Genomic DNA, 57,671 nt, shown 5'->3' with positions numbered 1-57,671 from the left:
GGCGCGCCAGCGCCGCGCGCGCAGTGAACAGCGTTGGCGGCAGATTTTAGCCGAAGCGGCGCCGCAGACGGAACAACCGGTCTCCGATTCCATTCTGCGTGATGAGATAAAAACGCCGTTGATGCGGGTGCCGGTGTTGGGACGCTGGCTGGCGGGGATCTGGGCGCAACTGGCGTTTATCGGCTGGAAGAAGAATTTACGTCAGCGGGCGCTGCTGTTGGCGCTGCCGGCGCTGATGCTGGGAATGATGATGGGGCAAAAAACACTGCTGCCGTTAACGCTGGGGCTGATGTTCTCCCTGCTGCTGTTCGCCGCCATCGGGACGTTGCTGTTTCGCGCCACGCTGCAAAAGCACCTGAAAGCGCTGCGCGAAAGCCTGCCGGAAGCCATTGACGCCATTACCCGCAGCTGTCGGGCGGGGGTGCCGGTGGCGAATACTTTCGCCATCGTGGCGGAGCATTTAACCGGGCCGCTGTCGGCGGAATTTAAAACCATCGACCACTGGCTGAAGTTGGGGATCCCGCTGCGTCAGGTGATCCAGACCTCGGCGGGTCGCGTACCGATGGCGGAATACCGTTTCTTCGTGGTGATCCTGATTATCAATCAGGAGGCCGGCGGGCGACTGGGGGAAACGCTGGAGCGGCTGTCCGCCACGCTGCGCGATCGCCGCGAGTTGCAGCTTAAGGTGCAGTCCAAAACCTCGGAAGCGCGGGCGTCGGCGAAGATCGTCGCGGCGCTGTTTCCCTGCTGCCTGGCCTATTTGTATATGAAATCTCCGGATGATTTCAGCTTTCTGTTTTCCGATCCGGTGGGAACGACGGTGCTGATTTATGCCTTGTGCAGCGTCGCGCTGGGGATGCTGGTCACGCATTTTATGGTCAAGCGGATAAGTTAAGGACGAGGGAAGAGCCAACATGACGATATTTAGCGATCCCTTATTACTGCTGGCGCTGGGTTTGATTGGCGCGGGGATATACCTTGCCCGTTACCACAACGGCCAGCGGCGGCACCGCCAACTGGCGGAGCGCATGCAGGCGCATTTGCCGACCTCCCCTATAGGGGAGGCCTCTCAGGATACTATCCTGAGAGGCCAGGGAACAACCCTTACTCCCTGGCTGGAAAAAATTCTTTTACCGATAGCGCAACAGGGCTATCGCCTCTCCGGATCCGAACGGGATCGTCTTAATTTACGCCGCCTGCTCGATCTGGCCGGCTTACGCCGCAGCGAAGCGGTGGGTTGGCTGGTGATGGGCAAATTCCTGGCGGGTTTCCTGTGCGCCATAAGCCTGGTGTGGGGCTGGCTGCCGCCTGCCGATCGTTTGGGTATGACCGGCATCGCCGCCGGGCTGATCGGCTTTTTCGTCGGCGCGCTGCTGCCGGAATGGTGGCTGAAATGGCGCGCCGCCGGCCGGGGCGAGAAGCTGGCGCGGGCGGTGCCGGACGCGCTGGATTTAATGGTGGTCTGCGCCGAGGCCGGGTTGCCGATTGGCCGCGTATTACAGGTGGTCTCGAAAGAGCTGGGGCTGTCGTCGCCGGAAATGGCCGATGAGCTGCACTACACCGCGGCCGAGTTGCAGATCCTCGCCGATCGTACCCAGGCGATGGTGCATCTGGCGGAAAGAACCCGGGTGGCGGAAATCGAAAGTATGGTCGCTACGCTGATTCAGGCCGAACGTTACGGTACGCCGTTGTCGCAGGCGCTGCGCACCATTGCGGATGAAAGTCGTAAGACGCTGATTCTGGGGCTGGAAGAAAAAGCGGGGAAATTGCCCGCGCAGCTCAGCATCCCGCTGATGGCGCTGATCCTGCCGCCGATTATCGCCATTATGGCCTCGCCGGCGCTGGTGCGGGTGATTCGCCTGCTGGCCCAATAACGATGCTTTCCCCGGCAATATTGACCGGAAATGAACAGACAATAACGGATGGAGTGCTCGACGATGGTCGGTCTGATAACAACATATAAACGCGGCGCGTCGTTTCTGGCGTTGCTGGTGATGAGTACGCTACTGGCGGGGTGCGCCAGTTCCACGGCGATCAAGGGCACCAAAGACGAAGGGCTGCGGCTGGCGCGCTTACTGCGCGATCAGGGACGGATTGAAGCGGCCACGGAAGTCTATGCCCGTATCGACAGCCGCGGCGAACTGAAAGGCACCGAACTGCTGGAATACGCCAGCGTGGCGGCGCCGGTTCGTCGGCCGCAGCAAACGCTGGAGCTGTACGGCCGCGCCCGGCATGCGCTGGGCGGCGATACCAACCAGTTAAAACCGCAGGAAGCGCTGGCTATCTGTTTAGGCATGGGGCGCGCGCATCTGGCGCTGGGACGCAATGCGATGGCGCAGAAAGATTTTAGCTGTGCGCTGCAAGCCCAGCCAGACAACGCCGGGGCGCTCAATGGCATGGGCGTGGTGATGGATGCGGCCGGTAAACACACTGAAGCGCGTCAACTGTTTGAAAAAGCGTTGCAGGTCAACCCGGCCGATCTCGCCGCCATCAACAATCTGGCGCTTTCCTGGCTGGCCAGCGGCGATGCGGATCAAGCTATCGGCTTGTTGCGATCGGCGGATAACGCTAACCCGGCCGGCAAGCTTAACCTGGCGCTGGCCTATCTCGACAGCGATCGGGAAGAGGACGCCCGCAGTACGCTGGCGACCATCGCGCAGCCGGATCGTATCGACGGGCTGATCGACGCCTTGAATCAACGCCTACAGCAACTGCGTCAGGACGGCTCCCGCGGCGAAACCCTGTTGCTGTCCAGTCGTCAGCGCCTGCAACTGAGCAGCCCTGAGTAAATGGCGATGATCCCGGTTAACGAACGGAACTGGCGCAGTACGCGCGGCGTGATCGCCACAGAGGTGGCCTTTTTGATGCCGGTGGTGCTGGTCGGCGTGATGATGCTGTTCGAACTGGCGCGTATCGCGCTGGTGATTGCCGTGGGCAGCGCGGCGCTGGATAAAGCGGTGCAGACATTTCGTCTTGACGATCTCCAGAGCGACAGCGCCGAACAGATGGGCGGCAATCTGAAAGAACGCATGATCAGTTCGGCATACGGTTATCTGCAAGAAGAGGATTTAACCGTCAGCGTGTTGCATTTCGACAATCTGAGTCAACTGGGCGGGCTGACGATCAATAGCGACAGCGAGGACAGCGGCACGCTGCCGGTCTGGTCGGTCACGGTGCAGATCACCAAAGCGTTTATTACCCCGTTGCCGGAGGTACTGACGCTGGGGGATACCTTCCGCTACCAGTACAAGCATGTTTTCGGCACGGAACTGCGTAATGACTAGTTTCCGCCCGCGCGGCTGGCGTCGCTTCCGCTCTTCCGTCCGTGCTTCCGTCGCCGTTGAAACGGCGCTGGCGCTGCCCATCGTGTTGGCAATCGGCGCGCTGTGCGCGGATATCTATACCGTCGGTCTTGAACGTGAACGCATGGAGCAGCGGGCCGGCGCCATCGTCTCAATTCTCGGCATGCAGCGGGAACTGACGCAAGAAGGGTTGCAAGGTCTGCTGGATGCGGTGCTGCCGGAGGAAGGACTGGGAAATTACCAGTTGCTTATCAGCAATGTGCGCCAGACCGGGGAGCTGTACTGGCAGCTTGATCGCGGCAATTCGGACCAACTCTGTACCGCCAATCAGGCCGGTTACGGCGAACACTATCCGGGCGATTTACCGGAAAAAGATCAGGAAACCGGCAGCGAGAACATTTCTATGGTGGTGGTGGAACTGTGCCGTGAAGGGAAAGACATCAGCCTGGCCGGCGGGCTGTCGCTGAGTAACCTGCTGAACGTCACGATGGTAAACCGGACCGGGGATGGCGTGATTGCGTTGGATAGCGCCCTGGGGCAGGAAGCCGGACAGCCGAAAGAGGAATACGAAGACAATGAAGGATAATTCCGGTGGCCGTATGCGGCGTTTGACGCATGCCCTGCGAGTTTTTGCGCGGCAGGAGCGCGGTGCGGGCGCGTCGCTCTACGTGTTGGGCGCGATGGCACTGCTGGTCAGCGCGGCCTTCATTGTTGATTCTTCCACTGCGACGGGCGATGCGGCGCAGATTAAACGCGCCGCCGATGCCGCGGCGCTGGCGGTGGGGCATCAGGCGCTGCTGAGCGGAAAACAGAATGAAAACGTCAGTCAGGAGCAACTGACGGAGCTGGCGTTCGATTATATCCGGGCGAATCTGGGCGTGAACAGCAAGCTGGCCGAGGATATTACCTTTGATAAGGTGAGTCTGAGCGAAGGGCGCAACGGCGACAACTATCCGACCTATACCGTGACGGTCGGCTTTACCGCCTCTCCGGAACTCTTGACGCTGGCATCCTCCGAGCAGCAGATCCACTCCACGGTGGAGGTGGTCAACCGTTCGACGGAAGTGTCCCTGATATTGCCCAATACCTTGAATGAGGACAGCGCTAATCTGGCGGTGTTGCGCCGTATCGGCAATGAGTTCGCGGAGAATCTGATCGGCGACAGCGATAACGTCTGGCTGGCGCTGGTGCCGCATAGCCAATCGGTTAGCATCTACGATAATGATCATAGCAACCGCATCCGGCAGTGGGCCGCATCCGGCGCGCTAAGACCGGTGGAACTGACCTCGCTGTTCAGCGTCGGCTACAGCGGACTGGCCGATGCCCGTATGCCCGATCGGCGCGCCAAACTCCTGTGTATGTACCGGGGACTGGCGCGGGGGGAAAACTATTTCTGGGACGAAGCGCCCAGCGGGCAGTTCAACATTTATTACCGCGCCGATATACCGTCGAACGACACCAATTTCGGCATCGAACCCTACACCATCAGTTGGATCGGCCCCAACCCTGATTTTGGTCAGGCTACCGGCGTGAATGATACCCGCACCTTGATCACCGATCGCGGCTGCCCCAGCGCCGCTCTGCTGCCGCTGACCAACGATCTGGACAAGATCGCCGAACGCCTCGACGAGATGTCCCGACGTTTCAATACCAACTACGCCATCGCGCTAGGCTGGGCGGCCATGGCGCTAGCGCCTGAGTTTCGCGGCAGCGCCGGTTGGGATCTGGATGACGATTTGCCTAAGGATTTTGACGAGGGCAACGGCGAACGCATCAAGGCTATCGTCATGCTGGTTAATTCCACCGGTCAGCGCTGGTTCGACACTGACAGCTACAACAGTTATGTGGGCAACCCCATAGACGGGTGTTCCGTCTCCGCCAGTGAGGCCAATTGCAACAATTACGCGGCGCTTACCACTGAGCGTTTCGCCAACCTGTGCGCCAGCTTTCGTGCTCGTAATCTTAAGTTCTACATGATTACCACCGGCAACGACGAGGCGACGGATGAAGACGGCGCCATTGCCAGCGCTTCGGAATTTCGCCGTATTGCCGGGGCGGGATTACAAAGTTGCGCCGAGAAAAGCAGCGATCTGACGTATTACAACGGTGAGGACTTTGTCGCCTCGGAAAGCAAAATCAGGGATCGCCTAAGTGACATTGTTGACGAACTGCATCAGAAAAGCAGTTTCGTTCGATTGATTGAATAACGGCCCATGTGCCTTTTGACTGACAGGATATGACACCATGACCTATTCACGTTCCGCATCGCGCGCGGCACACCGGCGCCTTCCTCAGCAGGCATGGGCGCTGGAACCTCGCATGATGTTCGACGCCGCCGCCGTCGCCACGGCGGAAGCGGTGGTGGCCGCCACCGACACCGCGCCCGGCGTTACCGCCAGCGGGGCCGAAGCCACCGTTACCATTGATGAATCCTCCGGTAGCCAAAGCGTGGATATGTTCAGCGGCGTCAGCGTCACGCTCGACAACAGCAGCGAGTCATTATCCTCGTTGGTGATAACCGTGGATAGCAGCGGCGGCAACCAGGCGCTGATTATTGACGGCAGCGCTATCTCCCTTGAGACCGGAAGCGGCGCCACGACCGGCAAAAGCTATTTCTATTCTGTCGCGGTCAGCGGCAATACCACCACCGTCACGATCGCTCTCGACTCGGTGGAAGACACCACGGCTTCCGACGTCGCCAGCCTGATCGACGGTATTGCCTATAGCACGCTGGATAACACGGTGGAAAGCGGCACCGTCACTGTGACCCTGTCCACTTTGAGCGACAACAGCGACACGGCGCAATTGGGCATCAGCTCCACCATCACCATCGACAGCCAGATCAACGTCGCCCCGGTGTTGTCGGATGATGGCGCGCTGGAAGCCGCCGAATCCATTACCGTTGGCGACATCGCGGAGGTTGTCTATTCCGGCGACGGCAACTACGCCTACGCCGCCGGAGAGGGCGTAGTTGCCGTCTTTTCCATTGATGACGGCGGGCGTCTGACGCTGGCCGACACGCTGGCTGTCGATGGAATGAGCAAAGCCACGGAAATGGTGATCAGCGCGGATGACCGTTCGATCTACGTCATTGACGGCAGCAGCAACGTATATGTCTTCAGCGTTGGCGACGACGGTAAGATCGATAATGTATCAACCGTCGCTACCGACAACGGCGACGTAACCGGCGGGATGGCGATCGCTGACGATGACGCCTGGGTCTATGTCGGCACCGAATCGAACGGGGTGGTGATCTACAGCCGCGATGCCGCCACCGGCGCGCTGACCTATGTAGGGCGCGCGCCGGACGACAACAGCCGCGAGGGTGTGATCGCCGCCGCCGGCGACTATGTTTACGTGATTTACTCCGGCGCAGGTAATTTCGGTTCAGTCAGCCTGAGTGTTTACCAGCGCAATGACGACGGTTCACTTGACGCCATCACCAACGTGACAGTCAGCGACCTCGATACAGACTGGGATAATATTGACTGGAATAACCCGAACTACACCAACGATGTCAGCGATGCCACTCTGGCGGTTTCGGCGGATGGTCAGTATCTCTATATTGCGGCGCCGCTCAAAGAGGTGGTTTTAATCTATCAGTTCAGGGATAACGCCCTCACCCAGCTTGATACCCTTTCCATCAGCGGCATATCCAGCATCGCCTTAAGTGATGAGGACGGTTTGCTCTATGCCGTATCCGTCGACGGCGGCATCAGCGTCTTCTCGGTCGCCGGCGACGGCGCGCTGACCCTGAGCAGCCGTATTGCCGGCGGCGGCAGTGATATTGCTATTTCCGCTGACGGCCTGTCCATACTGGTGGCCGGCGGCAGCGTATACCGCTATACCAGCGCGCAGACGTTGGATCAGGGGGAGGCGCTGACCTTTGCCGCCGGCCTGACGCTGAAAGATAGCAACTATGACGTGCTGAGCAACGGCGCGGGCAACTACAACGGCGCCGGTATCACCGTCAGCGCCAACGTTGATACTGGCAGCTATGGTTTCGCCGATGGAAACGGACTGAGTTTGTCGAACGGCGTTATTTCCCTGGACGGCAGCGCCATCGCCGCCTTGAGCGCGAGCGATGATGGCGTGCTGACGGTGATTTTCACCGCCGACGCCACCACGGCGGTCGCCAACCAGGTGCTGCAACAGCTCACCTACGCCAACGCCGGCGCGACGGTCGGCAGTTTTATCCAGCTCAGCGTGATCGCCAGCGACGCGACGCTGGCCAGCAGCGCCGTGGCGATTACCCTGCGGGTGAATGCGGCGCCGCAGGTCAACATCGATGCGTCCACCGGCTATAGTCTGAGCGCCGCCACCAGTGAGACGCCCTACAGCTTCACGCTGTTCTCCGGCCTGTTCGGCGATGCCGACGGCGACAGCCTGACCTGGAGCGTCAGCGGTTTGCCTGAAGGTCTGACTTTCGACGCCACGACCCGTACCATTTCCGGAGCGGCGCTGGCAACCGGCAGCTTTATCGTGACCGTGACCGTTACCGACGTCTCCGGCGCCAGCGCCGCGCTGGAACTGGATTTGACGGTCGAACAGATCGCCAACCGCGCGCCGGAAATCAACGAGAACGTCTCCGCCACGCTGGCCTATGCCACCGAGGGCGCCGCCTACGGCACGACGCTGGACAGTACGATGTTCAGCGACGCCGATAGCCTCTACGGCGACAGCCTGACCTGGCGCGTCAGCGGCCTGCCAGACGGTTTCACCTTCGATGCCGCGACCCTGACCATTTCCGGCTCTTCCAGCGCGGTGGGCGACTACACCGTCACCGTGACGGCGACTGACGAGTCGGGCGCCGGTTCTTCAGTCGAATTGACGCTGCGGGTGATCACCACGGATGAGGCCAACAACAGCGCGCCGTCGCTGGATGCGGATGACAGTGAGCTGGCGTACACCGTCGAAGGCAATTTGACCGGGTTCAGCCAGTACGTTTACAACCTGGAGCTGTCTTCCGACGAGCGTCACCTGATCGTGCTGGGCAATGACTCGAATTCCCAACTGCTCTCGCCTTCGGGCAATAGCACTCTGTATGTTTACAGTCGCGACAGCGAAACCGGCAACCTGACGTTGGTGCAGACGTTCGTGCAGGGTACGGCTGACGATGGCGACGACTCCAACGGCATTGAGATCAATGGCCTGGACAGCGCCACCTCGGCGATCTATTCCGCCGACGGCAAGTATGTCTATCTGGTGGGCAAGAACGCTGCCGGCGTTTATGCCATTACCGTGCTTGGCGTCAACGAGGGCGGCGCTCTCAGCGCCACCGACCTGAGCGTCGAGATTACCGACGCATCGCAAATCAAGGGGATGGCGGCATCGGACGACGGCGATTCGCTGTACATTATTTCCAGCAACACTCTCTATGCCTATTCGGTCGGCGAGAACGGCAACCTGACACTGGCCGGCGCCTACAGCGACAGCTACAGAAGCAGCGACTACACGGCCGGCGCAAGCGCCATCGTCATCGATAACGCTTCCGGCGTGGTCTATGTGGCAGGCGACTCCAGGATCGTCGTCTACACCACCAACGACGACGGCACCCTGACATACGCCACCACCTATACAAATGGCCTGAGCAACTTTATGCGTAGCATGGTCGTCTCCGACAGCGGCTACCTCTATGTGGCCACCGGCGCGGGTGGGAAGATCGTCACGCTGCATTATGACAGCGATGCCAATAGCGTCACCCAAATCGCTTCTATTTCTGTTGCGAACGTCTGGGGTGTGTCTCTTTCGGCCGATGGCACTGCGCTCTATGCGGGTTATTTTATCGGCAACATCTATGTCTACCGCGTCAACGAAGACGGCTCGCTGTCCCAGATCAGTACGCTGTCCAACAGCAGCGGCCGGGCTAACCGCTTTGCCGTTTCCTCGGACGGCTCCAGCATTTACTACGGCGGTTTCTACAACGCTGCCGGCCTGGGCCAGATCAGCGCCGGCGCGGTGGCCGCGTCCTACACCGAAGGCGCCGCCGCCCAGCCGCTGACCGCCATCACCTTGTCCGACGCCGATTACGACGCGCTTAACGGCGGCGCGGGCAACTACAACGGCGCGAGCATCACGCTGGCGCGTGCAGGCGGCGCCGATGCGGCGGACAGCTACAGTTTTAGCGACGGCAACGGGCTGACTCTGGCCGATGGGGTGATTTCGCTCAACGGTACGGCCATCGGCACCTTTGTGAGCGCGGACGGTACGCTGACCGTGACGTTCACCACAGACGTTACCACCGCCACCGCCAATCTGGTGCTGCGCCAGATCGGCTACAGCAATACCAGCAGCGATCCGGGCGGCAGCATTGCGCTTACGTTGACCGTAGCGGACCAGTACGCCTCATCGAGCCTCGATCTGCTGCTCAACGTCACCGAGATTAATGATGCGCCGATTGTGGAAACCAGCGGCGGCAGCGTGGTTTACACCAGCGGCGGCAACGCGGTTAAGTTGTTCGACGACAGTGCGGTTTCAACGGTTGAAGCCGGCCAACAGGTCAGCAGCGTCACCCTGACCGTCTCCGGCCTGACGGACGGCGAAAGCGAAACCCTGACGGTGGGCGGCATCAGCGTGGCGCTGATCGACGGCGCCAGCGCCAGCGGCAGCATTGACGTCGCCGCCGATGACGGCAGCACCGTCAGTTATGGCTATACCCTTGCGGTCAGCGTGGTCGACGGCATCGCCACCGTGACGCTTAGCGGCAATCTGCCCGCCGCGGCGACCGCCACGCTGCTGGATAGCGTCGGTTATGCCAATAGCAGCGACAATCCGACCCTCGGCGCACGAACCATCACGCTCACCTCGATTCAGGACAGTGGCGGCACCGACAATGGCGGCGTCAACAGCACGACGCTGGCGATCGCCAGCACGGTCACCGTCAGCCTGACCAACGCCGCGCCCGCCGTCGCCGCGACCGGCAACACGGCCACCTTCACGGAGAACGGCGAAGCGGTGGTGCTGTTCGACGGCGTGACGCTCTCCACCACCGAGCCGGGGCAGGCGATTGCCAATATTACCCTGACCGTCTCCGGCCTGACCGACGGCGCGAGTGAAACCCTGACCCTCGACGGCAGCGTGGTGGCGCTGGTTGACGGTTCCGGCGTCACGGCCGGCGGCTACAGCTATAGCATTACTCTGGAAGGCGGAACGGCCATCGTGGTTATCAGCGACAGCGACGGGATCGCCGTGGACGATGCCACGGCGCTGATCGCCGGGCTAAGCTATGCCAATCAGAGCGATGATCCCACGGCGGCTACGCGCACCATCACGTTGACTTCCGTTCAGGACGACGGCGGTACGGCCAACGGCGGCAGCGATACCGTTTCACCGGCTATCGCGGCGAGCATAACGGTGGTTGCGGTTAACGATGCGCCGGTGATCGATGCAACAGCGGCTGATGTCACTTACGCCACTTCCGGCAGCAACGTCAGTCTGTTCAGCGATGTTTCCCTATCGACGGTGGAAAGCGGTCAGACTCTCTCCGCCATCACCTTTACCGTTTCAGGGCTGCTCGACGGCGGCAACGAGTCGCTGACCGTCTCGGGCACGCGTATCGGGTTGGTCGATGGCAGCGGCACGCTCGATAACGGTTACGCTTATAGCGTTACCCTTGACGGCGATACCGCTACCGTGACGATTGTCAGCGACGGCGGTATCGCCGCCGATGCCGCCATCGCGCTGATCGAACAGACCCGCTACGCCAATCTCAGTAATACCCAGACCGCCGGCGTGCGCACTATCGCCCTTAGCGTGCGGGACAGCGGGGGACAGGACAACGGCGGCAGCGATACCGCCGCGTTGCAGGCGGTCTCCTCCGTTGACGTGGTGAACAACTCAGTACCTGAACTCAGCGCCGCCGCCGATTACACCAATCTGGATGTCGCCGCCAGCCTGACGGCGATTAGCGGTCTTGCCGACATTACGGCCGGTGCGCTGACGACGGCAGGCGATTACCTGTATGTGGTCAGTAGCGATGGCGATATTGCCGTGTTCAGTCGCAACGCCCACACCGGCGAACTGGCGCTGTTGCAGACGCTGGATAGCGGCGTCTCGTCCGTCTCGCTGATCGAAGTGAGCGACGATGGCGGCACGGTGTTTATGCTTGGCGCGGACGGGGGCAGCGTAACGGTATTCAGCCGTGATAGCCGCGACGGTAGCCTGACGCTGGTTCAGACGCTGACCACCGAAAACGTCGTCGACCTGACCCTGTCCGCTGACGGCAGCGCTCTGTATGTGGTGGACGGCAACTACTCCGGCCTGTTGGTCTACACCCTGGATACCGACAGCGGCCAGTATGCGCTGAGCCAGTCCGTCGCCGCTTCCACCAGCAGCGAACCTTATCTGTTCACTGCGGTGGGCATTGAGGTGGTGGGCGACTACGTGTATGTGATCACCAATCCGGCCGCGGAGACGGTCGCCAATACGCTGATTGTCTATCAACGCGCGACGGACGGCACGCTCAGCGCGGTCGCCTGGCTGCGCGACGGCGCGGCCGCGGGCGAAGACGCCGTTGCCATGTCCAGCCCCGTCGCCATCGCCGTTGCCGGCGATGGCGGCACGATTTATGTCGCCAGCCAGGATGGCGTCGCCGCATTCAGCCTTGACGCCGCCAGCGGCGCGTTGAGCTATCTCGGCGCGGTTGGCGACTTGTCCAACGTAACGGATATCGCGTTGTCCGGCGACGACGGCACACTGTATGTCACCCGTTCGGACGGCAGTATCAACCGCTACAAGTCCGAGGGCGGTACGCTGACGCTGATTGAAACGCTCTCCAGCACGTCGACGGCCGCGCTGGCCGGCGCGCAGCGCGTGGCGACCGGCGCCCATGGCGCGGTGGTGGTGATTGGCAGCGGCGGCGTGGTCAGCCTAAAAGACGCGCTGACGCAAATCACCATTGATTACCACGAGCAGGGAACGGTTCTGCCTGCCGATGTGATTACCCTCAGCGATGCGGATTACGACGCGCTGGCCGACGGCGCGGGCAACTATAACGGTGCGGTTATCACACTCGTGCGTGAAGGCGGCGCCAACGGCGACGATGGTTATGGATTCGTAGACGGCAACGGTTTGACGCTGACAGACGGTACGCTCTATCTGGACGGCGCGGCCATCGCCGACTTCACCAGCGACGGCGGCGCCCTGACGCTGACCTTTACAGCGGATGTGACTGGCGTCACCGCCAATCGGGTACTGCAACAGATCAGCTATACCAACGCCAGCGACGATCCGGGCGCGAGTATTCGGCTGGCGATCGCCGTGACCGATGCCTATGCCGCCAGCGTCAGTGCGATATTGGCGCTAAACGTCACCGAAGTTAACGACGCGCCGGTGCTGAACGCCACCCCCGCCGACACCGTTTATGTGGAAGGCGCCGCCGCCGCCGCTCTGTTCAGCAACGCCGGCGTTTCCACCGTGGAAGCCGGGCAGGCGCTGAGCGCTCTGACGCTGAGCGTTTCCGGTCTGAGCGATGGGGACAATGAAACCCTGACCCTCGACGGCGGCGTGGTGGCGCTGGTCGACGGTTCCGGCGTCACCGCCAGCGGCTATGCCTATAGCATCTCGCTCAGCGACGGCATCGCTAGCGTGGTGATTTCCAGTGCGACCGGCATTTCTGCCGCCGACGCGGCCATACTCATCAACGGCATGGCGTATGCCAACGCCAGCGACGATCCGACGGCCGGCGCGCGAACCGTCACGCTGACGGCGATTCAGGATAACGGCGGCCTGGATAACGGCGGCAGCGACACCGCCGCGCTGAATATTGTCGCCACCGTCGGCGTCACCGCGGTCAACAATGCGCCGGTACTAACGACCACGCCCACCGATGCCAGCTACGCGGCAGGCGATAATGGCGCACCGCTGTTCGATGGCACCCACGTTTCCACCGTGGAGGACGGCCAGTCCATCGCGGCGTTGACCATCACCGTCTCCGGCGTGGTCGACGCTGCCGAAAGTCTGCTGGTCGACGGCACGACCGTGACGCTGACCGATGGCGTCAGTGTGACCACCGTCGGCGGTCTGAACGTGACGGTCGCCGTCGATCAAGGCACCGCTACGCTGATTATCACCAGTAACGCCGGACTCAGCCAGGCCGACGCGCAGGCGCTGATCGACGGCCTGACTTACGCCAACACCGACGGCACGGTTTCCACCGGCGAGCGGGTCATTAGCCTGACGGCGGTACGGGACGACGGCGGCACCGCCGCTGGCGGTGAGAACACCACTGCGTTGTCGATCGCGGCCAGGGTAAATATCGTCAACAGCGCGCCGCAGGCGACGGACGCCGAGGCAGAACTGCCGACGGCGACGCGGGCCGCGGCATATAGCGCCACGCTATCGGGCGATCTGTTCAGCGACGTCAACGGCGACACGCTGAGCTGGCGCGTCGACGGGCTACCGGACGGTCTGGGCTTTGACCCCGACACGCGAACCATCAGCGGCAGGACGTTCGCCGTCGGCAGCTTCGAGCTGACGGTAACGGTAAGCGACGGACAGGGCGGAACCGCCACCCGCAACCTGACGTTGGCGGTTGATAAACAGCCGGTATCGCCGGTTTTCCTGCCTCCGTCCAACGCGCCGGGCATGATGGAGCAAGGGGGGGACGCCCGGCAGGAAGAGGAGCGGCCGGAAGAGGCGATAGGCGGCGCCTCCCGTCCGGTTACGCGCGCAATGCCTTCCGTATCCAACCTGGCGACAGGGGCGACGCCGTTGTCCGGCGACGCGTTGTCCACCGAGCGATATCCGCTGGTGAACGGGGAAATGGATTATGCCGCAACGCCCTGGCAGTTGGATCCGATTATGGCGACGCTGATGCCGCCGCTGGACGCGGTGGATTTTTCATCTCTGCGAACCACACCGGAAAACGCGCGACTTGGGCAGCAGATGCCGCAGTCGGACGGGCCGGACGCCAAAGTCGCTTTCTCCGCGCAACTGCAACAGGAACAGAGTGCATATCAGGCGCAGAAAGAGTACGACGAATTACTGAACGCCTTAAGTCAGTTAACGGAAAACACCGCGTCACCGGCGGCGTGACGTGAATTTAGCGCCGCATAAAAACAACATAAACACACTACATTGATGGGGAGAACCCTGGTGAATCAGCACATAGCAAAACTCCGGGATAGCAAGCAACAGTCTGCCGGTTCCCGGGCGCTGAAAGTAGCGGTAACGCTGGCCTGCCTGGGGCTGGCCGGCTGTGCGGTCAAGCCTGAACCGGTGACCACGGAGCAACAGGTGGCGCAGGCGCTAAGCGATCGGACGCAGATGTTCGCCAATCAGGAGCCGGTGCGCGGCACCATTACGCTGGACGAGGCGATTGCCCGGGCGCTGAAATACAACCTGCAACAGCGGGTGGCGCTGATGGAACAGGCGATGGAAGATAACCTGATCGGCGTTTCCAGTCTGGACATGTTGCCTAAGCTGGCGGCGCGGGCGGGGCTGCAAACCCGCAATAACGTGGCCGGATCCAGCAGCGAATCGGTGACCACCGGCGAGCAGTCGTTGGAAGCCTCCACCAGTCAGGATAAAACGACGCGCACGGCGGATTTGTCGTTGAGCTGGAACGTGCTGGATTTCGGCATCAGCTACTTCAACGCCAAGATGCAGGCGAACAAATCGCTGGCGGCCGAAGAGCGCCGCCGCCGCGTGGTGGCGGATATTACCCGTCAGGTGCGTACCGCCTATTGGGAAGCGGCCACCGCCCAGCGCTTGCAGCCGGAAGTGACGGCCGCGCTGGTCGACGCGCGTCAGGCGCTGGAATATGCCCGTCAGACCGAGCAACAACGTTTGCTGGCGCCGGTAGACGCGCTGCGTTTCCAGAAAAATATGCTGGAAATGGTGCGCCAGCTTGAAATCGTCGACAGCGATCTGGTGATGGCCAAGTCCCGTCTGGCTGCGCTGATGAACCTGCCGCCGGCCAGCAAATTTGATCTGGCGGCGCCCGTCGAAAGCAGTCTGGCGGCGCCGAAAATGGCCTATACCCTCGACGATCTGGAAAACTTCTCGATGGTGAAACGGCCTGAAGTGCGCGAAGAGAGCTATCTGGCGCGCAATGCGGTATTGGAAACCCGTAAATCGCTGCTGCGGCTGCTGCCCGGCGTCTCGCTGTTCGCCGGCATCAATGGCGACAGCAACAGCTATCTGGTGAACCACCAGTGGGCCAGCGCCGGGTTACAGGTCAGCGGCAACCTACTGAATGTGCTGGCATGGTCGCCGGTAAAGCGCGCCGGCGAGGCCAACGAAGAACTGGCGGAAGCGCGGCGTCAGGCATTGCGCATGGCGGTGCTGACGCAGGTGAACGTCGCCTGGCAGGAGTATCAGCAAAGCACGCGCATGTTTAACCGTTATCAGGAACTGGCGCGTATTCAACGCGGCATTCTCAATCAGACCGAGTTAAGCGTGCGTAATCAGGCGGCGACGCAGATGGAGCAGGTGCGCGTCAGCACGGAAACCATCCTCACCACCCGCGCCCGCGACCGCAGCTTTGCCGATGTGCAGAATGCGCTGGGCGCGGTGTATCAGGCCGCCGGGCTGGACGTGCTGCCCGATCATGTCGGCGATACCAGTCTGGCGGCGTTAAGCAATACCATCGCCCGCACCACCAGCAATATTGAAACCGGGAGCGTGCCGGTGCCGCGTCTTTCACTGGCTGCGCCGGGCGCGGCGGCGACAACCGTAACGCCGGTGGTCGCTCAGCCGGTCGCCGTCGCGGCGACGCCGGCCAAACCCTACCGTACGGTAAACACCGACATGTGGGACAACCTGCAATCCTTACAAGCCGGAGGCGCCCATTGATGAAAGCGCGGCAGTTTCTGTTGGCGGGGGCGCTGCTGACGCCGCTGTGGGGGCAGGCGGCCGATAACAGCGATATTCGCGTACAGCTCAGCGCGGTGCGTTACACCACCCTTTCCAGTGAAATTTCGGCCAAAGTCACCGATATCGCGGTGAAAGAGGGCGAGCATTTCAAGCAGGGCGATACGCTGTTGAGCTTTGACTGTACGGTGCTGAAAGAAAAGCTGAATTATTCCGCCGCGGCAGAACATGCCGCCCGTAAAAAACTGGCTATCGCCAACCGGCTGGACAAGCTGAACTCGATCAGCCTGTCCGAGGTCGATCAGGCCCGTTCGGCGGTGGCGATGGCGCAGGCGGAAAGCGGCGTCAACCGCGCCATGCTGCAACGCTGCGCCATTAAAGCGCCGTTCTCCGGCCGGGTGACGGAAAGCAAAGTGAAGCGCTGGGAGTCGGTGCCGGAAGGCAAGGAACTGCTGGCGATTTACGATGACAGCGCCTTTGAGCTGGAAATGATCGTGCCGTCGCGCTGGCTGGCGTGGCTAAAGCAGGGGAATCCCTTTCAGGTGACGCTGGATGAAACCGGGCTGAGTTATCCGGCGGAAATCAGCCGCATCTCTTCGGCGGTGGAGCCGGTCAGCCAGTCGGTCAAGGTGTTTGGGCGTATTACCCAGTCCACCGCCGGGCTGCTGCCGGGCATGAGCGGCGTCGCGCTGATTGCCCCGCCCGCGCCGGGCGGCGCTGCGCCATGACCATCAATCATCCCGCCGGGCAGACAGCAAACGAGGCGGATAACCGTCTGGCGCTGCTGGCCGAGCTGTTGCAGTTGCAAAGCCGCGCCAGAGCGCGGGAAACGCAGGATGAGCTGGCGTTCTTCATGGTGAATGAAACGCACAATCTGGTGAAGTACCGCCAGGCGTTGCTGTGGGACTGCGAAAAGCAGCGTCTGCGTACGGCATCCGGGCTGGCGGCGCTCGATCCCAATGCGCCGTTTTGCAGCGAATTCAGCAACCTGTGTCGCCAGTGGCAACAGCAAGGGCGGCAGACGCAATCCCTGCGCTGGCTGGATCTGCCGGCCAGCGATCGGTTGCTGTGGCAGGAACATCTGCCGGAATTTTTGTTGTGGCTGCCGCTGCGGCGTCCGCAGGGGGAACAGCCGCTGGTGCTGATTCTGGCGCGCGACCGCCCATGGCAACCCGCCGAGCTGGTGCTGCTGGAAAAGCTGGCCGACGCCTATTCCCACGCCTGGCTGGGGTTAGGCAGACATCGGCGCGCTACAGCAGACGTCCGTCCCAACCGCCGCCGCCTGATGCTGGCGGGGGCGATCGCGTTGTTGCTGATTATGCTGATCCCGGTGCGCCAGTCGGTGCTGGCGCCCGCGGAGATCGTCGCGCATCGTCCGGTGATGGTGCGGGCGCCGGTGGCCGGGGTGGTGGACGACATTCTGGTGCGCCCCAATCAGCAGATCGCGGCCAATCAACCGCTGGTGCGTCTGGACGCCCGCGAACTGGAAAACCGGTTGGAATCGGCGCGGCAGGCGTTTGCCAGCGCCGATGCGCAATTCCGTCAGGCGCAGCAGCAGGCGCTGTTCGATGCCAATAGCAAGGCCAGTCTGGCGGTGCTGCAAAGCCGCCGGGGACAGGCGCAAAGCGAGATGGATTTTCTGCAACGGCAACTGGCGCGTATGCAACTGGTTTCCCCACGTGACGGCGTAGCGATTTTTGATGATGCCAGCGACTGGATCGGCCGTTCGGTGGCGATTGGCGAACGTATCATGATGATTGCCGATCCGCACGATGTCGAACTGGAGATCCAACTGCCCGCCGCCGACGCCATCGCGCTGGAGAAAGGGGCCGATGTGCGCCTATTCCTCAACGTGGCGCCAAATTCGGCGCAGTCGGCGCTGTTGGAACACATCGGCTACCGTTCGGCGCCGACGCCGGACAACATTATGGCTTATCGGCTGCGGGCCAGGTTCACCCAGGATGATCCGCTGTTGCGCGTGGGGTTGAAAGGCACGGCGAAAGTGTATGGTCATCGCACCGTGCTGTTCGTCTACCTGTTGCGTAAGCCATTGGCGACGCTGCGCGTGTGGCTGGGCGTATGATGATGCCGTCTCTACCATGAACGACCGTCCGGTTCCTGCGCTTAGCCCGCTGCGGGATGAACTGATCCTGCATACCGGGCCTGCCAACCGTGACGGATCGCCCAGTTGGACGCTGGAAGATCCGTTGCGCGGGCTGTTTTTCCGCATCGGCTGGGCGGAAATGGCGATGCTGTCGCGCTGGTCGCTGGGGGATGCGGCGAAAATTGCGACGGCGATCAGCCAGACGCTGCCGCTGACCGTCGATGACAGCGACGTACAGGATTTCAGCCGTTTTTTGCAGGCTAATAGCCTGACGCGGGCAACGGGCGATGAGGCGCTGGCGCAGTTTGGGCGGCAATTGGCGAAAACGCGGGTGTCGGTGTGGCGTAAGTTGCTGAAGAACTATCTGTTTTTCCGTATTCCGCTGTGTCATCCGGATCGCTTTCTCAGCCGTACCCTGGCGTGGGTGGAACCCTTTTTCAGCCGTTTATTTTTAACTCTGACGCTGATGGCCGCGGTGTTGGGGCTGTTTCTGGCCGGGCGGCAATGGGAAACCTTCAAGCACACCTTTATGCACTTTTTTACTCTGGAAGGGGCCGCGCTGGCAGGCATCACGCTGTGCTGCACCAAAGTGCTGCATGAACTGGGGCATGCCTATACCTGTAAGCGCTTTGGGGCGCGGGTCGCCACCATGGGCGTCGCCTTTCTGGTGCTGATGCCGGTGCTGTATACCGATACCTCCGGCTCATGGAAGCTGACCCGTCGCCGGCAGCGTATGGCGATCGGCGGCGCCGGGATGCTGACCGAACTGGCGCTGGCGGCCTGGGCGACGCTGGCCTGGAGCTTTCTGCCGGACGGTATGCTGCGCAGCGCGGCCTTTATGCTGGCGACCACCACCTGGATTATGACGCTGGCGATTAACCTCAGCCCGTTTATGCGCTTTGACGGCTATTTTCTGCTGTCGGATTGGCTCCAGATCCCGAATCTGCAAAACCGGGGGTTTGCCATCGGCCGCTGGCAGATGCGTGAATGGCTGTTCGGATTGGGCGATGCCCCGCCGGAGCCCTTTCCCCGCTGGCTACGGCGCACGCTGGTCGGCTATGCCTTCTGCGTGTGGATATACCGGCTTTTTCTGTTTACCGGCATCGCCATTCTGGTTTATCACATGGCGTTCAAGCTGCTGGGTATGCTGCTTTTCGCGGTGGAGATCGGTTATTTCGTCATCATGCCGGTGGTGAATGAACTGCATGAGTGGAGCAAACGCCGCAAGGATTATCGTATGAATCGCAATATGATCGTGACGCTGACATCAGGCTGCGTATTACTGCTGCTGCTGGCGATCCCCTGGCAGAACACGGTGTATGCGCCGGCGCTGTTGCGCGCTGAACAACAGAGCAGTTTATATATGCCGTTGCCGGCGATGATCGACGGCATTGCCGTTCAGGTCGGGCAGCCCGTTCAGGCCGGACAGACGTTATTCACGCTGGCGGCCGATACGTTAGTGCATGAGCGGCAACAATTAGAGCGCCAAATCGCCACCCTGAGCTGGCAAGGGGCATTTCAGGTATTCAATAAAGAGACGGTGGGCGAACATCAGCGGGTGAATCAGGAACGTCAGGCCGCGTTGCAAAAGCTGGCGGTATTAACGCGGCAGTCGGCGCAGTTGACGGTACGCGCCCCGATAAGCGGCGTGGTGGCGGACATGGCCATGCCGCTGGCGACCGGGGAGTGGCTGGCGCAGGGCGAATGGCTGGCGGTGATTACCAAACCCACCGGCGGGCTGGTGGAGGCGTTCGTCTCGGAAAAGGATTGGCAGCGGCTGAAAGTCGGCGGGCAAGGGCGTTTTTACCCGCAGGATGCCAGCCGCCCGTCGTTGCCGGTGACCATTGTGGATATCGACCATACCGCCACCCGTGACTTAAGCGCCGTACCGGAACTGGCTTCTACATACGGCGGCGATATCGCCACCTTAAGCGATGCGCAGCGCAAACTGCATCCCGAGCAGGTGGTTTACCGGGTAGTGCTAAGTCTGCCGGCCGACAGCGACAGTCAACCACAGATGCTGCGCGGCACGGTGGCAATGGACGGCGAAGCGCAAAGCCTGCTGGTGCGCGGCTGGAAAGTGGTATCGGCGGTATTGATACGGGAATTGTCGTTTTAATGCCGGTCTATTGCCCGCCGGAAGCGCCTTTCGATGAGCAATGCCGCTGATGGCGGGGCGGCATTAACAAGAGCCGGGCCTCTCAGATGGAAAAAATGTAGCGGGTGCCGTCGGGCAGCTCAATATCAAGGTGCAGTTTACCGCCGGCGGCTTCAACGTAACGTTTTAGCGATGACAGTTTCAGATCACGGCCTCGCTTTTCCATACCGGCTACGGTTGGCTGTTTGATGCCAAGCGCCAGAGCGACTTCCTGTTGGGTTTTTTGCACCCGTTCACGAATCTCCGCCAGATGGATGTTAAGCAAAATCTCGTCCGCTTTGGCCCGAGCTTTGGCAACAACCTCAGGATTTTCGTTCTCCAGCATTTGGTCGAATGTTCTTGCCATACTTATTACTCTCCGTTTTTCTTGAGTTTCGCCAGATGAGCAGAAAACTCGCGGTCTGCTATCGGGATGGTTACTGTATAAAATCTTTTCTCATTAGTGGTCTTGTTGCCGCCGCAAAGTAAAATGCCTCTCCGCCAGGGATCGAATGCAAAGAAAACTCTTATTGGATCTCCCTGGCTTTGAACCCGCAATTCTTTCATGTTGCGATGGCGTGAACCATTAACGCTGTCTGCATAAGGTCTGGTCAGCATGGGGCCTTTTTCCCGCAGCACCATGATGGAGGCCAGTACATTGATTCTGTCGGCGTCACCCAGGCCATCGAACCAATGGTCAAAGATGTCGGTGGTTTCGATAGTCCACATAACTTTCCCGAGTAAATATAGCTTAAATGCTATATAGGCGTAAACCTATAATTTCCGGCGGCAGGGCTGTGAATACGAGGAGGCGCCGATCCGCGTTCTTTCAGCACCATAGCGGATAAATAACAGCGGCCAAGCTGGAGAGACAGGATCGGGAAAGCGCTTCGCAAAAAGTTAGGCGCTTTGCCATTAATGCTCCGTCTAATCTTCCCATTGACAGGGATGTTTCTTAGTCATGTATTTACTGATGTTAACTACATAATTACTGATAATGGCATATATGAGGTCGGTGTCATTTCGTGCGCGAAAAGAGAGGTATTTTTGCCGAGGGAGTCCTTCTGACGGACCGCCGGTGACGCGTTCCCTACGCGGCACTGGCTTGAACCGCATCCTTGCGGCTCATCCTAAAGGCCTCTCCCGACTCAGCCCCTTTTACGCCAAAGGAAAAACAACCTGTTGCCTAGAGTCTCTTCCTGAGTTGTTACTAAGAGGCACTCTTACCACAGAGACGCTATCCCACATGCGAACCGCTGCGCGAAGCGCCGACGCCGGTTTGTGAACGCACAAACTGTGAATGGAAACGGGCGCGCTCTTGCTGACCTGCGGCGGAGCGATCGGTGATGGAGAATAGCCAGATGCCGATAAAGGCCACCAGCATGGAGAACAACGCCGGATATTCATACGGATAAATCGGCGTCGCGTGGCCGAGAATTTTCACCCATACCGTCGGCCCCAGAATCATCAGAATCACCGCCGTCAGCAATCCGGCCCAGCCGCCGATCATCGCCCCGCGGGTGGTGAGTTTCGACCAGTACATCGAGATGATGATGATCGGGAAGTTGCAGCTTGCGGCGATGGAGAAAGCCAGACCGACCATAAAGGCGATGTTCTGATTTTCAAACAGAATCCCCAGCGCGATGGCGACGATGCCCAGCACCAAAACGGTTATTTTCGAGACTTTTAATTCGTTACGTTCGGTAGCTTTGCCTTTTTTGATGACGTGGGAATACAGATCGTGGGAAACCGCCGATGCGCCCGCCAGCGTCAGCCCGGCGACCACCGCCAGAATGGTGGCGAAGGCGACGGCGGAGATAAATCCCAGGAAGAAATTACCGCCTACCGCATCGGCCAGATGAACGGCGGCCATGTTGTTGCCGCCAATCAGCGCCCCGGTCGCATCCTTAAAGTCAGGATTGGCGCTGACCAGCAGGATTGCGCCAAAGCCGATGATAAAGGTCAGGAAGTAAAAATAGCCCATAAAGCCGGTGGCGTAGAACACGCTTTTCCGCGCTTCTTTGGCGTCGCTGACGGTGAAAAAACGCATCAGGATATGCGGCAGGCCCGCGGTGCCGAACATCAGTCCCAGCCCCAGCGACAGCGCGGAGATCGGATCGGAAACCAGCCCGCCGGGGCTCATGATGTCAACGCCTTTCGGGTGAACGGCCATGGCCTGCCTGAACAGGCTGTCAAAGCTGAAGTTGACGGATTTCATCACCATGACCGCCATGAACGTCGCGCCGAACAACAGCAGCACTGCCTTGATGATCTGTACCCAGGTGGTCGCCAGCATCCCGCCAAACATCACGTACATCACCATCAGGATCCCGACCAGAATGACCGCGACATGATAGTTAAGGCCGAACAGCAGTTCGATCAGTTTGCCCGCGCCGACCATCTGGGCGATCAGGTACAGCGCCACCACCACCAGCGAGCCACAGGCCGACAGACTGCGGATCGGGCGCTGTTGCAGACGATACGACGCTACGTCGGCAAAGGTGTAACGCCCGAGGTTGCGCAGGCGTTCGGCGATTAAAAACAGGATGATCGGCCAGCCGACCAGAAAGCCGAGCGAGTAAATCAGCCCGTCATAGCCAGAGGTATAGACCAGCGCGGAGATCCCCAGAAAGGAGGCCGCCGACATATAGTCGCCGGCAATCGCCAGTCCGTTCTGAAATCCGGTGATATTGCCGCCCGCGGTATAGTAATCGCTGCGCGAGCGTGTCCGTTTGGACGCCCAATAGGTGATATACAACGTGGCGCAGACAAACAGCAGGAACATCACAATGGCCTGGATATTCAGCGGTTGACGCTGAACCTCACCGGTCAGGGCTTTGGCGGCCAATACCGCCGGAGATAAAGCGAGCAGCCCGAGCAGCATCATGAAACGCGTTTTCATTGCTTTACCTCGTTCAGTAACTGTTTGGTCAGGCGATCAAATTCACCGTTGGCACGGTAGACATAAATACCGGTGAGAATAAAAGAGGTGACGATCAACCCAACCCCAATCGGGATCCCGCGTGTAATGCTCGATCCGGAAGCGATTGGGGTTCCCAGCCAGCCGGGGGCAAAGGCGATCAACAGAATAAAGCCGACGTAAAGCACCAGCATGATCAGAGAAAGGATCGTCGCGAAGCGCTGCCGTTTATTCACCAGTTCTCTAAACAGGGGGTTACTTTCAATCCGTTGATAAATGTCATCATTCATCGTAAGTCTCCAGTAAACGATTGATCGATCGCAGCCACACGCCATCGAACCGCTATCTGGCCCGGTGGTGTGTGAAGGAACAAGGGATTACACGATCATGGGGAGGATGTGCTCATGGCCTGCTTTTCTTCCAACAGCTTTTCGACGACGCCGGGATCGGCCAGCGTGGAGGTATCTCCCAGATTGCTGGTGTCGCCCGCGGCAATTTTGCGCAGAATACGGCGCATGATTTTGCCGGATCGCGTTTTCGGCAAAGAGTCCGTCCAGTGGAGAATGTCCGGTGTGGCGATCGGCCCGATCTCTTTGCGAACCCAGTTGCGCACCTCGGTATACAATTCGCTGGACGGTTCTTCACCGTGGTTAAGCGTGATGTAGGCATAAATCGCCTGGCCTTTCATATTGTGCGGAATACCCACCACCGCCGCTTCGGCGATTTTTGGGTGAGCGACCAGCGCCGACTCGATTTCCGCCGTCCCCAGACGGTGGCCGGAAACGTTCAGCACATCATCGACGCGGCCGGTGATCCAGTAGTAGCCATCTTCGTCACGGCGGGCGCCGTCACCGCTGAAGTACATCCCTTTAAAGGTGGAGAAATAGGTTTGTTCAAACCGATGGTGATCGCCGAACAGGGTTCGCGCCTGACCGGGCCAGGAATCGGTAATCACCAGATTGCCTTCGCAGGCGCCTTCCTGCGGGTTGCCCAGATTATCCACCAGCGCCGGTTGAACGCCGAAGAAAGGATAGGTGGCCGACCCGGCTTTCGCTTCAATCGCGCCGGGCAGCGGGGTGATCATGAAGCCGCCGGTTTCCGTCTGCCACCAGGTATCGACGATCGGACACTTGCCGTTGCCGATCTTGTTGAAATACCACTCCCAGGCTTCCGGGTTGATCGGTTCGCCGACGGAACCCATGATTTTCAGCGATTCCCGCGACGTGCCTTCGATGGCTTTGTCGCCTTCCGCCATCAGCGCCCGGATCGCCGTGGGGGCGGTATAGAGAATATTGACCCGATGCTTATCGACAACCTGTGCCATACGCCGCGCGTCCGGCCAGTTGGGAACGCCTTCGAACATCAGCGTGATGGCGCCGCAGGCCAGCGGGCCGTACAGCAGATAGCTGTGGCCGGTGATCCAGCCGACATCCGCCGTACACCAGTAAATATCCCCCGGATGATAGTCAAAGACATATTTGAACGTCAGCGTCGCGTAGACCAGATAACCGCCGGTGGTGTGTAATACGCCTTTGGGTTTTCCGGTGGAGCCGGAGGTATAAAGGATAAACAGCGGATCTTCGGCATTCATCTCTTCCGGCGGGCAATGTTCGTCAGCCTGCGCGATCAGATCGTGCCACCAGAGGTCGCGTCCGTTTTGCCATTCGCCCTGTTTTCCGGTGCGACGGAATACGATCGTGTTGGTGATGGTCTTGACGCCCGGATTTTTCAGCGCTTCATCAATGTTTTTCTTAAGTGGGATGACGCGTCCGGCGCGGATGCCTTCATCGGCGGTAATCACCAGCCTGGCGTTGGAATCGATGATTCGCCCGGCGATAGCCTCCGGGGAAAAACCGCCGAAGATAACGGAATGAATAGCGCCGATGCGGGCGCAGGCCAGCATGGCGACGGCCGCCTCCGGCACCATCGGCATGTAGATGGCAACCACATCGCCTTTTTTAATCCCCAGAGATTTCATGGCGTTGGCAAAGCGGCAAACCGATTGATATAACTCGCGGTAGGTGATCTTTTTGCTTTCTTTGGCGTCGTCCCCTTCCCAGATTATCGCCGTTTGATCGCCGCGCTCTGCAAGATGGCGGTCAAGACAGTTGGCCGCGACATTCAACGTGCCGTCTTCAAACCAGCGAATACGAATATGACCGGGGTCAAAGGACGTATTTTTCACTTGCTGATAGGGTTTGATCCAGTCGACGATTTTCCCCTGCTCACGCCAGAAAGACTCAGGGTCGTCAATGGATTGCCGGTACAACCGGGTATATTGATCGGCATTTATCAGGGCTGTTTCCGCAATGGCGGCAGGTATGGCATGTTTATGATGTTGAGTCATGTGCGCTTCTCCTTAAACATGTTAAGGATATGTCAATCAATGGTTAATTGTAGTTAACTGGCAATATTTGTTTCTTTTTTGAGCGATGGATCACGCAATGCAGGAAAGTAATCAGCGGATGGCCTAAAGTTATTGCCTAAGCCCTTAGGAAATAAGCAAGTTACGGCATGAAAACAGCGTTTCTTCAAGTGATATATGTCACGCTATAAAAAATTATGAGAATTATTCCCTGCTTCGCGACGGGTATAACGATCAATCTATTGTTTTCAATAGATTGCGTCTATTGTTATTCCCAGTTTGATCGTCCTTTACGATCAAAAAGCATAAAGATCTCTCTTATTCCGCCGATAGTGACAACATCATTGAGGTATATTTTTCCCGCTATCGCTATTTAGATTTATCTGATTCAACCGGCTGGTTGGTATGGATAATCTACAATGCAAGACGATACGTTAATAGAAACGCCGCTCTATTGACGAAGAACAGCAGCGAACGGTTTGTCAGTCAGGCCGGAAGCTAATTTTTATTTTTGTTTTTTATTTAGCAACATCCGGTTTCCAAAACTAAACAACTTAGATAACTACATTATGCCGGTGCCCTATGTGATCCGGTGGGTTGAATGCTTATCGCCGGGGTGTCTGAGCGAGAACTTGCCTGGTAGCGACCTGCGATACCTTTTTATACAGCATGAAGCAGAGGAAATAATGAGTCTGATATTTGGCCGGAATGAGATCATTGGCATGCTAAGTCAACCTGTTCAGAATGAACGGCGTGCTGCCGCAGTGATTGACGAGACATGTAAAGTTGTCTGCGCCAACTCTGCTTTTAACGCCCATTTTGGACTGCGCGCCGAAATGAACGCGTCGGTTTCCATCGATGACGTACTGCCGATTAACGTGAAGTTCGCGTATCAGGATTTTATCACCAATTCCAATGTGTTAAGTACCCGCGTGGTCTCAGACCTGCTGTCGGACGGCTTTACAAAAAAACAGCTGAGTACGTTATCTTTCTCTAAATTGAATGTCGAAAACCGTGTGCTTTCTTTATTAATCCTCAACCAGGATTCAGCGGAATCGCCAACCAATCTGGATTCTTAAACACACGGTATTGGCGAGCATAAATAGCAGAGTTTTATGACGTTTTGATTAACAAAGATGAGCAACGTCAGCGAGTGTAACGCCAGGCGCAAGGCCGATATCAATAGCAACCGGTTGCATTGATCTGCGAGTTATTTGCATAAGGCCTGTCGGGTTTAAAATTCATTACCTGCTCTTATTGATCTGTCTGATAGCGTTTCAGAAAGCGAAGCGTTCGGGCATTCGGTTTTGGTATCATTCTCCGAATTAGAGAAGAGAAAACATGAATTACTCTAAATGACTTAACCATCATAAAAATAATGGCAATGGTGGTTTTTATCGCTTGCCGAATTATTTGCCAGGTTGTCTTTTCTTGCGTGATTTATACTTTCTTCGATGAGTCTACTAAGCAATATTGTTTATACATAAAATGCTATTTTATTGTTCCAGACAGCCGACAACCTTTCCCGTGCTGATACGTCGCGGGCGACCCATGTTGGCAACCCCGTCACTCTCTTCACTTTTGTTATCGCCGTAAAAGCAATAATCCATTTTAGATCATTAACATATTGGTTTTTTAACCCCGGAAATGATCGTTGTCATTAATCTCAGTATCTTCGATTTTTGTATTTATGATCTCATCCACTATTCTACTAACTAACATTTTTTGATTTTGCGGTTCCCCTTTTGCGCTCCTCAGTTGGCATACCTCCTGAAAACGATAATTTTTTTAATCTAAAGGGGATGAATAATGGCAAGATTGCGTACCCATCTGTTGGCCCGCGCCATACGCGCCGGGATGCTGGGGGCCGGTTTCGTTATGACACTGCCGGCGGTGGTGGCGTACGCCGCGCCGGCGGCGGCTGTTCAGCAGTATCATGTACCGTCGGGGCCGCTTAATCAGGTTTTAAATCAGTTCGCACAACAGTCCGGCGTGCTGCTCTCTTATGATCCGGTGCTGGTTGCGGGGAAAAACAGCGCCGGCTTGCAAGGTCGTTACAGCATCGAGCAGGGGTTTCAACAGTTGCTCGGCGGCAATGGCCTGACGGCCCGCTACAGCGCTGACGGCAGCGTAACGCTGGCGCCGCAAACCGCGAATGCGCCGGCGGCGGCTTCAGGATCGACAGCGGCTAACAACGATCGGATTGTGGTTACCGCGCCGCCCAACACGGCATTAAAGCTGGACGTTCCCCTTTCAGAAACGCCGCGGGCGGTTTCGGTGGTGACTGAACAACAGATTCAGGAGCGCGGCGCGCAGAAGATCGATCAGGCGCTGCGGTATAGCACCGGTATTCTGGCGACGCCTTACGGGCCGGATAACAAAGCTGAATGGGTAACGATTCGCGGCTTCAGCGATCAGTCCCGCTTTCAAAACGGGCTGGCTACGCTGAATGAAGACGGTTTTTACGGCCAGCAGATCGAACCGTTCGGCGTGGAGCGTATCGAGGTGCTGAAAGGCCCGGCCTCGGTGTTGTACGGGCAGAATCCGCCGGGCGGTTTGGTGAACGTGATCACCAAGCGACCGACACGTCTTCCCCAGGGGCAGATCGAACTGGAATACGGTTCCGACGACTATCGTCATTTAGCGATTGATAGCTCCGGGCCGTTGAACGACGACGGTTCAGTATTGTATCGCGTGGTCGCGCTGGCGCGAGACACCTCGGGCGAGGTTGATTTTGCCGAGAGCAAGCGTTTCTATCTGGCGCCCAGCGTGACATTGCTGGGAGAAGATACCGAGTTAACGATCCTGGCCAGTTATATGGATACCCAGTCGGGTATGACCAATGGGTTCAAACTGCCATACGGCACCCTGCATAACACGCCGTTTGGCAAGGTTGGTTATAAAACCTCGCTCGGTGAGCCGGGTATTAACCACCACAATACCCGCCAGTTTAACCTCGGGTATGAGTTTACCCACCATCTAAACGATACCTGGACGTTTCATCAAAATCTGAATTACGCCTACCTGAACATGGATCTACGGGGCGCCTATGTCCTGGGTATGGTCAGCGATCGCGAGGCTTACCGTGGGCTGACCTATCGTGATGGTTTTGCGCAAAACTGGTCGACGGATAACCGTATGGTGGGCGAGTGGCAGTTTAGCGACGTTGAGAATACCTTGCTGCTGGGGGTGGATTATCGTCGGGCCAATACGCAAAGCCGCGACGCCAACTTGTATTCTTTCGGCGATCCGATTGATATCTTTAACCCGGTTTACGGCAACTATACTTCGCCGACCGATAGCGAGCTTTTCGATCACCGTTCGGGACGTCACCAGACGGGTTACTATATTCAGAATCAGATTAAATATAATGAGCGCCTGATCTTCCTGTTGGGGGGCCGCTACGATGTGGCGAAATCCCGCGATCGCAATCTCACGTCCGGCGCTGACACCCGTACCGATGACACCAAATTTACCAAAACCGCCGGCTTGATGTATCTGTTCGATAACGGCCTGTCGCCCTATATCAGCTACTCGGAATCTTTCCTGCCGGTTTCAGGGCGTGACGGCTATGAGCGCCCCTATGTTCCTGAAGAAGGGCAGCAGACTGAAGTCGGGGTAAAATATACGCCGGAAGGATTTAATGGCTACGCCTCGGCGGCGTTGTTTAATCTGGAACAGAAAAACGTTAAGACCACCGATCCCGCCAACCCCAATATCACCGTTCAGGCCGGGGAAGCGCGCTCCCGCGGCGTGGAACTGGAATTCAGCGGCGAGGTGTATTCGGGGCTGACGTTAACGGCGAACTACACCTATAACCAAGTTGAGACCACCAAATCCGGCACGGTCGGCGAATTGGGCAAGCGCCTGCCCGGATTACCGGAGCATGTGGTTTCCGGCTGGGTGAGCTATGCGTTTAACGGGCCGCTGGAAGGCCTGACGGTCGGCAGCGGCGTGCGGTATGTGGGAAGTTCTTACGGCGATATCGCCAATAGCGCGGAGATGAAAGTACCGGCTTATACCCTGTGGGACGCGATGATCGCCTATGACTTCAGTAAAGACTGGCGGTTGCAGGTTAATGCCACCAATCTGACCAATCATGAATATGTCAGCGCCTGTAATTTCTGGTGCTATTACGGCGAGGGTCGTAACGTAAGCGCCAATATCAGCTACCGCTGGTAAGGCGTCTCTTCCCAGGGAAGGGAAAAGGCCTGCCGGTCGCGAACGCGGCGAAAATTCATTGACTTTATCGATAGTGATAATGAAAATCATTTCATCGCTATGACATCGAGTTACGCCCGTGAATAGTCCCGCGCTCGCTTATTCAAATCAGACTGAGTCTTTTGTGGTTCAGCAGATTTATCACGACCATCACTCCTGGTTACAGGCCTGGCTGCGTCGGCGTTTGGGATGTTCGCAGCAGGCGGCCGATTTGGCGCAGGATACGTTTTTACGGCTTATCAGCCAGCATCAGGCGATGCAAATCCGCGAGCCTCGCGCCTGGCTGACCACCGTGGCGCACGGTTTGGTGGTGAATCACTGGCGGCGCAAGGATATTGAAAACGCCTACCTGCAAGTGCTGGCGGAGCAGGAGAGGTGCGACACGCCTTCGCCCGAGCAGCAAGCGATAGTGGTTGATGCGCTAATCGAGATTGATAGCATGCTGGCGACGCTGCCCGCCAAGGCGCGTCAGGCGTTTCTCTGGGTTCATCTTGACGGCCTGACCTACAAGCAGGTCGCCGAACGATTGGCGGTCTCCGAGCGGATGGTAAAAAAATATATGGCGCAGGCGATGCTGAATTGTCTGCTCTGTCAGGACTCATGATCTCCGCGGTTAAATCCGATATTCCAAAAGAGGTGCTGTATGCCGCCGCAGAGTGGTATGCCACGCTGTACGATGAAGCGTGCAGCGAACGCGATCGGCAGGAATGGCAACAGTGGCTGATGCGTGACGATACGCACCGTCTGGCCTGGCAACAGGTCGAACAGATCCATGCCCGTTTCCATGCGGTAGACGGCCAACTGGCGTCTTCGGTGCTGCGCCAGCGCGGGCAGGAACGGCGGCGGATGCTCAAACTGCTGATCATCGTCGCTCTGACCGGGGGGCTAGGCGCCGGATTGCCGTGGGAAAGCTATGCTGCCGACTATCGGACGGGCACCGGCGAAACCCGCGAGCTGAAGATTGCCGATGACATGAGCGTCTGGCTAAATACCGATTCCGCCCTGAATCAACGAACCGGCGGCGCCCAGCCGCTGACGTTTCAGTTGGTCAAAGGGGAACTGATGATGGAAAACCGCACCGCTCAGCCGATCGGGCTGATGACTCCCCACGGACGGGTTGATGCGCCATTACCCTGTCAGATTGTTTTACGCTATACCCCGGCGCAGAGTTTCCTTTCCGTATTCGATGGCGAAGCCATGCTGCATACCGCGGCGTCGGCGCAGCAGGTCGCCGCTGGGCAACAGATTGTGTTTAACCAGGACGGCGGCAGCCCTCCCACGCCCGTCGAGCGCTTTCGGGAAAGCTGGCGCACCGGTGTGCTGGTGGCGGATAATATGCGTCTGGATCAGCTTATCGATGAGTTTTCCCGTTATCATAATGGCTATTTCCACGTGGATAAGCAGGTGGCGGGGTTGCGTATTTCCGGCGTGTTTCCGCTGCGCGAAACGGATCGCTTACTTGCCGCATTGGCCCGAACGTTGCCCGTTCAGGCGACAAAACGCTTTTCCTGGTGGATTGACATCAGCCAACGTTAAAACCCGCTGGCGTTTCCGCGCTAAAACGCCAAGAATAACTGCTTAAAACGTCGATTTGGCATTTAGCATTAGTTTTACGCATACGGGGCGTCATCATGCAGTTATTGAATCTGAAACAAGCCCGGTTTTTGAGCTTTTTCTTTATTATGGGGGGCCTGTTACTGTTGCTGCCCTTGCGTCTGTTAGCCTGTTTTATCGCCGGTTTTCTGGTTTATGAAATCGTTAATCTGCTGACACCCTATTTTCAAAAAGTGATTAGCGGTAAGCGCGCCCGCTGGATGGTGGTGGCGATCATCAGCACGCTGGTGGTCAGCCTGTTGAGCCTGCTGTTCGGCAGTCTGGTCGGCTTGCTGATGCAGGAAATGAAAGATACCACGGCGTTTAACACGCGCATCGCCTATATTCTCAACGATATCCAGCAGCAGTTGATGCTGTATCTGCCGGGATATTTGCCGGTTAGCGTCGAAGAGTTGCAGCATGAGTTTCTGCAATGGGTGCAGCAGCATATCGCTATCCTGCAAAACATGGGGAAAAGCTTTCTGCACGGTTTTGTCACCATGCTGATTGGTATGGTGCTGGGCGCCATTATCTCTTTATATAATGTGGAAAGTGATGAAGAAAAACCGCTGCTGAAGGCTGAATTGCTGCGTCGGGTATCGCTGTTGTCGGCCTCATTCCGCAATATTGTTTTTGCCCAGGTAAAAATTTCCGCCGTCAATACCGTACTGTCCGCGATTTTTATTCTCGGGGCGTTTCCCTGTTTCGGCATTCATTTGCCGTTCTCTAAAACCCTGGTGGTTTTGACGTTCGTCTTCGGCTTATTGCCGGTTATCGGTAATTTAATTTCCAATTCGATTGTGTTTATTTCCGCGCTGTCTATTTCCTTGCCGATCGCGCTGGTGGCGCTGATTTATCTGATGCTGATTCATAAGTTCGAATATTTTCTCAACGCGCAGATTGTCGGCACCCGAATTAAAGCCCATGCCTGGGAAATTCTGCTGGCGATGCTGGTGTTTGAAGCAGCGTTTGGTTTATCCGGCGTGATCGCCGCGCCGATTTATTATGCTTATCTGAAAAGCGAACTGAAAGAAGCGGCGCTGATTTGACGACCGGCGGCGAAAGCGCCATGCGGGAAGCGTGAAAAATGGCGTCCGTGCCATTTTTCACGAGATGAGCAATCAGGAGTGATCGGCGTTGGACGCTGGCGCGGCGGCATCTGTTTGCGGCGCGGTATTGTCCTGTGCGGGCGTTTGGGCGGCGTCGTTTGGCGCGGATTCTTGCGCCGCATTATCCTGCGGCGGCGCGACGGCGGGATCTGCCGCATCCGGCGCAATCGGCGCCGCGACGGATTCAACCGGCACCGTAGGCGCCGCTTCTTCAATCAGACCGTTGATCTTGACCGGCATGCCGGAGCGTTCCTGAAGTGCCTTGTCAAGTTGGTGCTGGTTGACGCCGGCATCGGCGACCACTTTGCCGACTTTGGCGCTGATGGTCAGCGGCGTCGGGGCTTCGGAGTTAAATTCTTCCACGGTGCGCGACAGCGGGTGATGAACTTCCACATAACGCGAACCATCCGGTTCCACCGTTGCCTTGATCGGTTCGTTGATAAATTGCACGCGCGTGCCGACCGGGACGTGATCGAACAGGTATTTTATGTCATCCGCCCGTAAACGCACGCAGCCGTGGCTGACGCGCAGACCGATGCCAAAATTGGCGTTGGTGCCGTGAATGGCGTACAGCCGGCCGATATACAGAGCGTAAAGCCCCATCGGGTTATCTGGGCCGGCGGGGAAAACTTTCTGTAATGTTTCACCGCGCGCGGCATATTCCGCATGCATGGCGGCCGTCGGCGTCCAGGTCGGGCCGGCTTTTTTACGCTGTACCGACGTCGTCCAGTCAATCGGCGTATCCTTGCCCAACTCACCGATGCCGATCGGCAGCACCACGACGGTTTTGGTGCCTTTCGGGTAGTAATACAGGCGCATTTCCGCACTGTTGATCACGATACCTTCGCGCGGCGCGTCCGGAAGAATCAATTGATGAGGAACAATCATGGTGCTGCCCGGCATCGGCAGGTAGGCATCAATTCCCGGGTTCGCCTCCATCATGTTGCTCAGCCCCATTTGATATTGGGCGGCAAAATGCTCTAGCGGCAACGTACTGTCCGTGGGGATAGTGACTTCCAGATTATCTCCCACCAGTCGGCTGTTGGCCGCGGGCAGAGGGTAGACAACGGCAAAAGCGGCCTGGCTGAATGCCGCGGCTGCCATAACTAAGGTAAGGATCGCGCGAATACTCATTTTCATGTCTTTGTTGAGTGGTAAATGCCATACCAGAAAAGCGGGATCTGGTTTGTTCTGGGTCGATATGACCGGATGCGCATTATATGTGCAGAACCGCCTCGGAGGGAAACAACATGTGTAACGAATCACACTTTTTTATCTTGAATGGTTCTTGCGGTTATTATTCAGCGCCAGTCGGCGCTGGTTATTCATTCGGCAGGCGCGGTATGTCGAAACGGCGGTTCGCCAGCGCAGGCAATACCTCCCGTGCGTAACCCAGGCGGGCAGGATCGATATCCGCGTAGAGCAGCGCCGGTACTTCAGGAGCCTGAACGACGACGACGCCCAAGGGATCAACCACCATGCTGTTGCCGATATTCTTGACGCCGCATTCGCCGACCGCCACCACATAAGCGGTGTTTTCCAATGCGCGCGCGCGAACCAGCAATTCCCAGTGCGACTCTTTTAACGGCCCTTTGATCCAGGCGGCCGGCAGAACCAGGACGTCGGCGCCGTCCAGCGCCAGGCGTCGGGCCAATTCGGGGAAACGAATGTCGTAACAGGTCATCAGACCGATTTTCAACCCCGCGACGGCGACCAGCGGCGGCACTTCATCGCCGGGAACGACGTTTTCCGATTCCCGCATTGAAAAGGCATCGTACAGATGCAGTTTCCGATACTGGGCGATGATCTCGCCGTTACGAATGGCGATGAGCACATTCCACACTTTTTCCGCACCGTTCGGCACATGAATGCTCATTATGACGGTCATGTCGCTGCCTTTGCTGGCCGTCAGCACCTGGGTGACGAACGGGCCGTCCAGCGGTTGAGCGGCGGTCAACACCAGCTTGGGATTGGTGATGTCGCGCGCCAGAACGCCTTCAGGCAATACCAACAGATCGGCCCCCGCACGCTGTGCGTCCGACATCAGCGCGGATATCGTCGTGACATTATTTTGCCAGTCGCGGTCAACCGCGAATTGCCCGAGTGCGACCTTCATATCCGTTTCCTTTTTCCAGACCATCGATAAAATTCGATGCGTTACTCTGATTCCCCACCTGGCTTCCCCCTTGACGGAGGACGGGCCGAGGCGGGGCTGGACCACTTACTCCTGCGGGTTTTTCTCTGTTTTTCCGGCCATCATGGTCAGGAAATCATAGCGGCGGCGCAGATCCAATTCGGCCTCTTGGTAAAGCAGCGCGGTTTCTTCCGGCATCTGGGTATTCAGACGGCGGAAACGCTGCTCTTTCAGCAGGGTGTCGCTCAGGCTGCTGGAAGGCGGACGGGAATCGGTCACCAGCGCCGCTTTTCCTTCCTCGGCGCGGCGCGGATCGAAGCGATAGAGCGGCCAGAATCCGGTGGCGGTCAACTGGCGCATCTGGTCATGGCTGAATGCCAGATCGTAGCCGTGTTCCTCACAGGGACTGTAAGCAATAATCAGCGACGGCCCCGGCCAGGCTTCCGCTTCCTGAATCGCTTTCACCGTCTGGTTAAGCTGCGCGCCCAGTGAAATCTGCGCCACGTACACGTGGCCGTACATCATGACGTTGATGCCGAGATCTTTGCGCGCCTTGCGTTTGCCTTTTTCGCCGAACTTGGTCACCGCACCCAGCGGGGTGGCTTTGGACTGCTGGCCGCCGGTGTTGGAGTAACACTGGGTGTCCAGCACCAGCACGTTGACGTTTTCGCTCAGGCTCATCACGTGATCCAGACCGCCGTAGCCGATGTCATATGCCCAGCCGTCGCCGCCGATAAGCCAAATGGATTTGTCCACCAGATGATCGGCGGCGGCGGCCAGCGCTATGGCGGCGTCGCCGCCGAGATCGGCCAGCAGCATCCGCAGTTGCGCAATTTGCTGACGACGCAGTTCCGGTGCGATCGCTTCTTCCTGTAGCGCGGCGACTAAATCGGCCGGCAGTTGCGGCGCCAACTCGTGCAGTAAACGCACGGCGCGCTGGCGATGCTGATCGACGCTCAGGCGGAAGCCCAGACCGAATTCGGCGTTATCTTCGAACAGCGAGTTGGCCCAGGCCGGCCCGCGCCCGTTGGCGTCGGTGGTCCACGGCGTGGTGGGCAGGTTGCCGCCGTAGATGGACGAACAGCCGGTGGCGTTGGCCACCAGCAGGCGATCGCCATACAACTGGGTCAGCAGTTTGATGTAAGGGGTTTCGCCGCAGCCGGAGCAGGCGCCGGAATATTCAAACAGCGGCGAAATCAACTGAGAAGTACGGATATCGATACGTTCCAGCTTGGATTTGTCGATTTCCGGCAGTTGCAGGAAGAAGTCAAAGTTCTCTTTTTCGACGTTCAGGTTATCCAGACGCGATGCCATGTTGATGGCTTTAATCTCTGGATTTTGGCGATCTTTCGCCGGACAAACCTCCACGCACAGATTACAGCCGGTGCAGTCTTCCGGCGCGACCTGCAAAACATATTTCTGACCGCGCATATCGCGGGCTTTCACGTCCAGCGACTGCAGCGACGACGGCGCGTGCTCCATCGCCTCGGCCGGCACTACTTTGGCGCGAATGGCGGCGTGCGGGCAGGCGGCGACGCAGTGGTTGCACTGGGTACACAGTTGGGGCTGCCACAGCGGAATTTCTTCCGCGATATTGCGTTTTTCCCATTGGGTGGTGCCGGTCGGCCAGGTGCCGTCCGGCGGCAGCGCCGAGACCGGCAGGGTATCGCCCAAACCGGCCAGCATTGTCGCCGTCACGGTTTTCACGAAGTCCGGCGCGGCGTCGGAAACCACCGGCGGGCGCAGCGGGCTTTGCGGGTTGACCGCTTCCAGCGGCACGGCCGATAAGGCGGCCAGGGTGGCGTCGAGCGCCAGCCAGTTGCGTTCAACCAGCTCCTGACCTTTACTGCCGTAGCTTTTGGCGATCGCCGCCCGCAGTTTTTCGACGGCAAGCTCGCCCGGCAGGATCTGCGACAGATGGAAGAACGCCATCTGCATCACGGTATTGATACGGGCGCCCAACTGGCATTCACGGGCGATCTTGGCGGCATTGATGCAGTACACCTGGGCCTTGCGTTGATTAAGGCCGGCCTGAACGTCCTGCGGCAGACGATGCCACAAATCATCGCTGGCGTACGGGGCGTTAATCAGGAACACGCCGCCGGGCTTCAGCCGTTCCACCATGCTGTACTTATCAATGAACTGCCACTGGTGACAGGCGACGAAATCCGCCCGATCGATCAGGTAGGCGGAATTGATGGGGTGCGGGCCGACGCGCATATGGGAAACCGTCAGACTGCCCGCTTTCTTGGAGTCATAGACAAAGTAGCCCTGTACAAACATCGGCGTGGTTTCGCCGACGATCTTGATCGCGTTTTTGGTGGCGGATACGGTTCCATCGCTGCCCAGCCCATAGAACAAGGCTTCCAGCGAGGCGCCGGTAGGCAGATGCTGTGTCGGCAACGGCAGTGAAAGATGCGTGACGTCATCATAAATCCCCACGGTGAAGCGCGGTCGTGGGTTGGCAAGCGCTAACTCATTGAATATAGCCTGCACGCATTGCGGGGTAAATTCTTTGGATGACAAGCCATAACGACCGCCAATCACCCGCGGCATTTGCGAGCGCTCACCGATTGAGAAGGCTTCCGCCAGCGAGGTCATCACATCCAGGTACAGTGGTTCGGCCAGCGCGCCCGGTTCTTTGGTGCGATCCAGCACGGCAATGCTTTTCGCCGTCGGCGGAATGGCTGCCAGCAGATGTTGCGCGGAGAACGGACGATACAGGCGTACTTTCACCACGCCGACCTTCTCGCCGTGCGTCAGCCGCGTATCGATGACCTCTTCACAGGTGCCGACGCCTGAACCCATCAGAACAATCACGCGGGTGGCTTCCGGATGACCGTAATAGTCAAACGGCCGGTACTGACGTCCCGTGGCGGCGGCGAAATCGTCCATTGCCTGTTCAACATGCCGATAAGCGGCGTCATACCACGGGTTGGTCGCTTCCCGCGCCTGGAAAAAGGTGTCCGGGTTGGAGGCAGTTCCACGGATCACCGGATGTTCGGGAGTAAGCGCTCGCTCACGATGCGCATCGATGGCTTTCTGCGGCAATAGCTGGCGCAGCGCTTCATCGCTCAGCGGTTCGATCTTGTTGATTTCATGCGAGGTGCGGAAACCGTCGAAGAAATGGATAAACGGCAGTCGACTGTTGAGACTGGCAATCTGTGCGATCAGCGCGAAGTCCTGCGCTTCCTGCACGTTGCTGGCGCACAGCATGGCGCAGCCGGTCTGGCGTACCGCCATCACGTCTGAGTGATCGCAGAAAATGGATAAAGCGTGGGTCGCTACCGTACGGGCCGCCACATGCAGGACAAACGGCGTCAATTCGCCCGCCAGCTTATACAGCGTCGGGATCATCAGCAGTAAACCCTGCGATGAGGTAAATGTCGTCGCCAGCGTCCCGGTTTGCAGTGCGCCATGCACGGTGGCGATGGCGCCGCCTTCCGACTGCATTTCAACCACGCGGGGCGTGTCTCCCCATATATTCGTTCCGCCGTCGCTCGACCAGGCGGCGGCCTGCTCGGCCATGGTGGAACTGGGCGTAATCGGGTAGATGGCGATAACTTCATTTGTTCGCCAGGCCACAGAAGCGACCGCATTGTTACCGTCGGTGGTGATCATGACTTAACCTTTTGCTCACAAAGCCCTTCATCTTTCAGATTGCGCGTGCGTCGGCTTGCGGCATCATGAAATTGATCGGGCATAAACAGAAATACGATTCTTATCCGGGGGGATTATCGCATTTCGGGTAAGAAGATGATGAATCGATACGCGTGGAGTTGTATCAATATGTGTTTTGGTCTATTTGACACTATTATATACCTAGCGGATTGTGGTGTCTTTGCCTGCCCATAATCCTACTGTGAGAGGCGCTGATTTGAAGGAGCCGAATGGTGGCGACGAATGAATTAAAAGACCGGTTGGTTTCGGTATTGGCCGCGTTGCAGGCACAAGGCATGACCCCGGAACAGGCTGTCGACCATATCCTTCAGTCTTTCGGGGGCAATGTCGGCGAGATCTCGGCTATTTCCGTCATTACGCCGCAGCTGATCGCCGACGTATTGATCACGGTATATCAGGATGCCATTTCCGCCCGGCAAATCGCCACCATCCTGCACCGCCTGGGTTATGACCGACAGGCGGTGGCAAATACCTTGCGCGAGTATTTTCCTGAGCTTTCCCGCGCGCGCGGTGGAGATACGGGAGCGTGATGATAACGCGCCGCCTGACGGAAACGTGATTCGCTGGCGTGTTGAATCCTCCTCGATCTCAGCGCGCAAGGGGCGCATATCCGCGAGCCGAAGGTGGGGTAGTCATGTATCGCAGCATCAGTGGGGATGATTATCAAAAAGTATTCGTCGTCGGTGATATCCACGGCTGCCATCGGTTATTGCTGGATGCCCTGTCGGCCCGAAAATTCAACCGTCAAACCGACCTGCTGATCTCGGTTGGCGATCTGATCGATCGCGGGCCGGACAGTATGGCCTGTCTGGCGTTGCTGGATGAACCCTGGTTTACCGCCGTGTGCGGCAATCATGAGCGAATGGCGCGGGCCGCGCTGAGCGAGGATAACCACTGGCTTTGGGAACGCAACGGCGGAACATGGTATGCCGCGCTTAATCCGGCGGATAAATCTCTCGCCGCGCAACGGATAGCCCGAACCTCCAGCCTGCCGCTGGTCATTGACGTACATATCGGCAGCCGCCGCTATGTGATTGCCCATGCCGACTACCCGGCGAACGACTACGCGTTCGGCAAGGCGGTTGATGAGGATGCGCTTATCTGGGGGCGTACCCGCATTACCCGGGCGCTGGCGGGCGCGGGAAGTCCGATCGTCGGCGCTTATCTGTTTATCTTCGGCCATACGCCGCTGCACAAACCCCTGATCTTTTTTAATCAGCTCTACATCGACACCGGAGCCGTATTCGGCGGCCTGCTGACGTTAATCGAGTTACGCTAACGACAACGCTGTCGCATCCTGCCGCTGTTTCAAAAGTCCGTGTCGCATATCGGCCGGCGTCGGCGTTTCCCACTCGGAAAAAACCAACCATAAGATCTCTATTATTTAGAGTATATGCGATTAATAACTTTTCTTATGAATAGAGGTAATCATATTTTTAATGATGTTTTAAAAAATTATTAGATTATGAATCGTGTTTTATTGATGGAGTTATTAATTAGTCTCCTATTAATATTGTTTTATTGGGTCGGCTGTATTATTAATAACATGAATGTGTAACGTTTATTTGTTATTCGTTATAAGGGAATTCGACTTATTATTTTTATTTCTGTGATCTGGTTAAAACTTGATAAGCATTCTGATTAAAATGCTTGCGTTAATTATTTAATTGGATAGGATTGTTCCGCCATATTTAGATGCGTTAAATGTCATCTTTTTATCGGTTTCAATTATCGGTTCTACTATTTTGATAAGCGCCAGACTGTGACGAGCAGCCATGCGCAGCGCTTCTTTGCGCGTCTTTCAGACGGTGGTGCGTATCAATTTATATTAACCTTACTGATTGTTATTTTATTGTAGTGAAATATTTAATTTATCAACATTAACGCTTAGGAGAGAAGTGATGCGTAATTTTTTAAAGAAACTACAAAAAGACGAACGTGGCGTTTCCGCACTGGAATACGCCATTCTGGCAGGGGTGATCGTGGTGATTGTCGCCGGCGGAATAACAACTTTCGGCGATAAGGTCGATACGCTTTTTAAGAATGCTAATACATCGATTGAGAAAGCGGTTACCGAAAGCGAAGCGAAAAAATAAATCGTTAATGCTTTTTATTAAGCTAACCATTACCGCGTCGCTACTGGCGTTATTTGGGCTATTAATCCGCGCCGATTTAACCCGGCGCTGTTTGCCCAACCGGTGGGTATTGTATTACGCCCTGTTATTTCCCTTGTATGCCTTTTATCAGGGGCTGAACGGGGCGCAATTCGCGACACATTGTCTGGTTGGCGCGATCGCCTTTGCGCTGCTGCTGCCGCCGTTTATACGCGGCGGCGTCGGCGGCGGCGACGTCAAGTTGGGCGCGGTAGTCATGCTTTGGGCCGGGCCGCTGTACGCGGCCCCGGCTTTGGTCGTCATTGGTCTGGTCGGCGCGTTGATCGGCGTGGCGGGTTGGCTGGCGGATAAACTGGCAAAGCGGCCGCCGGCGGTCGCCGATCCGGTAAACGAACCGTCACTGGCTTATGCCCTGTCGGCCCGGCGCGGGGTGCCCGGCGTGGCGCTGGTCGCGGGCGGAATAACGGTGCTGATCCTCGGCCAGGGTTAATGATCGCTTTTTCAGTCATCTGCTAATCCATTTGGGAGTGGTCTGTCGATGTCTTCGGTATTGAAACTGGCCTTGATTCTGCTGGCGGCGGCCCTGCTGGCGGCGCTGGCCCGCATGATGTTCGTCACTAGCGAGCAGAGCGACGCGCCGCCGGAACAACGTGTGCAAGTGCGTATCACCGCTGCCGCGTTGCCGGAAGGGTTGCTGCTGCGCGAGGGGGATCTGGGTTGGCAAGCCTACCCGGAAAACAAGGTGCCGGAAGGGGCGCTGACGGCGGACGGCCGCGCGGCCAATCTTAACGGGGCGCTGCTGCGCAAACAGATGGCGGCGGGGACGCTGATTCTGGAGAGCGATGTCATCCGCCCGGACGCCCCGGGTTTTCTGGCGGCGGTGTTGAAACCGGGCATGCGCGCCGTCTCGGTGCCGGTGGATGAGGTTTCCGGCAACGCCGGGCTGATTCAGCCGGGCGATTTCGTCGACATTATCCTCACCCAGCGCCTACGTCAGGACGAGAACAACCCCCGTCATGATGCGCGGGCGGTGGTGAGTGAAACAGTGGTCGAGCGGGTGCGTATTATCGCCGTCGGCTCCAGCATACAGCGCAAAACCGAAGATAACGGCAAGCCGATCCGCGCCGGCACCGTGACCATTGAAGTGGCGCCCCGGGCGGCGGAGGCGGTGACCGTGGCGGCGCAGTTGGGCAGCCTGTCCATGGCGCTGCGCAGCTTCGCGGTGGACGAGCGGGATGGGGGCGAGGGCGACGATCAGCAGCAGGCGACGGCCTCGGTGGTGGCATGGGATAAGACGGTCGGGAAGGAGAACCGGCCAATATGGGGCGGCGATGTCTCCCGGGCATTGGGGAACGGCGCATCGGCGTCATCGGAAGGAAATGCGCGCCCGCTAGCGCCGCGTCAGGTGGTGATTATGCGGGGCAGTCAACGTCAGGAACAGGAGTTTAGCTCTCATGCTCGCTAGGATTTCATTGAGCACTTTTATGCTTACGCTGGCTATGGCCGGTTTGCTGTTGACGACGGCGGTTAAGGCGCAACAGACGCTGGCGCTGTCTGTCGGGGCGGGGAAATTAATCAACGTCGCCGCTGAAATGACGACGGTATTCGTCGCCGACCCGGAGATCGCCGATGTGCAGTCGCCGGCTCAGGGCGCGGTGCTGGTGCTGGGGAAACGGGTGGGCACCACCTCGCTGTACGCGCTGGATGAAGCGGGCAAACCGCTGCTGCAACGCACGGTGGTGGTGCGGCATAATCTGGGCGAACTGCAAAGTTCGTTGCGCCAGCGTTTCCCGAAACTGCGGCTGGCGCTGACCTCGACGCCGGGTTCGATCATGGTTACCGGTTCGGTGCCGGATGCCGAAGCCGCCGAGGCGGTTGTCCAGACCATTCGTCCCTATCTGGCGGAAAAGGAGCAGTTGCTCAACCAGTTGACTATCGCCAGCCCGGTGCAGGTGCATCTGCGGGTGCGCGTCACCGAGGTGTCGCGCCAGGTCGTTCAACAACTGGGGGTGAACTGGGAGGCGGTTTCCACCCCGGGAAACTTTCTGCTTGGGCTGGCTGGAATGCGGGACTTTGCGACGACCGACGCCGCTACGGGGGTGAGGAACTATACCCGGGCATCGGGCGCCTATGGCGGTATCGGCGGGTTCCGTACCGGCAATACGTCGATTGAAACCATGATTGACGCGCTGGATAAGGAAGGCTTAATCAGCATTCTGGCCGAGCCTAACCTGACCGCGGTGTCCGGTCAGACCGCCAGTTTTCTGGCCGGCGGGGAGTTCCCGGTTCCTATCCGTCAGGAATCCGAATCGATGAGCGTGGAGTTCAAACCATTCGGCGTGGCGCTCGATTTTACCCCCACGGTATTGGGCGACGACCGCATCAGCCTCAAAGTGCGTCCAGAAATCAGCGATATCGATCCCAACAACAGCATCGTGATGGAAGGGTTGACGATCCCCGGGGTGTCCGTGCGCCGCGTGGAAACCACCATCGAACTGGCGAGCGGCCAAAGTTTCGCCATTGGCGGTCTGTTGCAGAACAACGTCAGCGATGTGCTTTCTAAAATCCCGGGGCTGGGTTCGGTGCCGGTGTTGGGCAAACTGTTTTCTTCTACGGATTATCAAAACAACAAAAGCGAACTGGTGGTGATCGTCACGCCGTATCTGGTGCGGCCCGCGGCCGCCGCGCAACTGGCGACGCCGCTGGACAGCATGCGGGCCAATTCCGATATCGAATTTATCGTGAACAAAAAGATCGGTTATGACCCCTTGCAAAATGAAGTTCCCCGCCTGACGGGATCGGCTGGTTTTGTGTATTAGTGATTCGTTGACATAAAGGAGTATGAGGATGGCTGTTGATACAAGACTGCGCCTGTCCGCGTTACTGCTCATCGCCGGCGGCATCGGGCTGATGGCGGGGTGCGCTTCATGGCAGCGGGATAAGGCCGGTATGCCGGATGTTTCATCAATCAAATTGCAGCAGTACGGCAAACGGTGGGTGGCGATGCCGCCGGATTGCTACCCGTTGCTCCAACCCGACTATCACTGGAGTCATAACGGTCGCCGACAAGTGGCGTTCGGCTGTGCGACCTACACCAATCTGGCGGTGAGTCTGGCGCGGCCGCAGGACTTATCCCGGCCCCGGGTGTATAGCGGTATGCAAGCGGATGCGGCGGCCTTATCGGTGACGCGCTATCGCCAGAATACGGTCGAGCCGTTGCGGCAGACGCACTCTACTTCAAAATCAGGTGATTAGGCGGATAGGGATCTATGAGCGTACTGGGTGAGAAAGAACGGGGTGAGCAGCGCGCGGTAAATTTCGCGGCATTTGTTCATGATTCCGACAGCAAAGAGGAACTGACGCGTTTCCTGAAAGCCGGCACCCTGACCGATAGCCGGGTTGAGCGCGGCGATATCGATGATGCGATCGCCTGGCTGAAAAAAACCGGCCGCTCGCCGCAGCGCCTGATGGTGGATATTTCCGGTTCCAGCGGGCCGCTGGATGAGCTGGAACGGCTGGCCAACGCCTGCGAGCCGTCGGTGCGGGTCTATGTGGTGGGGGATCGCAATGACGTCGGTCTGTATCGCAATCTGCTGCAACGCGGGGTGCAAGACTATTTGGTGAAGCCGTTGGGAACCGAATTATTGCGTCGCGCGCTGGAAGCGGACGAGAGCAACAGGGTACGTCAGCGGCGGCTTGGCAAGGTTATCGCCGTTATCGGCACGCGCGGCGGGGTCGGCACCACCAGCGTGGCGACGCATCTGGCCCGGGGGCTTGCCGACGGCGGCGCGCATCGGCGCGTGGTCTATATCGATCTCGATTTTTATGGCGGCGCCGGTATGGGGATGTTGGGACTGGCGGGCGGGAACGCGCTGATTGAAATCATGGGCAATGTGAACCGTCTGGATCCGCAGTATCTGGAACGGACGCTGTCTACGGTGGACAATCGGCTGTATGCCCTGGGCGGCGAACTGGATTTTATGGACGCCTATACGCCGGCGGAAGGCGCGCTGGGCGCGTTGCTGACCACGCTCAGCCAACATTTCCACTATGTGGTGCTGGATGTGCCGCAGCGGGGCGGCGAACTGGCTTCCGAGGTGTTTTCCCATGCCAGTCTGGCCTGCGTGGTGGCGGATCGATCGGTTTACTCCGCCCGAACGCTGGTCAGGCTGGCGCGCCATATCGAAGCGCATCCCAACCCGGCTACCGTGTACAGCATCGTCAACCAGCCACAGCCGCTGAACCGTAATAAAGTCAATATCGACGATTTCGTTAAGGCGGTGGATCTGGCGATCGCGGTTCAAATCGGCTACGACGCCCAGTCGCTGTCGCTGGCGGAAAATCTGGCTGAGGCGCTGCCGGAGCGCAGTGAGTTTGCCCGCGGCGTTAAACAGCTTACCGGCGTATTGACCGGTGAAGCACAGGCCAGGCAGCAGGCGTCATGGTGGCAGAAGATACTCAGCAAGGGGTCAGCATGAGCTTCGGCCGCAAATTGACCGCCGCGCCTGAAACGGCGCTGGCGCCGCGTGTGGCGACCCCGCCCCTGGAAAATAATCGCGGCCGGGAACACAAAGAGGCCGCCGTGCTGGCGCCGGTGTCGGACGCCGCCGCTTCCGCACGCGATCCGCTGGCGACGTATCGTCTGCCCGATAGCGAGGCGACGGTAGTGCGCTCCGAATATTATGTGCGGATCCGGCAGACCGTGTTTTCCACTATTGATGTCTCCAGCGCGCTCAATCGTACCCGTGAGGAGGTAAAGCGCGATGTTGAAGCCATTATCGCCGAAACGGTGGTGATGGATAACATGCCGGTGACGCAAACCGAGCAACGGTTGATGGGACAGGAGATCCTCAACGACATGTTCGGTGTCGGGCCGATTGAGCCGTTGTTACAGGATGAAACGGTGTCCGACATTATGGTCAACGGCCCGGATCAGATTTATGTGGAGCGTTTCGGCAAGCTGGAACTGACGCCGCTCAAGTTCCGCGATAATGCGCATGTCATCAGCGTCGCCCAGCGTATCGCGTCATCGGTGGGGCGGCGGGTGGATGAAAGCAGCCCGATGGTGGACGCCCGTCTGCCTGACGGTAGCCGCGTCAACGTGATTTTACCGCCGCTGGCGATAGACGGCGCCTCGATCTCGATCCGTAAGTTTTCACGCCGGGATCTGACGCTACAGCGGCTGGTGGCGAGAGGCTGCCTGTCGCCGGCTATGGCGCGGGTGCTGGAGATTGCGGCGGCCAGTCGGCTCAACATCATTATTTCCGGCGGCACCGGCTCGGGCAAAACCACGCTGCTCAATGCGCTGTCGCGGTTTATCTCTGTTTCCGAGCGGGTGATTACCGTTGAGGATGCGGCTGAATTACAGCTACAGCAGCCCCATGTCTTAAGACTGGAGACGCGCCCGGCGAATCTGGAGGGGATCGGCCGGGTGGCGCAGGGCGATCTGGTTCGCAATGCGCTGCGTATGCGGCCGGATCGCATCATTCTGGGGGAGACGCGCGGCGTGGAAGCGCTGGATGTGCTCCAGGCGATGAATACCGGCCATGATGGTTCGATGACCACGCTGCACGCCAACAATCCGCGTGATGCGCTGATCCGTCTGGAAAGCATGGTGCTGATGGCGAACGGCAATCTGCCGCTGTATTCCATTCGCCGGCAGATTTCCAGCGCGGTGCATCTGATTGTTCAGGTTGAACGCATGCGTGACGGTGCCCGGCGCGTCACCAGCATTACCGAACTGGCGGGAATGGAAGGGGATGTGATTGTCACCCAGGAGCTGTTTCACTTCAGTTACGATGCCAGCGCCTTTGACGATGACGTCAAGGGAACCTTCGACAGCAGCGGCATGCGCCCGGCTTTTGCCGAGCGGGCGCGCTATTACGGCATGGAAAACGCGTTGCTGGAGGCGGTGCGGCCATGAGTCAGGCAGATGTGGTGATGATGGCGGCTTTCGCCGCCAGCGTATTGGCCGGGCTGGCCGTTATCGTCGTGAGCAACGCGCTGCGCCAGCGGGCCGGCGCGCGCATCCGGCAGCGTTTGAAAACGATCTCCGGCGTATCCGCCAACGTTTCGCGGCAAAAAATCCTGCTGGAACTGGCGCGGGCGCAGGCCGCCGCGCGCCGCCGCCGTCGGCGTCAGGCCATGGGAACATTGGGATACTATCTTAACCGCCTGGATACCGTCGGCGGCAGGCAGGGAAAGCGGACGCTGGCAATAGCCGCGGCGGCGGTGCTCCTGCTGGCCGCCACTCTGCTGTCCTACGGTTTTATCCCGGTTAGCTGGTGGAGCCTCCCGCTGGCGTTGCTGGTTGCTCCGCTGGCGGCGGTCGCTTTTATTTACCAGAAACAGGTTGCGCGTTTTCAACTGCGGTTTCTCGATCAACTGCCGGAGGCGATGGATATGATCACCCGCGCCAGTCAGGCCGGGATCCCGGTCACCCAATCCATTCGCAATGTCGGCGACCACGTAGCCGCGCCGCTCGGGCCGGAATTTCTGAAAATGGGCGACGGGCTGCTGTTGGGCAACGATATTCAGGAAGTGGTGGACGAAGCGGTATTGCGTATCGAATTACCTGACTTTGCCTTTTTTGCCGTTTGCCTCGCCTTGCAACGCGACACCGGCGGTTCGCTGGTGGAAGCGCTGGATAATCTTTCCGCCATTATCCGGGCGCGGCGCGATCTGCGGCTGAAAACCAAAGCGATGACCGCCGAAGGGCGCTTGTCCGGCACGATCCTCGCGCTGCTGCCGTTTTTTATCGGCGGCGCGCTGTATGCGCTTAACCCCGATTACATCAGCATTCTGTTTGAGACGCCCAACGGGCGAAGTCTGTTATGGACGGCGGGCATCATGCTGGCGCTGGGCGTGATGTCGATTCGCAAGATTGCCAAAATGGAGGTTTGAGTGGATCTGTTTAATCTCATCTATCTGCTGTGCGCGGTCGCCGGGGTGGCGCTGTATCTGTATGCCCGCATCGGGCGCCGCGCCAGGCTGGCCGAACGGCTGCGCGCCGAAGTATTACGCAAGCGTAACCAGCAACAGGGGCCGGTTCAGTCCTGGCGGTATCATGCTTTGCCTCAGCGAATGATGCGGATGTTGCAGCATATCGGCCGCTTTGCGCCGCTGTTCAGCGCAGCTCAGCGCACGGAAATCGCCGGCAAACTGGTTTCCGCCGGATTCCGCGGCCCTCAGGCATTGATTGTCGTCGCGGCGCTATCGTTGTTGTCGATGCTTTCGCTGGCCGCGCTGGTGGCGATCTTCGTCTGGCCGTATCTGGAGGGCAACCGGCTATATGGTATGGCGCTCGGCCTGATGGCGCTCTATCTGGGGACGCTATTTCCGCGCCTGTTGCTCGACCGGCTGGTGGCGCGGCGTCAGCGTCTGATCCAGCAAAGTTTACCGGATGCGCTCGATCTGTTGGTGATCTGCACCAACGCCGGGCTGGGCCTGAACAGCGCCATCCAGCGGGTTGCCGAGGAGATTGAAATCGTCTGCCCCGCTCTGGCGGATGAGCTGCGTTTAACCTCCGGGGAAATGCAGCTCAGCAGCGATACCGAAACCGTACTCAAGCGGCTGGCCGCGCGCACCGGGCTGGATTCCATCAACTCGCTGGTGAATACGCTGCTGCAATCCCGTCAGTATGGCACGGCGATTACCCAGGCGTTGCGTATTCTGGCCCGCTCCGAACGCACCGCCCGCATGATGCGGCTGGAAGAAGCGGCCGCCAAGCTGGCGGTGAAAATCACGCTGCCCATGATGCTGTTTATTCTGCCCACGGTATTAATTGTGGCGGCAGGGCCGTCGGTGCTGGGGTTGATGGCTTTTTTCGCCGAACAGCCGTAATAAAAATATAACCGGAAGGATGATGGCGATGGATTATAAATATCGGATAGGCGTGGTGCTGTGTGTACTGATTTCGCTGGCGGGCTGCGTGGTTCCCCCGCATGCGGATAAAACGGCCCAGCGGCACGCGACCATGGGGGAGAGCGACCTGCGTATCGCGGCCAGCGCGCTACACAGCGGGGATCTTAATGTCGCGCTGCCAATCTATAGCCGTTTAATCGAGCAACAGCCCGATAATGCCTCGGCCTGGCTGGGGATGGCGGACATTCATTTCTTATCGGGCGAACTGGGCGCCGCCAGTAAAGCGTACGCGACCGCACAGCGGCTGGAGCCGGAAAATATCGACGCCCAGTTGGGGCAAGCCCGGGTTTTGGTGCGACAGCGCAACCTGACGGCGGCCATTGCCCGTTTCCAGTCTATTCTCAGCCATTTTCCCGACCATCCGTTGGCTTTGTCCGGGCTGGGCGTCAGTTACGATCTGGCCAACGATCCCGATCGAGCGCAGAGCACCTATCGGCGCGGGTTGAGCCTGCATCCCGATGATAGCGCGTTACGCACCAATCTGGGGTTATCGCTGGCGCTGAACGGGAAACCCCGCGAAGCGATCAATGTCCTGCTGGGCGACAGCGGCGTGTCCGGCAAACTGCCGCAGGAGCGGGACAATCTGGCGTTGGCTTATGGAATGCTGGGGCGGGATGACGCCGCCGAAGAGATTCTGATGAGCAACCAGTCACGCAGCGCGGTAGAGGACAATCTGGCGTTCTATCACTACCTGCGACAGAACATGAGGTGATGCGATGAAAGCGTTAACCCTGTTCCGTCTGTTGCGCCGTAATCCGCGCGGCGTTAGCGCGCTGGAGTTCGCGCTGGTGGCGCCGTTGTTGTTTGCGGTGGTGTTTATTGCCGTTGAAGTGGCTTTCATCATGCTGGCCGATGCGCATCTGGATATTGCCGCCAATCGGGTGGCGCGGATGGGGCGCATCGGTATTGAGGGGGATTGTCGACAGGCGGTGCGCGGCGTAATGAAAAACACGCTATCGACCTGGGTCAGCAGCGAAAAGGCGATATATGTTGATGCCAGGATCTACACCCCCGGGGAAGATAATCAGTTCAGCGATCTGAACGACGAAAACTATCAGCCGGTATGTGACGCCGGCAAGCGGGGCGATATGGTGATCTATCGGCTGGGTTTTGATCGCCCCGGCCTGACGGGATTTCTCTTCTGGCTGGGCTATAACAGAATGCGTTTTGAACGCGTGATCCTGATTCAGAACGAACCATGAGACAGCGAGCGATGAATATCTGTGGTTATCTGCGGCAACGTGTGGCGCAGGCGGCGTTGTGGCGTGTCGGGCGAAACTGCCGTGGCGTGGTGGCGATCGAAGCGGCGCTGATTATTCCCCTGGCGGTGTTTCTGATCATTGGGGCGTGGGAGCTATACCACTATTTTCGAACGGCGGCGGTGGTGGATCGCGCGGCATTTATGGTGGCCAACAGCTTGTCGATGCAGCGTGAACTGAAAGACGGCAATGGGTGCCGTTTGGCGGATGATATTTGTACCTATCAGACCATTGCGCCGGATTTGATGACCCCGCTCGATTATCAACGCAATGGCGGTTTAGTGATTAGTTTCTATACCGCGGAAGAGGCCAACGGCGAGGCTGTCTGGCAAACGATACCGGAAAGGCCGTCGAAAATTTTTAAGGGCAGCGGCAACAGCCGCGTTCCGGTTTCGCGGTTGGCCCCGCCGGCGGGCTTCCCGCAGGCCGAGGTCGGCGATGCGGCCATTGTGGTGGAAGTCTTTTATCACTACACCCCGTTTGCGATTGGCTCGACATTTTGGCGGGCGCTCGGCGCTGAACGGCAAATCGTCAGCCGGGTATTTTATCGCCCGCGCTTTATCCCGTTACGTATTGAGTCTGAATAGTATGAAGGCGGCAGCAGCCATGACCACACTCCGATTATTTATTCACAAACTCCTGCACGAACAGCGCGGCGCGGTAACGGTGACCTATCTGCTTTGTTTTCCGGTGATCTTGTTTATGTTGCTGGGATCGATTGATTTTATTCGCTACAGCCTGGCGCAGGGCAAGTTGCAAAATGCGCTGGATGCGGCGGCGATTTCCGCCGGACGTAATCTGGAAAAATTTACCCCGGAGGTCGGTTCCGACCATGAAACCCGCTGGCGCGCCGACGCCGCCGGCTATTTTCACAGCAATATGCCGCAGGGTTTTCTCGGCAGCCGGATCCCGCCTGAGTCGCTGAAGATCGATTACGCAACGGGGAATACCGGACAGGGCGCAATCGGCGCACAATTGGTACAGATGTCGGCCAGCGGTACGCTTCCGTTGCTGACCACCGGGATGATGGAGAGAACGTCCTTTAATTTATCGGTGGCGAATGAAGCGGTGCGCCGCAGAGGCGATCTGGAAATGGTGCTGGCGCTGGATAATACCGGTTCGATGGGGCAGGGCAATCCGAAAAAAATCGATGCATTGAAAGCGGCGTCGAAAAACTTGGTCGCGTCGCTGTTGCAAGATAGCCGTAACGGCGACAGTGATGTCGCTATCGGTATCGTGCCGTTTGCCGATACCGTCTACGTTGGTAGAGATAAGGCACACTGGCTGTCGCCGTCGGCGCAAAAATCCCCTTATATCGCCAGCAACATAAATTGGGCGGGTTGCCTGGTGGAACCGTATGTTGGCGATACGTTTGCGGCCGAGCCGGGATTACCGGGACGATTTGAACCGCTGATCACCGTCGCGACCCTCAGCGCGCCCGATAACCATCTAATTACCACCGCACAGCTGAAAGCCCGCTATGAGAGGCAAAGAAACGGCGGCAAGGCGGTGGCGGAATATCGCATTTTTCCTGCTTTTGCACCGCAGATTACCGGCCCTCGCAGTATTCGCGCCGACATCGATAGTAACGGCAATATCGTGCCGCAATTCGCTTTCAATCCTGACTATATACAAAAAAATGTCCGCCATGATAATTGTCCCTCTAGCCGGGAAATGCTGTTTCTGACCGACAATAAAGCGGCGCTGGAACAAAAAATCGGCGACATGGTTGACGATGGGCGCACCATTATTCCATTAGGGTTGCTCTGGTCATGGCGCATGTTGGAACCCGGCTGGCGCTCAGGCTGGGGAGACGGACAAAAGCCTCGCGATAAGTCTATCAACCTGGATAAAGCCGTGGTTCTGCTGACCGACGGCAATAACCAGCTTGACGCCGGCGTCACCATCGATGGCGAAAAAGACATTGCCGTGGAGTATGCCGTTCACTTCAAATATCAGGTACGAAAAGACGGTAATAGCGCCTGGTCTGAAGCAGAGGACGACTCTTACAGCGCTTATATCGAAAAACTGAACGACGATAATCACCTGCTTTCGTCTTATAAGTATGCCAACAGCGTTGATTTTACCTCATTGCGGGTAGGTTCCATCGCCGAAATAAGAAGCGGCGGCACGGCGATACAGCCGTACGGAGAGAAAATGGATAACGCCGCTATGAATAAGTTAACCGCCACGCTCTGTACCAGGATGAAGCAAGAGGGTATTAAAATTTACACGGTGGTGCTGGGCGACAGCGTGAGTGAGGCGACGAAAACGCTGATGCAGAACTGCTCCAGCGGCGCGGGCGGTTATTATTTTGATGCTTCCAACGTGAACCATCTGTCGGCGGCGTTCGCCAGCATCGCCAACTCACGAACCGAACTGCGGCTCAGTAAATGAGAGGCCGGTGACGGATGCATTTTCTTTACCGACGCCCATCGCTGGTATTACTCTGGTGACATCGTTTTTGGAAAGCGCGGGACAAAACAATGATCCCGCCGTTTTACGTCACCCAGGAGTCAACTGTGAAACTTTTCATCTATGAGCATTGCCCGTTTTGCGTCAGAGCCAGAATGATTTTCGGTCTGAAAGAATTGCCATTTGAACTGTCCGTTATTATGGAGGGCGACGTTGAAACCCCAACCCGAATGGTCGGACGCAAAGTCGTGCCTATTTTGCAGAAAGACGATGGCGGCTTTATGCCGGAAAGTATGGATATCGTTCATTATGTAGACAGCCTGAAAACGCCGTTATTGGCGGATAAACCCGCGGATCCCGTCATTGAAGAATGGTGCAAGGCAGCCTCCGGGGCGGTTTTCAAACTGGCCGTTCCGCGCTTCACCCGATCTGAGTTTAAAGAGCTATCTACCCCGCAAGCGCGCTCGGCTTATTTACTGCGGGAAGAAAAGGCCTTTGGCGATCTGGACGCGCTCATTGCCGATACTCCCGCATTGGTCGCTGATGTCCGGCAAAAACTCGCCGAGCTTGAACCTCTGCTGGCCAATAAACGGGATATCTCCACCACCGATTTTATTCTGTTCCCGGTTCTCCGCTCGCTGACCATTGTTAAAGGCGTTAGCTTCGGGCCGAATGTCGCCAGTTACATTGAGCATATCGCCAAGACAAGTAAGGTTGATCTGCTGAGCGATCGGGCGATGTGATCCTTCGATTGAACATACTCAAAGAGAATAAAATAATCGATTTATCCGCCAAGTTTATATCAATTAAACCTAATCGATAATTTCATCTTTATTGAGTATGGCCGTAGAAACGACACAACCGGCCGGAGCCGGTTGTGTCGCTGTTGGTGGGAGCCAGGCCATATCGCATTTGGGCGGCTAGTCGGTATTCCCGGTTGATACCGATCCAGTAATTTCCTTACTCATATCACTTAATAAAAACTGTTTATTACATGACCCTCCCTATTAAGAAGGGAACCCAAAATAGCTATTTAAAATGAAGTATAATCAAAACCTATAATATTATATGTAATTTCCAATTTGAATTATTATTTATAGAGTGCGATAGTCCAAATAAATAGCCAATGAGGCGAAATTTTTAGAGATTTACGGCGGAATTATTGGCTGTTATCTCACTATTTATCATTAAAAAAATCCTGAATTATGCGCGAATATCTCGAATATGTTAAGTGCTCTATATTTCGATAATATTTTCATAAAGGAAAAATGAATGAAGATCACAAAAGTTGAATCTATTTTAACAGGCTCTCGCCGCTTATTCGTAAAAGTGTACACTGACGAAGGTATTATCGGCACAGGCGAAGGCGGGAACTGGGGCTTCAGGGAAGCGGTGGCCGGCGCTGTTGCCCGCATGGCAAAACCGTTGATTGGTCAGGATCCGATGCGGATAGAATATATCGGAAGCGAGTTATATAACCGGTTTAAATTCGGCGGCACGGTTGTCGGCAGCGCGATTTCCGCCATTGACATTGCTTTGTGGGATATCAAGGGTAAGTTTTATAATGCCCCTATTTATGAGCTGTTAGGCGGCGCCGTGCGCAAGAAAATTCGTTTATGGGGCGTTGTGAATGGCAAAACCATTGAGGAGAGCGTTGAATCAGCGATAAAGCTACAGGCGGAAGGATATACCTGCATTCGTTTAAATCCAACCAACATCAGGGAGGCCACCGGTACTTACGCGCGCCAGATGAAAGCAATGAGCGATATGATTCATGCCGTGCGTGAAGCTGTTGGTCTGGATATGGATATTGGTTGCGAAATTCATCGTGCGTTACAGCCGCATGAAAGTATTACTCTGCTGAGGATAGTAGAAGACTGCAATCTTCTCTTCTTCGAGGATCCTATTAATTATGAAAATTATTTATCGCTAAAAGAAATAACGCGTAAAACTAAAACACCGATCAGTGCCGGAGAGCGCAGTTTCTGCATTCAGGATGTTGATATGCTGCTTCGGGAGGAAAGCGTTAGTTTTATTCGGCCGGACATTTGTGTTATGGCGGGCATTACCGGTTGTAAAAAAGCCGCAGCAATTGCGGAAAGTCATTATGTAAATGTTATTCCGCATGTTGCTACTGGCAGCATTAATCTTGCCGGTAGTCTGCATCTGGCCGCCGCAATACCTAATTTTGAAGTAATGGAAATGTGTCCTATTACAAGTGAATGGGAGAAGATTCAAAAAGAGATAACCACGCCGTTTAAAATTGAGAATGGCTACTTAATGGTGCCGGAAGGTCCGGGACTTGGTGTTGAGCTGCGGGATGATGTTAGAGAAACGGCTCCATATTGTGACTGGGAATGGGACTTCGATAAATGCGATATAAAATAAGGTTACCTAAAAATAAAATAATCTGACGAATGTCCATGCTGTTTTACTCTCGCATAATAGTAATAAAATTGACCACATAAAAATGGCCCTGCGTTGCACGGAGATTTTGCATGGCGTCGAATAATCCGCCGATTTGCAAAACCAGGTAAAGCCAACAATAAAAACCAATGCAATTATATTAAGGAGAATAAAATTATGATATGGGCTGGTATTCTTATTATTATTGCAACATTTTATTTTATCATAAAAAATTATGAAACCAGATTAGTGCTAATTATTTCCGGCGCAGTTATGGCATTACTCGGGGGAAATGTTGTCAGTGCGGTCAATGCCTTTGTCAAAGAGTTAACCAATCCCGGTCTGGTGCCAACAATTTGCACAGTCATGGGCTTCAGCTACGTAATGGACTATACAGGCTGTAGCAAACATCTGATTACTTTTATGACGAATTTGTTAAAGAAAGTGCCGTTAATTATTATTCCCGGTGCTGTTTTATCCACATTTTTCCTGAATATTGCTATACCAAGCGCGGCTGGCGTTGCTGCTGCCGTAGGAACACTTTTAATTCCTACTTTGCTGGCCGCAGGTGTTCGTCCGGCAATGGCCGGCAGCGCTGTGTTTTTAGGAACATGGGGGAGCGTCATGAGTCCCGGCCTGATGTTTAACCCTCAGGTAGCTGAAATGGCTGGGGTGGATGTCATGACCGTTATCTCGACCTTTTCCAGACAGGTATTAGTTGCTGCTGTTGCCGCCGCATTGATTTTAATGGTGATTGCTTATGTAAAAAAAGAAGGCGTGGGAAGCAGCCCTTCAGTCAGTAAAGATGGGGAAATTGAAAAAAACAAGGTCAATTATTTATTTTCCTTTATACCTGTCGTCCCGATTGTTATTTTAGTTTTAGGCAGTAAACAGGTTCAGTTGATACCTGAATTTACAGTGCCTCAGGCAATGATCTTGGGAACCGCGTTAGGGTTTATTATTACCCGACGGCATTTAAAAGAGATGACAAAGCAGTTCTTCCGCGGAATGGGGGATGGTTTCTGCGATGTCGTCGGCATTATCGCTTCCGCCGCAATGTTTATTCAGGGGATGCAGGCCATTGGTCTGGTTGACGAGTTGCTGGATATAATGAAAAGTTCGCAGCAACTGGCCAAATTCTCGGCGGCGTTTGGTCCTTTTATTATAGCGGCCATATCAGGCACGGGAAATGCGGCGGCACTTGCTTTTAATGGAGCCGTAACACCACACGCCCCGAGTTTCGGCTATGGTATTATCGAAATGGGATCCATGGTTCAAATCGGGGCCGCTTTAGGGCGCACAATGTCACCGGTATGTCCGGCGGCAATTATTCTGGCTAAAATTGCGGGCGTTAATCCTATAGAAATTAGTAAACGTAATATGATTCCAACGATCATTGCGGCATTTATCGTATTGTTTACATTAATGTAATAAGGGTGACTTTGCCAACTCCAGGGCCGTTACCGCCAGAAAAATAATTATTTTCGTAAAGTTAAGCACTATCTCTATCAGAACTGTCATGGTATTTTCACGGTATTACGGCTATTACTACGCCCATAAGTTCGGTAAAAAGAAAATTATTAATATTGTGATGAATGGCGCCAGGGACGGCAGGTGGCTGGGGCTGAAAATCAGGATTAATGCCGTCGGCAGATAAACCGGCATTACCTGTAAATACTTTTTACCGTTGAAAAAAAAGAAAATACATCTTTAGACAGATAAGCATTTTTTCTATAAACAAACCCCACTTGCAATTGATCAGGCACACAGCCGTTTAATATATAATATTTTCCGCGAAATTCGGGATTGCAGTAAGGAATGATCACTTCCGATACGAACGCAACGCCTATGCCGGCGACGGCTAACGCGTGGGCCGTTTCCATGCTTCTGACCTCAATGATTTGTTTGGGTGTAAATTTTTGTTTTTTAAAGAAATTTGTGAGCTGGATTCTGGATTGAGAATCCGGAAGAAGATAAATAAACGGCTCATTTTGTAAATCAACCAGATTGATTGAGGGATATGAATCAACAGAACTATTGACTTTATACTTACTGTTAACAGGATGATCGCGGGGCAATACGATTAAATGCCTTTCCTTATTGATAAGAGAATGGGTTAGATCGTTGTTTTTTACCGGTAAAATTTCCACGCAAAAATCTATATCACCAGTAAGTACAGCACTTTCAAGTTTTGATGCATTATTTTCATAAATAGAAACTGTTATGCCGGGGTATTTATTATAGAAAATCGGAAGCACTTTGGGGAAAAAGTACTTTCCCCGGAATTGAGAAATGCCAACGGTGATATTTCCATTTTTTAAATCGGCTATGTCCTTCATCTTCTTATGAAGTTGTTTTTCATAATTTAAAATCTGATAAGCCATTTCAAGAAATTGCTTCCCGGCGAAAGTCAGCATTAAAGGCTTTCTGCTGCGATCAAACAATTTTACCCCCAGTGATTCCTCGATGCGGGCGATGGATTGGCTCAACGACGGCTGAGTAATAAAGAGTCTTTGCGCCGCGTTAGAAAAACTCTTTTCTTCTGCGACCATTAACACATATTTAATATCACGAAATTCCATAGTAAGATCTTCTGTTAACTAACTGTTTTAGATAGTAGATCCCCCGCAGGGCTCTCAGTCCAGATTGTACAATCCGGTCAATCGACAAATATCACAAACCGACAATCGGACGACGCCTGATGCGGAAAATCCGTATGGTTACGAAGTCCGGCAACGTTTGGCCCGGGTTGCGCTAAAAAAATCCTATAGAGACTAATACTGCGGTATTAGCCAGCCGATACAATATCCGCCATCACATTTTGGATAGTTAGTGTTCACTCCGGAGTACTAAATTATTGTCTATTGAAGAGATAAATAAAATACTGTGTGAAAGTGATTCATCCAGCAATGCGTTCTTGCCAATACCAAAGATAAATATTAAATCCTTTATCGCATCCTGTTCATTGCTTCGCGATTGATCTACTGGTACATCCTGATGGCGTGAAATACTGGCAGCCGCTCTACCACTTTGACGGAAAGCAAAAAGTGATCTCTTCCCATTAAACAGGACCAGGCTAAACTGGAGTTTTCTGCCCTTCTTTTCCTTAAAAAAGAGGCAATCCGGCCATGAAAAAGATCCGCTGTACTGAAGAGCAAATTGCTTTTGCCCTGAA

The 57,671-nt window shown here is 56.8% G+C and carries 44 protein-coding genes (1 of these 44 running past the window's edge); 34 read left to right on the top strand and 10 right to left on the bottom strand.

Features of this window, described 5'->3' with window-relative positions; genetic code table 11:
- From HOY33_RS09960 to HOY33_RS09910, 11 genes are all read left to right on the top strand, one after another.
- Positions 1 to 895: the 3' portion of a type II secretion system F family protein gene (locus HOY33_RS09960; protein ID WP_172290075.1), read on the top strand. It extends 86 nt beyond the left edge of the window; the window shows 895 of its 981 coding nt (coding positions 87-981); its start codon lies beyond the left edge, outside the window; its stop codon occupies positions 893 to 895.
- 19 nt (positions 896 to 914) lie between these two features.
- Entirely contained in the window at positions 915 to 1,874 is a 960-nt protein-coding gene (locus HOY33_RS09955; protein ID WP_172290074.1) for a type II secretion system F family protein, read from the top strand.
- 63 nt (positions 1,875 to 1,937) lie between these two features.
- The gene (locus HOY33_RS09950; protein WP_172290073.1) at positions 1,938 to 2,789 is read left to right on the top strand and encodes a tetratricopeptide repeat protein; all 852 of its coding nucleotides are present in this window, start codon (positions 1,938 to 1,940) and stop codon (positions 2,787 to 2,789) included.
- 6 nt (positions 2,790 to 2,795) lie between these two features.
- A complete protein-coding gene (locus HOY33_RS09945) occupies positions 2,796 to 3,284 on the top strand; it encodes a TadE/TadG family type IV pilus assembly protein (protein WP_172290072.1) in 489 nt (162 codons plus the stop codon).
- Positions 3,277 to 3,888 carry a TadE/TadG family type IV pilus assembly protein gene (locus tag HOY33_RS09940; RefSeq protein ID WP_172290071.1) on the top strand — a complete coding sequence of 204 codons (612 nt, stop codon included), beginning with the start codon at positions 3,277 to 3,279 and terminating at the stop codon, positions 3,886 to 3,888. Before HOY33_RS09945 ends, HOY33_RS09940 begins: the two co-directional genes overlap by 8 nt.
- Complete coding sequence (locus tag HOY33_RS09935) at positions 3,878 to 5,509, top strand: pilus assembly protein (protein ID WP_216660468.1); 1,632 nt, start codon at positions 3,878 to 3,880, stop codon at positions 5,507 to 5,509. The genes HOY33_RS09940 and HOY33_RS09935 overlap by 11 nt, the downstream gene beginning before the upstream one ends.
- A 37-nt stretch (positions 5,510 to 5,546) precedes the next feature.
- Positions 5,547 to 14,336: a putative Ig domain-containing protein gene (locus HOY33_RS09930; RefSeq protein WP_172290070.1), complete on the top strand. Its 8,790-nt coding sequence runs from the start codon at positions 5,547 to 5,549 to the stop codon at positions 14,334 to 14,336.
- Positions 14,337 to 14,396: 60 nt separating this feature from the next.
- Entirely contained in the window at positions 14,397 to 16,097 is a 1,701-nt protein-coding gene (locus HOY33_RS09925) for a TolC family protein (RefSeq protein WP_371734383.1), read from the top strand.
- Positions 16,097 to 16,843 carry an efflux RND transporter periplasmic adaptor subunit gene (locus HOY33_RS09920; RefSeq protein WP_172290068.1) on the top strand — a complete coding sequence of 249 codons (747 nt, stop codon included), beginning with the start codon at positions 16,097 to 16,099 and terminating at the stop codon, positions 16,841 to 16,843. Before HOY33_RS09925 ends, HOY33_RS09920 begins: the two co-directional genes overlap by 1 nt.
- The gene (locus tag HOY33_RS09915) at positions 16,840 to 18,198 is read left to right on the top strand and encodes an efflux RND transporter periplasmic adaptor subunit (protein ID WP_172290067.1); all 1,359 of its coding nucleotides are present in this window, start codon (positions 16,840 to 16,842) and stop codon (positions 18,196 to 18,198) included. The genes HOY33_RS09920 and HOY33_RS09915 overlap by 4 nt, the downstream gene beginning before the upstream one ends.
- Before the next feature lie 16 nt (positions 18,199 to 18,214).
- On the top strand, positions 18,215 to 20,338 hold the full coding sequence (locus tag HOY33_RS09910) for an HlyD family efflux transporter periplasmic adaptor subunit (RefSeq protein ID WP_172290066.1): 2,124 nt from the start codon (positions 18,215 to 18,217) through the stop codon (positions 20,336 to 20,338).
- 82 nt (positions 20,339 to 20,420) lie between these two features.
- Here HOY33_RS09910 and HOY33_RS09905 read toward each other — a convergent pair whose 3' ends face one another.
- The 5 genes from HOY33_RS09905 to acs all read right to left on the bottom strand — a co-directional run bounded on the left by HOY33_RS09905 (position 20,421) and on the right by acs (position 25,623).
- Positions 20,421 to 20,723, bottom strand: a complete 303-nt coding sequence (locus tag HOY33_RS09905) for a helix-turn-helix domain-containing protein (protein ID WP_172290065.1) — start codon at positions 20,721 to 20,723, stop codon at positions 20,421 to 20,423.
- Between the two features lie 5 nt (positions 20,724 to 20,728).
- The gene (locus HOY33_RS09900) at positions 20,729 to 21,085 is read right to left on the bottom strand and encodes a type II toxin-antitoxin system RelE/ParE family toxin (protein ID WP_172290064.1); all 357 of its coding nucleotides are present in this window, start codon (positions 21,083 to 21,085) and stop codon (positions 20,729 to 20,731) included.
- Between the two features lie 508 nt (positions 21,086 to 21,593).
- On the bottom strand, positions 21,594 to 23,258 hold the full coding sequence (gene actP, locus HOY33_RS09895; RefSeq protein ID WP_172290063.1) for a cation/acetate symporter ActP: 1,665 nt from the start codon (positions 23,256 to 23,258) through the stop codon (positions 21,594 to 21,596).
- Positions 23,255 to 23,566 carry a DUF485 domain-containing protein gene (locus HOY33_RS09890; RefSeq protein ID WP_172290062.1) on the bottom strand — a complete coding sequence of 104 codons (312 nt, stop codon included), beginning with the start codon at positions 23,564 to 23,566 and terminating at the stop codon, positions 23,255 to 23,257. Before HOY33_RS09890 ends, actP begins: the two co-directional genes overlap by 4 nt.
- 95 nt (positions 23,567 to 23,661) lie before the next feature.
- Positions 23,662 to 25,623, bottom strand: a complete 1,962-nt coding sequence (gene acs / locus HOY33_RS09885) for an acetate--CoA ligase (RefSeq protein WP_172290061.1) — start codon at positions 25,621 to 25,623, stop codon at positions 23,662 to 23,664.
- Between the two features lie 704 nt (positions 25,624 to 26,327).
- Here acs and HOY33_RS09880 point away from each other — a divergent pair.
- The 5 genes from HOY33_RS09880 (at position 26,328) to HOY33_RS09860 (ending at position 32,504) form a co-directional block, all read left to right on the top strand.
- Positions 26,328 to 26,720 carry a transcriptional regulator gene (locus tag HOY33_RS09880; protein WP_172290060.1) on the top strand — a complete coding sequence of 131 codons (393 nt, stop codon included), beginning with the start codon at positions 26,328 to 26,330 and terminating at the stop codon, positions 26,718 to 26,720.
- A 730-nt stretch (positions 26,721 to 27,450) separates the two neighbouring features.
- Positions 27,451 to 29,823, top strand: coding sequence for a TonB-dependent siderophore receptor (locus HOY33_RS09875; RefSeq protein ID WP_172290059.1), 2,373 nt, complete (start codon positions 27,451 to 27,453; stop codon positions 29,821 to 29,823).
- A 163-nt stretch (positions 29,824 to 29,986) separates the two neighbouring features.
- Complete coding sequence (locus tag HOY33_RS09870; protein WP_330527853.1) at positions 29,987 to 30,466, top strand: sigma-70 family RNA polymerase sigma factor; 480 nt, start codon at positions 29,987 to 29,989, stop codon at positions 30,464 to 30,466.
- Complete coding sequence (locus HOY33_RS09865; protein ID WP_253906953.1) at positions 30,442 to 31,398, top strand: DUF4880 domain-containing protein; 957 nt, start codon at positions 30,442 to 30,444, stop codon at positions 31,396 to 31,398. Before HOY33_RS09870 ends, HOY33_RS09865 begins: the two co-directional genes overlap by 25 nt.
- Before the next feature lie 95 nt (positions 31,399 to 31,493).
- The gene (locus HOY33_RS09860) at positions 31,494 to 32,504 is read left to right on the top strand and encodes an AI-2E family transporter (protein WP_172290057.1); all 1,011 of its coding nucleotides are present in this window, start codon (positions 31,494 to 31,496) and stop codon (positions 32,502 to 32,504) included.
- A 72-nt stretch (positions 32,505 to 32,576) separates the two neighbouring features.
- On the opposite strand, the gene HOY33_RS09855 is transcribed toward HOY33_RS09860, so the two are convergent.
- The 3 genes from HOY33_RS09855 to nifJ form a co-directional block, all read right to left on the bottom strand.
- Positions 32,577 to 33,704 (bottom strand): L,D-transpeptidase family protein, encoded by a 1,128-nt coding sequence (locus HOY33_RS09855; RefSeq protein WP_172290056.1) that lies wholly within the window; start codon positions 33,702 to 33,704, stop codon positions 32,577 to 32,579.
- A 181-nt stretch (positions 33,705 to 33,885) separates the two neighbouring features.
- Positions 33,886 to 34,680, bottom strand: a complete 795-nt coding sequence (locus HOY33_RS09850) for a deaminated glutathione amidase (RefSeq protein WP_172290055.1) — start codon at positions 34,678 to 34,680, stop codon at positions 33,886 to 33,888.
- A gap of 105 nt (positions 34,681 to 34,785) precedes the next feature.
- Positions 34,786 to 38,319 (bottom strand): pyruvate:ferredoxin (flavodoxin) oxidoreductase, encoded by a 3,534-nt coding sequence (gene nifJ / locus HOY33_RS09845; RefSeq protein ID WP_172290054.1) that lies wholly within the window; start codon positions 38,317 to 38,319, stop codon positions 34,786 to 34,788.
- A 269-nt stretch (positions 38,320 to 38,588) separates the two neighbouring features.
- Here nifJ and HOY33_RS09840 point away from each other — a divergent pair, with 269 nt between their 5' ends.
- The 18 genes from HOY33_RS09840 (at position 38,589) to dcuC (ending at position 55,927) form a co-directional block, all read left to right on the top strand.
- Positions 38,589 to 38,909, top strand: a complete 321-nt coding sequence (locus tag HOY33_RS09840; protein WP_172290053.1) for a hypothetical protein — start codon at positions 38,589 to 38,591, stop codon at positions 38,907 to 38,909.
- Positions 38,910 to 39,013: 104 nt separating this feature from the next.
- Positions 39,014 to 39,658, top strand: coding sequence for a metallophosphoesterase (locus tag HOY33_RS09835; protein ID WP_172290052.1), 645 nt, complete (start codon positions 39,014 to 39,016; stop codon positions 39,656 to 39,658).
- Between the two features lie 622 nt (positions 39,659 to 40,280).
- A complete protein-coding gene (locus HOY33_RS09830; protein ID WP_172290051.1) occupies positions 40,281 to 40,475 on the top strand; it encodes a Flp family type IVb pilin in 195 nt (64 codons plus the stop codon).
- A gap of 7 nt (positions 40,476 to 40,482) precedes the next feature.
- A complete protein-coding gene (locus HOY33_RS09825; protein ID WP_172290050.1) occupies positions 40,483 to 40,983 on the top strand; it encodes a prepilin peptidase in 501 nt (166 codons plus the stop codon).
- 48 nt (positions 40,984 to 41,031) lie between these two features.
- Positions 41,032 to 41,958, top strand: a complete 927-nt coding sequence (cpaB, locus tag HOY33_RS09820) for a Flp pilus assembly protein CpaB (RefSeq protein ID WP_172290049.1) — start codon at positions 41,032 to 41,034, stop codon at positions 41,956 to 41,958.
- Positions 41,948 to 43,312: a type II and III secretion system protein family protein gene (locus HOY33_RS09815; RefSeq protein WP_199378288.1), complete on the top strand. Its 1,365-nt coding sequence runs from the start codon at positions 41,948 to 41,950 to the stop codon at positions 43,310 to 43,312. Before cpaB ends, HOY33_RS09815 begins: the two co-directional genes overlap by 11 nt.
- Before the next feature lie 28 nt (positions 43,313 to 43,340).
- A complete protein-coding gene (locus HOY33_RS09810) occupies positions 43,341 to 43,748 on the top strand; it encodes a CpaD family pilus assembly lipoprotein (RefSeq protein WP_199378289.1) in 408 nt (135 codons plus the stop codon).
- 14 nt (positions 43,749 to 43,762) lie between these two features.
- Positions 43,763 to 44,971 carry an AAA family ATPase gene (locus HOY33_RS09805; RefSeq protein WP_172290047.1) on the top strand — a complete coding sequence of 403 codons (1,209 nt, stop codon included), beginning with the start codon at positions 43,763 to 43,765 and terminating at the stop codon, positions 44,969 to 44,971.
- Complete coding sequence (locus tag HOY33_RS09800; protein ID WP_330527842.1) at positions 44,938 to 46,416, top strand: CpaF family protein; 1,479 nt, start codon at positions 44,938 to 44,940, stop codon at positions 46,414 to 46,416. The genes HOY33_RS09805 and HOY33_RS09800 overlap by 34 nt, the downstream gene beginning before the upstream one ends.
- On the top strand, positions 46,413 to 47,396 hold the full coding sequence (locus HOY33_RS09795; RefSeq protein WP_172290046.1) for a type II secretion system F family protein: 984 nt from the start codon (positions 46,413 to 46,415) through the stop codon (positions 47,394 to 47,396). Before HOY33_RS09800 ends, HOY33_RS09795 begins: the two co-directional genes overlap by 4 nt.
- The gene (locus tag HOY33_RS09790; protein WP_172290045.1) at positions 47,397 to 48,335 is read left to right on the top strand and encodes a type II secretion system F family protein; all 939 of its coding nucleotides are present in this window, start codon (positions 47,397 to 47,399) and stop codon (positions 48,333 to 48,335) included.
- Positions 48,336 to 48,363: 28 nt separating this feature from the next.
- Complete coding sequence (locus tag HOY33_RS09785) at positions 48,364 to 49,128, top strand: tetratricopeptide repeat protein (RefSeq protein ID WP_172290044.1); 765 nt, start codon at positions 48,364 to 48,366, stop codon at positions 49,126 to 49,128.
- A gap of 4 nt (positions 49,129 to 49,132) precedes the next feature.
- Positions 49,133 to 49,618, top strand: a complete 486-nt coding sequence (locus tag HOY33_RS09780; RefSeq protein WP_172290043.1) for a TadE/TadG family type IV pilus assembly protein — start codon at positions 49,133 to 49,135, stop codon at positions 49,616 to 49,618.
- On the top strand, positions 49,615 to 50,262 hold the full coding sequence (locus HOY33_RS09775) for a TadE/TadG family type IV pilus assembly protein (protein WP_172290042.1): 648 nt from the start codon (positions 49,615 to 49,617) through the stop codon (positions 50,260 to 50,262). Before HOY33_RS09780 ends, HOY33_RS09775 begins: the two co-directional genes overlap by 4 nt.
- 19 nt (positions 50,263 to 50,281) lie before the next feature.
- The gene (locus HOY33_RS09770) at positions 50,282 to 52,072 is read left to right on the top strand and encodes a pilus assembly protein (protein ID WP_172290041.1); all 1,791 of its coding nucleotides are present in this window, start codon (positions 50,282 to 50,284) and stop codon (positions 52,070 to 52,072) included.
- A gap of 125 nt (positions 52,073 to 52,197) precedes the next feature.
- Positions 52,198 to 52,833: a glutaredoxin 2 gene (gene grxB, locus HOY33_RS09765; protein ID WP_172290040.1), complete on the top strand. Its 636-nt coding sequence runs from the start codon at positions 52,198 to 52,200 to the stop codon at positions 52,831 to 52,833.
- A 529-nt stretch (positions 52,834 to 53,362) separates the two neighbouring features.
- Entirely contained in the window at positions 53,363 to 54,478 is a 1,116-nt protein-coding gene (locus tag HOY33_RS09760; protein ID WP_172290039.1) for a mandelate racemase/muconate lactonizing enzyme family protein, read from the top strand.
- A 195-nt stretch (positions 54,479 to 54,673) separates the two neighbouring features.
- The gene (dcuC, locus tag HOY33_RS09755; protein WP_172290038.1) at positions 54,674 to 55,927 is read left to right on the top strand and encodes a C4-dicarboxylate transporter DcuC; all 1,254 of its coding nucleotides are present in this window, start codon (positions 54,674 to 54,676) and stop codon (positions 55,925 to 55,927) included.
- Between the two features lie 233 nt (positions 55,928 to 56,160).
- On the opposite strand, the gene HOY33_RS09750 is transcribed toward dcuC, so the two are convergent.
- Both HOY33_RS09750 and HOY33_RS09745 read right to left on the bottom strand, forming a co-directional pair.
- Positions 56,161 to 57,078: a LysR family transcriptional regulator gene (locus HOY33_RS09750; protein ID WP_172290037.1), complete on the bottom strand. Its 918-nt coding sequence runs from the start codon at positions 57,076 to 57,078 to the stop codon at positions 56,161 to 56,163.
- A 247-nt stretch (positions 57,079 to 57,325) separates the two neighbouring features.
- Positions 57,326 to 57,671, bottom strand: a 346-nt coding sequence (locus tag HOY33_RS09745) for a hypothetical protein (RefSeq protein ID WP_172290036.1), incomplete at its 5' end; no start/stop codon positions are given.

Origin of the sequence: Brenneria sp. hezel4-2-4 (assembly GCF_013155275.1) — a bacterium.
Lineage (GTDB): Bacteria > Pseudomonadota > Gammaproteobacteria > Enterobacterales > Enterobacteriaceae > Brenneria.
The sequence above is the reverse complement of the archived record's forward strand: the minus strand, read 5'-3'. Positions and strand labels throughout refer to the sequence as shown.

Bases quoted from the DNA above. Each gene is read 5' to 3' on its own strand.
- dcuC (WP_172290038.1), top strand. From the start codon at position 54,674: ATGATATGGGCTGGTATTCTTATTATTATTGCAACATTTTATTTTATC.
- HOY33_RS09825 (WP_172290050.1), top strand. From the start codon at position 40,483: ATGCTTTTTATTAAGCTAACCATTACCGCGTCGCTACTGGCGTTATTT.
- HOY33_RS09955 (WP_172290074.1), top strand. From the start codon at position 915: ATGACGATATTTAGCGATCCCTTATTACTGCTGGCGCTGGGTTTGATT.
- HOY33_RS09875 (WP_172290059.1), top strand. From the start codon at position 27,451: ATGGCAAGATTGCGTACCCATCTGTTGGCCCGCGCCATACGCGCCGGG.
- HOY33_RS09830 (WP_172290051.1), top strand. From the start codon at position 40,281: ATGCGTAATTTTTTAAAGAAACTACAAAAAGACGAACGTGGCGTTTCC.
- HOY33_RS09785 (WP_172290044.1), top strand. From the start codon at position 48,364: ATGGATTATAAATATCGGATAGGCGTGGTGCTGTGTGTACTGATTTCG.
- HOY33_RS09780 (WP_172290043.1), top strand. From the start codon at position 49,133: ATGAAAGCGTTAACCCTGTTCCGTCTGTTGCGCCGTAATCCGCGCGGC.
- HOY33_RS09795 (WP_172290046.1), top strand. From the start codon at position 46,413: ATGAGTCAGGCAGATGTGGTGATGATGGCGGCTTTCGCCGCCAGCGTA.
- HOY33_RS09810 (WP_199378289.1), top strand. From the start codon at position 43,341: ATGGCTGTTGATACAAGACTGCGCCTGTCCGCGTTACTGCTCATCGCC.
- HOY33_RS09935 (WP_216660468.1), top strand. From the start codon at position 3,878: ATGAAGGATAATTCCGGTGGCCGTATGCGGCGTTTGACGCATGCCCTG.
- HOY33_RS09850 (WP_172290055.1), bottom strand. From the start codon at position 34,680: ATGAAGGTCGCACTCGGGCAATTCGCGGTTGACCGCGACTGGCAAAAT.
- HOY33_RS09950 (WP_172290073.1), top strand. From the start codon at position 1,938: ATGGTCGGTCTGATAACAACATATAAACGCGGCGCGTCGTTTCTGGCG.
- HOY33_RS09835 (WP_172290052.1), top strand. From the start codon at position 39,014: ATGTATCGCAGCATCAGTGGGGATGATTATCAAAAAGTATTCGTCGTC.
- HOY33_RS09775 (WP_172290042.1), top strand. From the start codon at position 49,615: ATGAGACAGCGAGCGATGAATATCTGTGGTTATCTGCGGCAACGTGTG.
- HOY33_RS09880 (WP_172290060.1), top strand. From the start codon at position 26,328: ATGAGTCTGATATTTGGCCGGAATGAGATCATTGGCATGCTAAGTCAA.
- HOY33_RS09940 (WP_172290071.1), top strand. From the start codon at position 3,277: ATGACTAGTTTCCGCCCGCGCGGCTGGCGTCGCTTCCGCTCTTCCGTC.
- HOY33_RS09945 (WP_172290072.1), top strand. From the start codon at position 2,796: ATGATCCCGGTTAACGAACGGAACTGGCGCAGTACGCGCGGCGTGATC.
- actP (WP_172290063.1), bottom strand. From the start codon at position 23,258: ATGAAAACGCGTTTCATGATGCTGCTCGGGCTGCTCGCTTTATCTCCG.
- nifJ (WP_172290054.1), bottom strand. From the start codon at position 38,319: ATGATCACCACCGACGGTAACAATGCGGTCGCTTCTGTGGCCTGGCGA.
- HOY33_RS09815 (WP_199378288.1), top strand. From the start codon at position 41,948: ATGCTCGCTAGGATTTCATTGAGCACTTTTATGCTTACGCTGGCTATG.
- HOY33_RS09930 (WP_172290070.1), top strand. From the start codon at position 5,547: ATGACCTATTCACGTTCCGCATCGCGCGCGGCACACCGGCGCCTTCCT.
- HOY33_RS09890 (WP_172290062.1), bottom strand. From the start codon at position 23,566: ATGAATGATGACATTTATCAACGGATTGAAAGTAACCCCCTGTTTAGA.
- HOY33_RS09900 (WP_172290064.1), bottom strand. From the start codon at position 21,085: ATGTGGACTATCGAAACCACCGACATCTTTGACCATTGGTTCGATGGC.
- HOY33_RS09920 (WP_172290068.1), top strand. From the start codon at position 16,097: ATGAAAGCGCGGCAGTTTCTGTTGGCGGGGGCGCTGCTGACGCCGCTG.
- HOY33_RS09805 (WP_172290047.1), top strand. From the start codon at position 43,763: ATGAGCGTACTGGGTGAGAAAGAACGGGGTGAGCAGCGCGCGGTAAAT.
- HOY33_RS09840 (WP_172290053.1), top strand. From the start codon at position 38,589: ATGGTGGCGACGAATGAATTAAAAGACCGGTTGGTTTCGGTATTGGCC.
- HOY33_RS09770 (WP_172290041.1), top strand. From the start codon at position 50,282: ATGACCACACTCCGATTATTTATTCACAAACTCCTGCACGAACAGCGC.
- HOY33_RS09905 (WP_172290065.1), bottom strand. From the start codon at position 20,723: ATGGCAAGAACATTCGACCAAATGCTGGAGAACGAAAATCCTGAGGTT.
- HOY33_RS09860 (WP_172290057.1), top strand. From the start codon at position 31,494: ATGCAGTTATTGAATCTGAAACAAGCCCGGTTTTTGAGCTTTTTCTTT.
- HOY33_RS09910 (WP_172290066.1), top strand. From the start codon at position 18,215: ATGAACGACCGTCCGGTTCCTGCGCTTAGCCCGCTGCGGGATGAACTG.
- acs (WP_172290061.1), bottom strand. From the start codon at position 25,623: ATGACTCAACATCATAAACATGCCATACCTGCCGCCATTGCGGAAACA.
- cpaB (WP_172290049.1), top strand. From the start codon at position 41,032: ATGTCTTCGGTATTGAAACTGGCCTTGATTCTGCTGGCGGCGGCCCTG.
- HOY33_RS09750 (WP_172290037.1), bottom strand. From the start codon at position 57,078: ATGGAATTTCGTGATATTAAATATGTGTTAATGGTCGCAGAAGAAAAG.
- HOY33_RS09915 (WP_172290067.1), top strand. From the start codon at position 16,840: ATGACCATCAATCATCCCGCCGGGCAGACAGCAAACGAGGCGGATAAC.
- HOY33_RS09855 (WP_172290056.1), bottom strand. From the start codon at position 33,704: ATGAAAATGAGTATTCGCGCGATCCTTACCTTAGTTATGGCAGCCGCG.
- HOY33_RS09760 (WP_172290039.1), top strand. From the start codon at position 53,363: ATGAAGATCACAAAAGTTGAATCTATTTTAACAGGCTCTCGCCGCTTA.